52 protein-coding genes and 2 tRNA genes (2 of these 54 cut by a window edge) are annotated in these 57420 nt (G+C 63.9%); 27 read left to right on the forward strand and 27 right to left on the reverse strand.

Annotation, left to right across the window (positions count from 1 at the left end; genetic code table 11):
- Positions 1-91: the 3' portion of a DUF1841 family protein gene (locus tag JY96_RS20230; protein WP_035040165.1), read on the forward strand. The gene continues 341 nt to the left of window position 1, outside the view; only the last 91 of its 432 coding nucleotides appear in the window; its start codon lies off the left edge, out of view; the stop codon is at positions 89-91.
- 147 nt (positions 92-238) lie between these two features.
- Entirely contained in the window at positions 239-3388 is a 3150-nt protein-coding gene (locus JY96_RS20235; protein ID WP_081961502.1) for a Calx-beta domain-containing protein, read from the forward strand.
- 83 nt (positions 3389-3471) lie between these two features.
- Here JY96_RS20235 and JY96_RS20240 read toward each other — a convergent pair whose 3' ends face one another.
- Positions 3472-4149: a cytochrome c gene (locus JY96_RS20240; protein ID WP_035040170.1), complete on the reverse strand. Its 678-nt coding sequence runs from the start codon at positions 4147-4149 to the stop codon at positions 3472-3474.
- A gap of 108 nt (positions 4150-4257) precedes the next feature.
- On the opposite strand from JY96_RS20240, the gene JY96_RS20245 reads away from it, so the two are divergent.
- Entirely contained in the window at positions 4258-5100 is an 843-nt protein-coding gene (locus tag JY96_RS20245; protein ID WP_035040171.1) for a MoxR family ATPase, read from the forward strand.
- Positions 5101-5115: 15 nt separating this feature from the next.
- Here the strand turns inward: JY96_RS20245 and JY96_RS22610 are convergent, their stop codons facing one another.
- A complete protein-coding gene (locus tag JY96_RS22610; protein WP_052162802.1) occupies positions 5116-6306 on the reverse strand; it encodes a diguanylate cyclase in 1191 nt (396 codons plus the stop codon).
- Positions 6307-6425: 119 nt separating this feature from the next.
- Here JY96_RS22610 and JY96_RS20255 point away from each other — a divergent pair, with 119 nt between their 5' ends.
- The 3 genes from JY96_RS20255 (at position 6426) to JY96_RS20265 (ending at position 13835) form a co-directional block, all read left to right on the forward strand.
- Positions 6426-7598 carry a VWA domain-containing protein gene (locus tag JY96_RS20255; RefSeq protein ID WP_035040173.1) on the forward strand — a complete coding sequence of 391 codons (1173 nt, stop codon included), beginning with the start codon at positions 6426-6428 and terminating at the stop codon, positions 7596-7598.
- Between the two features lie 61 nt (positions 7599-7659).
- Entirely contained in the window at positions 7660-9639 is a 1980-nt protein-coding gene (locus tag JY96_RS20260; RefSeq protein WP_161784372.1) for an autotransporter assembly complex family protein, read from the forward strand.
- Positions 9636-13835, forward strand: coding sequence for a translocation/assembly module TamB domain-containing protein (locus JY96_RS20265; protein WP_035040175.1), 4200 nt, complete (start codon positions 9636-9638; stop codon positions 13833-13835). The genes JY96_RS20260 and JY96_RS20265 overlap by 4 nt, the downstream gene beginning before the upstream one ends.
- 39 nt (positions 13836-13874) lie before the next feature.
- Here JY96_RS20265 and JY96_RS20270 read toward each other — a convergent pair whose 3' ends face one another.
- Together JY96_RS20270 and JY96_RS20275 are read right to left on the reverse strand one after the other, a co-directional pair.
- Entirely contained in the window at positions 13875-15209 is a 1335-nt protein-coding gene (locus JY96_RS20270; protein WP_035040177.1) for a DUF3422 family protein, read from the reverse strand.
- Between the two features lie 57 nt (positions 15210-15266).
- On the reverse strand, positions 15267-15713 hold the full coding sequence (locus JY96_RS20275) for an OsmC family protein (RefSeq protein WP_035040178.1): 447 nt from the start codon (positions 15711-15713) through the stop codon (positions 15267-15269).
- A 97-nt stretch (positions 15714-15810) separates the two neighbouring features.
- Here JY96_RS20275 and JY96_RS20280 point away from each other — a divergent pair, with 97 nt between their 5' ends.
- The 12 genes from JY96_RS20280 (at position 15811) to lgt (ending at position 26589) form a co-directional block, all read left to right on the forward strand.
- On the forward strand, positions 15811-16152 hold the full coding sequence (locus JY96_RS20280) for a metalloregulator ArsR/SmtB family transcription factor (protein ID WP_369796202.1): 342 nt from the start codon (positions 15811-15813) through the stop codon (positions 16150-16152).
- A 27-nt stretch (positions 16153-16179) separates the two neighbouring features.
- Positions 16180-16542, forward strand: coding sequence for a TIGR01244 family sulfur transferase (locus JY96_RS20285; RefSeq protein WP_035040179.1), 363 nt, complete (start codon positions 16180-16182; stop codon positions 16540-16542).
- A gap of 5 nt (positions 16543-16547) precedes the next feature.
- Entirely contained in the window at positions 16548-18308 is a 1761-nt protein-coding gene (locus JY96_RS20290) for a SulP family inorganic anion transporter (RefSeq protein WP_161784373.1), read from the forward strand.
- A gap of 40 nt (positions 18309-18348) precedes the next feature.
- Positions 18349-18537 carry a DUF2892 domain-containing protein gene (locus tag JY96_RS20295; protein WP_035040181.1) on the forward strand — a complete coding sequence of 63 codons (189 nt, stop codon included), beginning with the start codon at positions 18349-18351 and terminating at the stop codon, positions 18535-18537.
- Between the two features lie 283 nt (positions 18538-18820).
- Entirely contained in the window at positions 18821-19798 is a 978-nt protein-coding gene (locus tag JY96_RS20300; RefSeq protein ID WP_369796181.1) for an ABC transporter substrate-binding protein, read from the forward strand.
- Positions 19799-19865: 67 nt separating this feature from the next.
- The gene (locus JY96_RS20305; RefSeq protein WP_035040184.1) at positions 19866-20831 is read left to right on the forward strand and encodes an ABC transporter permease; all 966 of its coding nucleotides are present in this window, start codon (positions 19866-19868) and stop codon (positions 20829-20831) included.
- Between the two features lie 21 nt (positions 20832-20852).
- Positions 20853-21764: an ABC transporter ATP-binding protein gene (locus JY96_RS20310; protein ID WP_035040187.1), complete on the forward strand. Its 912-nt coding sequence runs from the start codon at positions 20853-20855 to the stop codon at positions 21762-21764.
- A gap of 12 nt (positions 21765-21776) precedes the next feature.
- Positions 21777-22538 (forward strand): creatininase family protein, encoded by a 762-nt coding sequence (locus JY96_RS20315; RefSeq protein ID WP_035040189.1) that lies wholly within the window; start codon positions 21777-21779, stop codon positions 22536-22538.
- A 54-nt stretch (positions 22539-22592) separates the two neighbouring features.
- A complete protein-coding gene (glnT, locus tag JY96_RS20320) occupies positions 22593-23954 on the forward strand; it encodes a type III glutamate--ammonia ligase (protein ID WP_035040190.1) in 1362 nt (453 codons plus the stop codon).
- 4 nt (positions 23955-23958) lie between these two features.
- Positions 23959-24429 carry a nickel-responsive transcriptional regulator NikR gene (nikR, locus tag JY96_RS20325; protein WP_200883536.1) on the forward strand — a complete coding sequence of 157 codons (471 nt, stop codon included), beginning with the start codon at positions 23959-23961 and terminating at the stop codon, positions 24427-24429.
- 146 nt (positions 24430-24575) lie between these two features.
- Positions 24576-25754 (forward strand): D-alanyl-D-alanine carboxypeptidase family protein, encoded by a 1179-nt coding sequence (locus tag JY96_RS20330; RefSeq protein WP_035040192.1) that lies wholly within the window; start codon positions 24576-24578, stop codon positions 25752-25754.
- A 28-nt stretch (positions 25755-25782) separates the two neighbouring features.
- Positions 25783-26589 carry a prolipoprotein diacylglyceryl transferase gene (gene lgt / locus JY96_RS20335; protein ID WP_035040203.1) on the forward strand — a complete coding sequence of 269 codons (807 nt, stop codon included), beginning with the start codon at positions 25783-25785 and terminating at the stop codon, positions 26587-26589.
- A 13-nt stretch (positions 26590-26602) separates the two neighbouring features.
- On the opposite strand, the gene JY96_RS20340 is transcribed toward lgt, so the two are convergent.
- From JY96_RS20340 to JY96_RS20370, 7 genes are all read right to left on the reverse strand, one after another.
- Positions 26603-26896 carry a metal-sensing transcriptional repressor gene (locus tag JY96_RS20340; RefSeq protein ID WP_035040205.1) on the reverse strand — a complete coding sequence of 98 codons (294 nt, stop codon included), beginning with the start codon at positions 26894-26896 and terminating at the stop codon, positions 26603-26605.
- Positions 26897-26968: 72 nt separating this feature from the next.
- Positions 26969-28243 (reverse strand): NAD(P)/FAD-dependent oxidoreductase, encoded by a 1275-nt coding sequence (locus tag JY96_RS20345; RefSeq protein ID WP_035040207.1) that lies wholly within the window; start codon positions 28241-28243, stop codon positions 26969-26971.
- A 95-nt stretch (positions 28244-28338) separates the two neighbouring features.
- Positions 28339-28677, reverse strand: coding sequence for a metal-sensing transcriptional repressor (locus JY96_RS20350; protein ID WP_052162999.1), 339 nt, complete (start codon positions 28675-28677; stop codon positions 28339-28341).
- Positions 28678-28696: 19 nt separating this feature from the next.
- A complete protein-coding gene (locus JY96_RS20355) occupies positions 28697-28918 on the reverse strand; it encodes a DUF2892 domain-containing protein (RefSeq protein ID WP_035040210.1) in 222 nt (73 codons plus the stop codon).
- A gap of 38 nt (positions 28919-28956) precedes the next feature.
- The gene (locus JY96_RS20360) at positions 28957-32280 is read right to left on the reverse strand and encodes an efflux RND transporter permease subunit (RefSeq protein WP_035040212.1); all 3324 of its coding nucleotides are present in this window, start codon (positions 32278-32280) and stop codon (positions 28957-28959) included.
- A complete protein-coding gene (locus JY96_RS20365) occupies positions 32277-33380 on the reverse strand; it encodes an efflux RND transporter periplasmic adaptor subunit (protein WP_035040215.1) in 1104 nt (367 codons plus the stop codon). Before JY96_RS20365 ends, JY96_RS20360 begins: the two co-directional genes overlap by 4 nt.
- Positions 33381-33500: 120 nt before the next feature.
- The gene (locus tag JY96_RS20370) at positions 33501-33881 is read right to left on the reverse strand and encodes a DUF3592 domain-containing protein (protein WP_035040217.1); all 381 of its coding nucleotides are present in this window, start codon (positions 33879-33881) and stop codon (positions 33501-33503) included.
- 126 nt (positions 33882-34007) lie between these two features.
- Here JY96_RS20370 and yfbR point away from each other — a divergent pair, with 126 nt between their 5' ends.
- The 7 genes from yfbR to JY96_RS20405 all read left to right on the forward strand — a co-directional run bounded on the left by yfbR (position 34008) and on the right by JY96_RS20405 (position 40229).
- Entirely contained in the window at positions 34008-34613 is a 606-nt protein-coding gene (gene yfbR / locus JY96_RS20375; protein WP_035043830.1) for a 5'-deoxynucleotidase, read from the forward strand.
- 4 nt (positions 34614-34617) lie between these two features.
- Positions 34618-36246 carry a SulP family inorganic anion transporter gene (locus JY96_RS20380; RefSeq protein WP_035040219.1) on the forward strand — a complete coding sequence of 543 codons (1629 nt, stop codon included), beginning with the start codon at positions 34618-34620 and terminating at the stop codon, positions 36244-36246.
- A 77-nt stretch (positions 36247-36323) separates the two neighbouring features.
- The gene (locus JY96_RS20385) at positions 36324-37235 is read left to right on the forward strand and encodes a GAF domain-containing protein (RefSeq protein WP_052162804.1); all 912 of its coding nucleotides are present in this window, start codon (positions 36324-36326) and stop codon (positions 37233-37235) included.
- Between the two features lie 92 nt (positions 37236-37327).
- Positions 37328-37783 carry a hypothetical protein gene (locus JY96_RS20390; protein WP_035040222.1) on the forward strand — a complete coding sequence of 152 codons (456 nt, stop codon included), beginning with the start codon at positions 37328-37330 and terminating at the stop codon, positions 37781-37783.
- Positions 37784-37848: 65 nt separating this feature from the next.
- Positions 37849-38496 (forward strand): ATP-dependent Clp protease proteolytic subunit, encoded by a 648-nt coding sequence (locus JY96_RS20395; RefSeq protein WP_035040225.1) that lies wholly within the window; start codon positions 37849-37851, stop codon positions 38494-38496.
- Positions 38497-38544: 48 nt separating this feature from the next.
- Positions 38545-39471 (forward strand): ABC transporter ATP-binding protein, encoded by a 927-nt coding sequence (locus JY96_RS20400; protein WP_035040228.1) that lies wholly within the window; start codon positions 38545-38547, stop codon positions 39469-39471.
- Positions 39468-40229 (forward strand): ABC transporter permease, encoded by a 762-nt coding sequence (locus JY96_RS20405; RefSeq protein WP_035040229.1) that lies wholly within the window; start codon positions 39468-39470, stop codon positions 40227-40229. The genes JY96_RS20400 and JY96_RS20405 overlap by 4 nt, the downstream gene beginning before the upstream one ends.
- A gap of 14 nt (positions 40230-40243) precedes the next feature.
- Here JY96_RS20405 and JY96_RS22615 read toward each other — a convergent pair whose 3' ends face one another.
- The 10 genes from JY96_RS22615 to JY96_RS20460 form a co-directional block, all read right to left on the reverse strand.
- On the reverse strand, positions 40244-41896 hold the full coding sequence (locus JY96_RS22615) for an ATP-binding protein (RefSeq protein WP_081961508.1): 1653 nt from the start codon (positions 41894-41896) through the stop codon (positions 40244-40246).
- Between the two features lie 97 nt (positions 41897-41993).
- On the reverse strand, positions 41994-42851 hold the full coding sequence (locus JY96_RS20420) for an NAD-dependent protein deacetylase (protein WP_052162806.1): 858 nt from the start codon (positions 42849-42851) through the stop codon (positions 41994-41996).
- Positions 42852-42863: 12 nt separating this feature from the next.
- A complete protein-coding gene (locus tag JY96_RS20425; RefSeq protein WP_035040232.1) occupies positions 42864-43874 on the reverse strand; it encodes an inorganic phosphate transporter in 1011 nt (336 codons plus the stop codon).
- Between the two features lie 16 nt (positions 43875-43890).
- Entirely contained in the window at positions 43891-44538 is a 648-nt protein-coding gene (locus JY96_RS20430) for a DUF47 domain-containing protein (protein WP_035040235.1), read from the reverse strand.
- 115 nt (positions 44539-44653) lie between these two features.
- Positions 44654-45511 (reverse strand): SDR family oxidoreductase, encoded by an 858-nt coding sequence (locus JY96_RS20435; protein ID WP_035040246.1) that lies wholly within the window; start codon positions 45509-45511, stop codon positions 44654-44656.
- Positions 45487-46518: an NAD-dependent epimerase/dehydratase family protein gene (locus JY96_RS20440; protein ID WP_052162807.1), complete on the reverse strand. Its 1032-nt coding sequence runs from the start codon at positions 46516-46518 to the stop codon at positions 45487-45489. The genes JY96_RS20435 and JY96_RS20440 overlap by 25 nt, the downstream gene beginning before the upstream one ends.
- Entirely contained in the window at positions 46515-48212 is a 1698-nt protein-coding gene (locus JY96_RS20445; RefSeq protein ID WP_161784374.1) for a fatty acid CoA ligase family protein, read from the reverse strand. Before JY96_RS20445 ends, JY96_RS20440 begins: the two co-directional genes overlap by 4 nt.
- Entirely contained in the window at positions 48209-48520 is a 312-nt protein-coding gene (locus JY96_RS23645) for a hypothetical protein (RefSeq protein WP_035040248.1), read from the reverse strand. Before JY96_RS23645 ends, JY96_RS20445 begins: the two co-directional genes overlap by 4 nt.
- Positions 48521-48530: 10 nt before the next feature.
- Complete coding sequence (locus JY96_RS20455) at positions 48531-49565, reverse strand: hypothetical protein (RefSeq protein WP_152606597.1); 1035 nt, start codon at positions 49563-49565, stop codon at positions 48531-48533.
- A 20-nt stretch (positions 49566-49585) separates the two neighbouring features.
- Positions 49586-50632: a 3-oxoacyl-ACP synthase III family protein gene (locus JY96_RS20460; RefSeq protein ID WP_035040251.1), complete on the reverse strand. Its 1047-nt coding sequence runs from the start codon at positions 50630-50632 to the stop codon at positions 49586-49588.
- 435 nt (positions 50633-51067) lie between these two features.
- On the opposite strand from JY96_RS20460, the gene ccoG reads away from it, so the two are divergent.
- Positions 51068-52516, forward strand: a complete 1449-nt coding sequence (gene ccoG / locus JY96_RS20465) for a cytochrome c oxidase accessory protein CcoG (RefSeq protein WP_035043844.1) — start codon at positions 51068-51070, stop codon at positions 52514-52516.
- A gap of 9 nt (positions 52517-52525) precedes the next feature.
- On the opposite strand, the gene JY96_RS20470 is transcribed toward ccoG, so the two are convergent.
- The 3 genes from JY96_RS20470 to JY96_RS20475 form a co-directional block, all read right to left on the reverse strand.
- On the reverse strand, positions 52526-53437 hold the full coding sequence (locus tag JY96_RS20470) for an alpha/beta fold hydrolase (protein ID WP_035040253.1): 912 nt from the start codon (positions 53435-53437) through the stop codon (positions 52526-52528).
- A gap of 101 nt (positions 53438-53538) precedes the next feature.
- Positions 53539-53661, reverse strand: coding sequence for a hypothetical protein (locus JY96_RS24175; protein WP_255352708.1), 123 nt, complete (start codon positions 53659-53661; stop codon positions 53539-53541).
- Positions 53662-53689: 28 nt separating this feature from the next.
- Positions 53690-55147 carry an NAD(P)/FAD-dependent oxidoreductase gene (locus JY96_RS20475; RefSeq protein WP_035040255.1) on the reverse strand — a complete coding sequence of 486 codons (1458 nt, stop codon included), beginning with the start codon at positions 55145-55147 and terminating at the stop codon, positions 53690-53692.
- A gap of 76 nt (positions 55148-55223) precedes the next feature.
- On the opposite strand from JY96_RS20475, the gene JY96_RS20480 reads away from it, so the two are divergent.
- Positions 55224-55895 (forward strand): TetR/AcrR family transcriptional regulator, encoded by a 672-nt coding sequence (locus JY96_RS20480; protein WP_035040256.1) that lies wholly within the window; start codon positions 55224-55226, stop codon positions 55893-55895.
- A gap of 52 nt (positions 55896-55947) precedes the next feature.
- Here the strand turns inward: JY96_RS20480 and JY96_RS20485 are convergent.
- The 3 genes from JY96_RS20485 to JY96_RS20495 form a co-directional block, all read right to left on the reverse strand.
- Positions 55948-56023 (reverse strand) — tRNA-Asn (locus JY96_RS20485).
- Positions 56024-56074: 51 nt separating this feature from the next.
- Positions 56075-56150: transfer RNA gene (locus JY96_RS20490), tRNA-Asn, on the reverse strand.
- A gap of 110 nt (positions 56151-56260) precedes the next feature.
- Positions 56261-57420 carry the 3' portion of a TonB-dependent siderophore receptor gene (locus JY96_RS20495; protein WP_081961510.1) on the reverse strand. It continues 1081 nt past the right edge of the window, so the window shows 1160 of its 2241 coding nt (coding positions 1082-2241); its start codon lies beyond the right edge, outside the window — the gene reads right to left on this strand; its stop codon occupies positions 56261-56263.

Consider the following 57420-nt stretch of genomic DNA (forward strand, 5'->3'; position numbering starts at 1 on the left):
GGGCGAGATGGTCTGGGAAGGCCAGCGATCGGGCAGACCGTTTGACGGCGAGGCTTATGTGGATCGCCTCCTGATGCACGCGACGCGTTGATCGGGCTCTTGTCAAGTGTGATTTTCGTCACGAATCAGGTAGGTGATGTGTGACGTAGTCCATCCACACAGGGGATGGCCGCGCCTTTAAGCGCACCCGGGCAGGCCCTAAACTCACAGGGTTGTAATCCGCTGTAACGGGTGCCTCATGCCAATTCTCGCCATGTCTGCCGGGACGGTCACCGCCGTCTGGGGTAATGCCTTTGTCCGTTTGCCCGATGGTTCGCTCAAGCCTGTGCAGGTGGGCGACAAGGTCAAGGGGGGCGAGCGCATCCTCACCGATGAAGACGGCATCGTTGAAATCTCGCCGGCCCACGGGGCATCCATCCTGCACAAGGCGACGGTGGCACCTGATGCGGTGAGCAAGGCGATTGCTGGCATCGAGGGGCAGGACCCCGATCAGGCGCCTGCTGCCGGTTTGACCGGTGGGGCTGAAGGTGGCATGCAACCTGGCTTGCGTGTGGACCGCGTCTCCGAATCGGTGGGGCAGTTGGCCTTTGAGTTTGGTACGGCACGTGATCAGGCCGCGCCGCCAGTGGGCTCCTCCGCAGACCAGCGTCTGCTGGCGAGTTCCTTGCCGCAGGCCAGCATCAATGACGTGGAAGTCAACGAAGGCGCGGGGTCTGCCACCTTCACGATCACGTTGGACAGGGCCTCGACCAGCCCGGTGACGATCCAGTACGGCACGCAGTCCGGTACTGCCGCGGATGGTGACTTCTCGCCGCGAAGCGGATCGGTGACCTTCAACCCGGGCGAAACCAGCAAGACCGTGTCGGTGCCCATCGTGAACGACGCCGTTTATGAGGGCCCAGAGGATTTCAGGGTCAAGCTCAGTGCACCCACGAACGCGGTACTGGCCAAGGACACCGGCCTGGCAACCATTCACGATGACGGCACAGGCAGCACGCCTGCAGGCGTCACCGCCGACGATGACCGGCCTCATGTCGTGAGCGTCAGCGATGCCCAGACGACCGAAGGCGGCGATCTGGTGTTCCACGTCAAGGTCTCTAACGAAAGCACCACGCCCACGACCTTGACGCTCAAGCTGACAGGGTTGGGGGACCATCCTGCGCTTCCTGGGGTTGACACAGGCAGCGACATCAAGGTGTCGATTGACGGCGGTTCGCCAGTGTCTGCCCAGATCGATGCCAACGGCAACATCACGGTTCCGCTTCCTGCTTTCACTTCGCCGAACACCGACATCGCCGTCCATGTGTCAACCAAGGTCGATGGCCAGGTGGAGGGCATCGAGGCACTGCAGTTGTCTGTCACGACCCCCTATGACACCGTGGGGCCGGCCAATACCGGTACTGGCATCATTGTGGACGCCGACACCAAGCCTTACATGCTCGTGCTCCAGGGCGAACCAGCCGTCGAAGGCAACCCGGTTGGCTTCAATGTCGTGCTCACGCATGCCACCGACGCGCCCGTCACGGTCAAGCTGGCCCTGGCCAACATCACCGACGCCAGCGGCGTGCCCGACCCCGAGGGCGCGCGTATCGGCCTGGATACCGGCACCCAACTCGAATACCAGGCCGCCGACGGCAGCTGGGTCAATCTGCCTTCCACAGGCTTGCTGACGTTTGCACCTGGCCAGACCGAGTGGCATGTGCGCGTGGCCACCGTGGACGACAAGGAAGTCGAATCCACCGAGTACGTCAAGCTGATGGCCACGGTGGTGGCTGGCGACACGGCCAACGGCCTCAACGTGCCCACATCCAACAAGACCGCGCTGGTGGACAACGACCTGCCACCCGTGGCCGCCGTCCACGATCACGTGTCCGCCACTGACACCAACCTGATGATCATGCTGGACACCTCCGGCAGCATGAACTCGGACAGCGGCATCCATGGCCTGACGCGCATGGAAGCGGCCATCGAGGCCGTCAACAACCTGCTGGACCGCTATGACCAGATCGGTGACGTGGCCGTTCGCCTGGTGACCTTCTCGACCAACGCGAGCGAGCAGGGTACGGCCTGGCTCAGCGTGTCGGAGGCCAAGGCCTTGCTGGCCTCGCTGGAACACGCCGGCGATGGCGGCACCTACTACAACCACGCTTTGTCAGCGGCGATGACCGCCTTTGACACGGCTGACGGCAAACTGGGCAACGCCCAGAACGTGGCCTACTTCCTGTCCGATGGTGTGCCCACCGAGCCTCATGTTGGCACCAACTTGGGCGACGGCCGCCTTTCTGCACAAGAGCTGGCAGACTGGTTGAACTTTGTGGACAGCCACCAGATCAAGAGCTACGCCATTGGCATGGGCGGCGATGTGAGCCAGACCTTCCTTGACGGCATTGCCTTCGATGGCCAGGCGGTGGCCGACACCAACGGTGTGGTTGTCTCGGACTTCGCCCAGCTCGATCAGGTTTTGAGCGGCACGACCCATGACTTCGTGCAGGGCAGCATCTCGACCGGCGGTGCGCTGGGCCAGGCAGGCAGCGAGTTCCTGCATGTGTCCAGCATCGTGGTCGATGGCACCGAGCATGCTTTCCAAAGCGGCGTCCTGACCTTGCACACCAACCTGGGTGGGCTGTTCAGCATCGACATGAGCACGGGCGAGTACAGCTACGCCGCACCAGCCCAGCTGGCAGACGGCGTGGCCACCGAGATCATCGGCTTCAGCCTGATCAATGAACAAGGGCAGACGTCCACGTCCACGCTGGACATCCAGTTTGACCACACCCATGTGATCGCCGGCACCAGCCTGGGCGAAACGCTGACGGGCAGCAACACAGCTGACTGGTTGATGGGCCGCCAGGGCGACGACATCATCGTGGCAGGCGGCGGCAATGACCAGTTGTTCGGCAACGCTGGCAATGACGAGCTGCATGGCGACGCGGGCGACGACCTGCTGGTCGGCGGGCAGGGCAATGACACCATGTTCGGCGGCAGTGGCTCTGACGTGTTTGCCTGGCACTTGAGCGACCGCGGCGCGTCTGGCGCCGTGGCGGACCGTGCCTTAGACACCATCCAGGACTTCGATGCCCATGCGCACGCTGCCGGTGGTGATGTGCTGGACCTGCGTGACCTGCTGCAAGGTGAGAACACGGTGGGTGGCACAGGCAACCTGGACCACTACCTGCAGTTTGATAGCTCGGGCGGCAACACCATCATCAAGGTGGCACCGACGGGTGACTTCGTGCCGGGTGATGCCGCTTCGGGCACGGCCTCGCAGCACATCGTGATCGATGGTGGCCACTTCCTGAGCGACCTGGGGCTGGATACGAGCGCCACGAACGTGCAGATCATCGCCAAGCTGCTGCAGCAAGGCAACCTGCTGGTCGACCACGCCTGATTACGACCCGGGCGAGCATGAAAAAGCCCGCCTGGTGGGCGGGCTGATGAAATGCGAGTGAGGCCTTGTTGGCCTCCTTGCATTTACTGCTTGAACTTGGGCTGAGGCACCGTCTTCAGGTCAGAGGGCAGGCCGCCAATGTAGTTGGCCAGCATCTTCAACTCGGGCAGCGTGAACAGCTTGGCCTGTGCGCCCATGATCGGGTTGGCGCGGCCAATCTGCGGGTTGTCCGAGGTCTGGTAGGCCTTCAGCGCGACATACAGGTAGTCGGCATGCTGGCCTGCGAGTTTGGGGTAGCTCGGGTCGATGGGCTTGTTCAGGCCTTCGCCGTGGCAGGCCGCGCAGTTGCCCTTGGTCAGCAGTGCCTGCACCTCGGGGCTGGGGGCGCCACCCTTGCCAGGGCGCTGGGGCATGTCCTTGCCGCTGGCCTCGTAGTACGCGGCGATGTCGGCGATGTCCTGGTCAGACAGCGGGCTGGCGATGCCCTTCATCGTGGGGTGCTTGCGCTCGCCCTTGCGGTAGGCCGTGAGGGCAGAGGCGATGTACTTGGCGTTCTGGCCAGAGATCATGGGCACCTTGTGCACTTCCGGGAAACTGGCCTGGTAGCCAATGATGCCGTGGCAACCAATGCACATGGCGATCTTGGACTTGGCCGCTGCGGCGTCGCCGGGCTTGATGTCTTGCGCCATGGCGCCTGAGGCGACGAGGCCTGCGAGGGTCAGCACACTGAGATTTTTGAAGATATGGGACTGTGTTTTCATGTGTCTGGCAGGGGAAAATAACCGGCAGGTGGAAAAACACGAGACTGCACCCCATTATTGGGGCCCAGCCTATACTCGAACACAGTAACAACCCGGTTGAGTCAGCGCATGAAATTCCAAGGTACCGATCAATATGTCGCCACAGATGACCTGAAACTGGCCGTGAATGCGGCTTTGAAGCTACAGCGCCCCTTGCTTGTCAAAGGCGAACCGGGTACGGGCAAGACGATGCTGGCCGAACAGGTGTCCGAAGCCCTGGGCATGCCGCTGCTGCAATGGCACATCAAGTCGACCACCAAGGCCCAGCAAGGTCTGTATGAGTACGATGCCGTCAGCCGCCTGCGTGACAGCCAGTTGGGCGAAGAAAAAGTCCGCGACATCCACAACTACATCGTCAAGGGCGTGTTGTGGCAGGCCTTCGATGCGGACCAGCCCGTGGCCTTGCTGATCGACGAGATCGACAAGGCCGACATCGAGTTCCCCAACGACCTGTTGCGCGAACTCGACCGCATGGAGTTCTACGTCTACGAGACGCGCCAGCTGATCAAGGCCAGGCACCGCCCCCTGGTGATCATCACCTCCAACAACGAGAAGGACCTGCCCGACGCCTTCCTGCGCCGTTGCTTCTTCCACTACATCCGCTTCCCGGATGCGGCCGTGATGAAGCAGATCGTGGAAGTGCACTTCCCGCACATCAAGCAGGACCTGCTGACCGCAGCCATGCGCCACTTCTATGAGGTGCGCAACCTGCCGGGCCTCAAGAAGAAGCCCAGCACCTCCGAGCTGATCGACTGGCTCAAGCTGCTTGTGGCCGAGGACATCCCGGTCGAGGCGCTGCAGAGCAAGGACGAGAAGGTCAGCGTGCCACCGCTGGTGGGCGCCTTGCTCAAGAACGAGCAGGATCTCAGCCTGTTCGAGAAGCTGGTCTACATGGCCCGCCACAACCGCTGAAGCGGCTTGCCCCGATCAGGCCTGCCGGCTGTGCACAGGCCGGTCGGCGGCCATCACCACACGGTTGCGGCCTTCGGCCTTGGCCTGGTAGAGCGCCTCGTCAGCGCGCTTGAGCAGGGCCTGCAGCGATTCACCGGGCTCGCCCGCACAGGCCAGGCCCGTGCTGATGCTGACCGAGATGTGCTCGTCACCCCAGGGGATGTTGATCAGGCACACGGCTTCGCGCAGGCGTTCGGCGGCCTGCAGCGCGCCATCGTGCAGCGTGTGCGGCAGCAGGATGCAGAACTCCTCGCCGCCATAACGCGCCACGCGGTCCACCTCGCGGGCCTGCGCCTGCAGTGTGCGCGACACCGCGCACAGCACCGCGTCGCCCGCGGCGTGGCCCAGGCGGTCGTTGATGCGCTTGAAGTGGTCGATGTCCACCAGCAGCACGGTGTAGGGGTCACCAAAGCGCTGCAGGCGTTGGTCTTCGCGGTCCAGCAGGTATTCGATGGCGCGGCGGTTGAGCAGGCCCGTCAGCGCGTCGTGGTGCGAGAGGTGCTCCAGGCGGCGCACCAGGCGCATCACCACGATGTAGCCCAGCACGAAGCTCGCCAGGATCGACATGGCGACACTGGAGAACACCATCGCAAACTGCGAGGCCTCGTTGGACCACTTCATCCAGGGCCAGTGCGCGCCGGGGGCCGCATAGGTGAGCGCCACCAGCCCGAACACGGTCACGACCAGGCTCAACATGGTGGTGTGCATCCAGGCTGTGACGGCATTGAACTCCGTACGAAGCGGGTTGAATGTTTCGCGTGCTGTTCGGCCCAGCGCCCAGCACATGGCCAGGCTGCTGACCACCACGCCGGATGTATGCCAGCCTTCACGCAGGCACACCACGAGGTTGAACACGGTCACCCCGACGACCAGCACCGTGTGCGCCACGTCCGTCAGGCGGATCTTCAGGAAGAACTGCAGGCCGCGGCGCAGCGACACGGCACCCAGCACCACCAGCGAACCCGCCAGGGCAATGCGCTGATCGGCCGAGCCGACTTCCGGCAGCACGGGCAGGGCCAGGGCCAGCCCATTGGCCAGACTGGCCAGCAGCCAGTGGCGCGCCGCCTTGCGAGACAGCCCCAGCCACGAGCCAGCCACCCACCACATCACGGTCGTCAGACTGTGTGTGAGCAGGATAAAGGCCAGCAACAAATGGCGAGCTTCCATGTGAGAACTTCAGTGATGCAACAGGTAAAACCTCAAAAGACCTGCAAGGAAACAGGACGCGTCAACACGTTTTCGGCTATCCGGGGCCAAAATACAGTTTGATTCGCAGGACCGTTTCTATGCTCATCGATTTCTTCTTCGCTTTGCGCTCCGCCCGGCTGCCGGTCACCATTCCGGAGTACCTCAGCTTGCTGGAGGCTATCAAGAATGACGTGATCGGGCCGTCATTGGATGAGTTCTATCACCTAGCCAAGATGACGTTGGTGAAGAATGAAGCGCATTTCGATAAATTTGACCGGGCGTTTTCCGCCTATTTCAGGGGGGTGACGGAGGCCATCGACCTGACTCGTGACATTCCTCTCGAATGGCTGCGCAAGCATTTTGAGCGCAACCTCACGCCGGAAGAGAAGGCCAAGATCGAAGCCATGGGTTGGGACAAGCTCATGGACCGCTTCAAACAGCTGATGGAAGAGCAAAAAGAGCGGCACGAAGGCGGCAACAAATGGATCGGCACGGGCGGCACCTCGCCATTTGGTGCCAATGGGTACAACCCCGAGGGTTACCGCATCGGCCAGGAAAAGTCCCGTAACCGCAGCGCCGTCAAGGTCTGGGACAAGCGCGAGTTCAAGGACTACGACGATACAGTGGAGCTAGGCACCCGAAATATCAAGGTGGCCCTGCGCCGATTGCGGAAATTCGCCCGCCAGGGTGCCGCGGAAGAGCTGGACCTGGATCACACCATCCATGCCACGGCGGCCAATGCCGGCATGCTGGACATCAAGATGATTCCCGAGCGCCACAACACGGTGAAGGTGCTGCTGTTGATGGACGTGGGCGGCACCATGGATGACCACATCCACCGCGTGGAAGAGATGTTCTCGGCAGCCAAGTCGGAGTTCAAGCACCTGGAGTTTTACTACTTCCACAACTGCGTGTACGACTTCATGTGGCGCAACAACCATCGCCGCTACACCGAGAAGATCCCGACCTTCGACATCATCCGCAAGTACAACAAGGACTACAAGCTGATCTTCGTGGGCGACGCCACCATGAGCCCCTACGAAATCCTGCAGCCGGGTGGCAGCGTGGAGTACAACAACGAAGAGCCGGGCGCCGAATGGATCAGCCGGCTGACGCACGCCTTCCCGAACTTCGTGTGGATCAACCCCGAGCCGCAAGGCGTGTGGAACTACCGCCAGAGCGTGTCGATCATGCAGCAGTTGATGGGTGGGCGCATGTTCCCCATGACCTTGCAGGGGCTGGAGTCCGCCATGCGCCTGCTCAGCAAATAAGTTGATGACGGTAACGGGGCCGAAGGAGACGAGCAGGGGCGCGGCACGAATGTGGTCGCGGGTGTCCTCGACCTTGCTGGCCATCAGCTTGATCCTGCCTGGCTCGATGCCGGCCTGGGCGCAGCGTGAGCCGGTGTTGCCTGCCGTCTCTGCCGTGCCTGATGCAGGCGATGGCGATGCCACCACGCCTGTGCCGGCCGCTACCTTGCCGCCACCTGCCGCCTCGTCCGCGCAAGCTGCTTCTGCCGTGTCGCCCGCGCTGCCTGCAGATGCCGCACGCGCCGCACGCGCCAAGCCCGTCGTCTGGCAACTGCAGATCGACGCACCCGCGCCGCTGGACAAGCTGCTGCGCACCTACCTGGATCTGGCGCGCTTCCAGGAAGAATCCAGCAAGGACCAGAGCCTGGGCATCCGCCGCAGCGAGTTGCGCCGCCTGGTGGTGTCTGCCCCCGAGCAGGCCAGGGGCTTGCTGGAGGCCGAGGGCTACTTCAATGCGCAGATCACGACCCGCGTGAGCGAGGACCAGCCGGATCAGCCCGACAAGCCCGTGGTGGTCAGCATCCAGGTGGAGCCTGGCCCGCACACGGTGATCAGCAAGGTGCAGTTCGTGTTCGAAGGCGAACTCGATAACCGCTTGTCCAATAGCGACCCGCTGGCGCAGGCCTTGCTCGACAAGCTGGAGCGGGGGTGGGGCTTGCCGCAGGGCCAGGTGTTTCGCCAGGCGGATTGGTCCGCCGCCAAGAACGCGGCGCTCGCCCGGATGCGGGCTGATGGTTACCCCACCGCCACCTGGAGCGGTACCTCGGTGACGGTGGACGCTGAAACCCACACGGCCAAGCTCTTCCTGGTGGCCGACTCCGGCCCGGGCTTCGCGTTCGGGGACATCCGCGTGGAGGGGCTCAATCGCCAGCCGGCTTCGGCCATCGTGAACCTGGCGCCATTCCACAAGGGCGAGTCCTACAGCGAGAAGAAGCTGCTGGATTGGCAGGAGCGCATCCAGAAGCTCAATATGTTCGACACGGTGTTCGTGACCACCGATCTGGATCCGACGCAGGCCACGGCCACGCCCGTGGTGGTGCAGGTACACGAGCAGCCCTTGCAGACAGCGTCCACGGGTATCGGTATCAGCAGCAACACGGGCCCGCGCGTGTCGGGCGAGCATCTGCACCGCAACATCTTCGGGCTGGACTGGCAAAGCAAGACCAAGGTGCAACTGGGCCGCAATGAGTCGACCGGCCAGCTGGACCTGACCTCGCACCCCTGGCCCGGCAACCGCCGCGGCCTGATCTCGCTGCAGGGCTCTTACCTGGTTGACAGCGAGGACACGGTGACCACCAGCCAGTACTTGCGCGTGGGGCAGTTGCGTGAGGGCGAGCGCCTGGAGCGCACGGATTACCTGGAGTTCCAGCGCGCCGAGGTGCGGTCCGCCCAGAGCGTGGTGGTGTCCAATGCCTCGGCCGTGAGCGGCACGGCGCAGTGGGTCTACCGCGATGTGGACAGCCAGATCCTGCCCACCAAGGGCTACACGGCGCTGGGGCAGCTCACCGGCGGCCGTACCTACTCGGCGCTGGATGACGAGGGTTACTTTGGCCGCACCTATGCCCGCGTAACCTGGTACCGGCCGCTGTGGTTGCACTGGTACGCCACGGCGCGCGGCGAGATCGGCCAGGTCTACGCACGTGATCAGGTCAGCGTGCCCGATACGCTGCTGTTTCGCGCTGGTGGGGATGACTCGGTGCGCGGTTACGCCTATCGGTCTCTGGGTGTGACACGCGATGGCGTGGTGGTCGGTGGTCGGGCCATGTCGACCGGCAGCATCGAGTTCGCGCACCCCTTGTCCAGCAAGATGCCCAGCCTGTGGGGCGCGGTGTTCCTGGATGCCGGGGATGCGGCCGATCGTTTTGGCGACCTGCAGCCCAAGGTGGGGTACGGCGTTGGTGTGCGCTGGCGCAGCCCCGTGGGGCCTTTGCGCCTGGACCTGGCCTATGGCAACGAGGTGCAGCGCTGGCGCATGCACTTCAGCGTGGGGATCAGCCTGTGAACGCGCTGGGCAAGCTCTCGCGCATCGTGCTGGCCTTGTTGGCCTCATTGGCGCTGCTTGTGGGCGCGGTGTGGGCGCTGGCGCACAACGAGGCGTTTACCGCTCGCTTGTTGCCCATGTTGCCGGGCATCAAGGTGGTGGCGCCAGAAGGTGCCTTGCTGGGTGATTTCAAGGCGGCGCGTGTCGACATCGACTTGCCGCGCAGCGGGCAACTCACGCTGACCGATGTCGCCTGGCAGGATCTGCGCCTGCGCTGGGACAGCCACGCCGCATGGCACATCGGGCTGGACATGGCCTTGCTGAAAGCCAGTCGCCTGAGCTTGAACTGGGTGCCCAACCCCGTCAGCACGCCGCTGAGCGCACCAACGGATTTGAGCTTGCCGGTTGCCGTGAGCGCACGGCGTTTGCTGGTGGCCAGCGCAGAGAGCAAGCTGTGGCTGGAGCCGCTTCAAGATGTGGATGCGGTGGTGTTTGCCCAGCACAAGGCTGGCGATGCACGGGTGGTACACCAGATCAAGCTGACTCAGGTGAGTTGGCTGGGCTGGCGCCTGCACGGTGAGGCCCGCCTGGGTGTGGACAAGAAGCTGCCACTGGATGCCCGGCTGTTGGCCGACCAAGCGGCGCCCAAGGCGAGTGAAGCGGGTGGCGGCCATGTTGAGCTCCAGGCCAGGGGCCCGTTGACGGCCTTGCTGCTGAAGGGGCAATTGGCCTGGCAGGCGTCGCCGTCTGCGGCAACGCAGAAGCTCCAGTTCGATGCCGATGTGACGCCCTTTACCGCCTGGCCTTTGCCGCGCCTGCAAGCGACCGTGGCCGGCTTGAACCTGGCCGACCTGTTCGCCAGTTTGCCGCAGACGCGTCTGCAAGGGCAGGTGACGCTGGCCCCACAAGCGGCGCATGACCTGCAGGCCCAACTGGATGTGCGCAATGAGGCCGCGGGTGCCTGGGATGAGGGCCGCCTGCCGGTGCGGCAGGTACGTGGCCATGTGGCGCTGCCCGGCGTGCGTGCCGCCAAGGATCTGGCGCAGGCTGGGCAGCAGGGGGAGCTGGATCTGCTGGCCGTGTTGCCCTCCCTGGCCGGGCATGCCGATGGCCGTGTGAGCTTGTTGGGTGGCTGGGGCGGCAAGCGCGTGCTCAAGGCCTCGTGGGCCTCTGTGGAGCCGCAGGCGCTGCACCGCCAGGCGCCCCCCTTGCAACTGCAGGGCAGCCTCCAGCTCAAGCCGGATTGGGCAGGCGAGGGGAGTGCAGGCAAGGGTGGTACAGGCAACTGGGCCCGCTTGCAATCGGCTGTCATGGCCGAGGTGAAAGGCAGTTACGGCCCGAGTTTTGCCGTTGCCGCACCTGGCGCCCGGCGCGCTTCGGTCCAGGCCGATGTGCCCGTGTCGCTCGGCCTCAATGGCCACTATGGCCCCGGGCAGTTTGACGTGGCCTCACTCAGCCTGCGGGCTCAAGGGGCGCAGGCCGACCTGAACGACGCCGTGCTGAAGTGGGGCGCGAGTGCACCCATGCCCGCCTGGTCGATCAAGGGGCGGCTCAAGGTGGAGGCCTTTGACCCGAAGGTGTGGCTGCCCTGGCCCGCCGGCATGGATGGGCGCAATCAGCTCACGGGCCAGGCGGATGTGGCCCTGGACGCCAACTGGCGTGGGCATTTGAACCTGGATATGGCCCCCAGCTGGTTGGCCGGTGTGCCCTTGTCCGGGCAGGCGCAGTGGCGCTCGCCCTTGGACCGCTCGTCCATGGCCCTGGTGCTGGACGTGAGCGCGGGCGGCAACACGGTCAACGCCAGTGCGGAGCTGCCTTGGCGGCCAGATGCGCACGGGCGCCCCAAGTTGAGCGACAGTCTGCATTGGCAGGGCGTCGTGCATGCACCTTCGATTGGCAACCTCCAGCCGATTGCACCCCTGCTGGGTGCGCGGCAGCTGTCGGGCGCCATGGACGGTGAGTTCAAGGGCCAAGGTGTCTGGCCCTCCTTGAAGACGGATGGGCAGATCAGGGTGAACCGCTTGCAATGGGTGAGCACCGCTGGCGTGCCCATGGGCCTGGCATCTGCGCAAGCCAGCTGGTCGGTCGAAGGCTTGTCGGACGATGCGCCTTTGCGGCTGCAACTGGACGTGTCGCAATGGCAGACCGCCCATGTCTTGCTGGACCAGGCTCAGTGTCAGATCACGGGGACGCTGCGCCAGCACCAGTCCACGCTGTCGGCAGACCTGACGCACAAACCCAGTCAGGGCGGCAAGGTCATGGCCTTCCACGTGGCCGGTGCGGTGCAGGGCGGCTGGCAAGCTCGCACGGGCACCTGGCAAGGGCAGCTCAATGGCTTTTCGCTGAACCTGGAGGGGGCCCGGCCGCGTGTCTTGCTGGCGGTGCAGCCGGTTGGCCTCAGCTGGCGGTCGGCCGCGCAGGGCCGCTCCTTGCAGGTGGGCGCGACGGCCTTGAACATCCTGGGCGCGGGGCTGCATTTGCGCCGCCTGGACTGGCAGGCTTCTGCTGGTGGGACCGATGCCGCCGGCGCTTCGGGTGAACTCAATCTGGCGCTGGATCTGGACCCGCTGAACCTGCCTGCCCTGCTGGCCTCGTGGCAACCTCAAGCTGGCTGGGGCGGCGACCTCATCCTGAACGGTGGCATCACCCTCAAGCACAGCCAGCACCAACCCTGGGTGGTGGACGCCTCGGTGGCCCGGCAATCGGGGGACCTGTCCTTGAGCGAGCCGACCATCCAGGGCAGCAGCCCGCAACGCCTGGGCATCCGCGAGGCCCGTGTGGCCCTGCAGGCGCGAGACGGCGTATGGGCCTTGACCCAGCAGTTCGATGGGCGGGTGCTGGGCGTGCTCAAAGGGCGGCAGGTCGTGCAGGTGCGCAACCCTGCAGATCTGCCCTCGGGCAGTGACCCACTCTCCGGGGAGCTTGATCTGCAGATCGCCAACCTGCGACCTTGGGGGACATGGGTGCCCGCAGGGTGGCGCCTGACGGGCCAGATGCAGGCCAAGGCCGAGGTGGGCGGCACGCTCGGTGCGCCGCAGTACCGGGGGCAAGTCAAAGGCCAGAACCTGGGCCTGGGGCAGGCGCTCATGGGCATCAACTTCACCGATGGCCAATTGCAGATGGACCTGCAGGGCGAGCAGGTGAAGTTGACGCAACTGGTGGCGCAGGCGGGCTCGCAAGGGGGGCGCGTGAGTGTGGAGGGTGAGGCCGTGCTGGGCGCCGCGCCGCAAGCCCGGCTGTCGCTCAAGGCCGATCGCTTTGCCTTGTTGCAGCGGGTGGACCGCCGCGTGGTGGTCAGCGGCGACATGCAGGCCACGCTGGGCGTCGAGAACATCGATGTGGACGGGCGCTTGCAGGTTGACGAGGGCCTGATCGACATCACGCGCTCGGATGCGCCTACCGTGGGCGACGACGTAAACGTGGTCAACCGACCGGGGCAGGACCCGGAGGAGTTGACCGAACCCAGCAGCGTTTCGGCGAGCAGGCGCAAGCTCAACGCCAATGTGAACGTGGACCTGGGCCACAAGCTGCGTTTGAAGGGCAAGGGGCTGGATGCCTTCCTGGCGGGCAAGTTGCGCGTGACGACGCCTGGCAATCGGCCTGCGGTCAACGGCACTGTCCACGTCGAGAACGGCACCTTTGCAGCCTATGGGCAGAAGCTGGTGATCGACAAGGGTGACATCGCCTTCACCGGCCCGGTCGAGAACCCGCGGCTGGACATCCTGGCCATGCGGCCTCAGTCCCCCACGGCTTCAGCCAGCGACGTGAAGGTGGGCGTCAACATCACCGGCACGGCGCAGGACCCGCGTGTGCGGCTGTACTCCGAGCCTGCCATGTCGGAAACGGAAAAGCTGTCCTGGCTGGTGCTGGGGCGTGCGCCCACGGGCCTGGGGGGTGCCGACATCGGCCTGCTGCAAAGCGCGGCCGTGGCCTTGTTGTCGGGCGAGGGCAGTTCACCTTCTGACAACCTGGTGGCCATGCTGGGCCTCGATGAGCTGACGGTGCGCCAGTCGGAAAGCGCTGGCGCCGTGCGTGACACCGTGGTCAACCTGGGCAAGCAGGTGTCCAAGTACTGGTACGTGGGTTACGAGCGCAACCTGAACGCCACCAGCGGCAACTGGCAGTTGATCTATCGCCTGGCGCAGCGCGTCACGGTTCGTGCGCAGGCGGGTGATGACAACGCGGTGGACTTCATCTGGTCCTGGCGCTGGGATTGACGCTTGTGACGCCATGAAGCGCGATGAGGTGAGCCAGGCTCAGTGCCCGTCTGCATGCAGCTTCTTGTGGATCTGGCGTGTGCCCCACCAGATCGCCGCCAGCACCAACGGGATCAAGGCACCGGCCAGCATCTCCGGATTGATGGGCAGGCCGGCCGCCTTGGCCGCCTTGCCGCCATACAGCACCAGGCTGATCACGTAGTACGAGATCGCCGCAATCGACAGGCCTTCCACGGTGCTTTGCAGGCGCAACTGCAGCTCTTGCCCGCGAGTGAGCTTTTCCAGCAGCATCTGGTTTTGCGACTCGGTGGCGATGTCCACCCGCGTGCGCAGCAGGGCGCTGGCGCGCTCGATGCGTTGGGACAGCGAGGCCAACCTTTGTGCGGTGGCCTGCACGGTGGCCATGGCCGGCGACAGGCGCTTGAGCAGGAATTCGCCGACCATCTGTGTGCCGGGGATGGCGGTTTCGCGCAGTTGCTCGATGCGCTGCTCGACCAGGCCATGGTAGGCCCGCGTCGCCGAGAAGCGGTACATGTGGCGGGCAGTGGCACGCTCCACACGTGCGGCCAGGCCGATCAGTTGCGCCAGCAACTCCTGATCCGACGTCTCGGTGCTTTCCATGTGGGCCGTGATCTCGGCCAGTTGCAGCTCGGACTCGGTCAGCATGGCGCTGATGTCCTTGGCCACGGGCAGGCCACGCAGTGCCATCAGCCGGTAGGTCTCCAGCTCCAGCAGGCGTTGCGAGGTGCGGCCCGAGCGCAGCTCGGATGTATTGGGCGGCGAGATCACCAGCAGGCGCTCGAAGCCACTGTCGCGCAAGCGGAAGTCCGTCATGACGCAGGAGCGCCGGATGCCCAGCAGCGAAGCGACCGTCTCGCGGCCTTCGAACCAGGGCGCTGCCAGCGCGCGCATGGCGGCCGGGTCGTCCACCTCGCCGTGCACCATGGCCATCGTGATGGCGGCCACCGTGCGCCCGGGGATGCTGGCCAGCCAGGCTGTGTCCACCACCAGGGCTCGCATCAGTTCGGCCTCGTCACCCGTTTCCAGCACATGCGATGGCAAGGTCTGCACGATCGAGTAGCGCGTGAACTCGGTGTGGCGTTCCCACTTGAGCGTGTGGTCGGCAAAACGCAGCCGCAGGAAGTTGCCCGAGAGCTGGTCTTGCGTGAGGCCTTGCTGGCCAGGCAATTGACGCAGATGCTGCCACTCCTGCTCGCGGCTCACGCCCTCGTTGAGCACGGCCACGTACACCACCAGAGCGGGCAGGCGGATGCGAGCTGGCGGGCGCGCGTGGACCTCGTTGTGCAGCACCTCACGCAAGGCGTCGTTGTCAGGGAGGACCTGGGGCAAGGCGGGGGGCAGGGCAGAGGTCATGAGCGCGTGGGCGGGCAATGGACAGCCCTTTGATCCTACATGGCAATCAGGGTGGGCTTACTTGAGCACGACGCCGTTCGCGTCACTCACATGGACGGTGACGGGGATGCCCTGGCCCACACTTTGTGTGACCGTGCAGAAGGCCTCGAACTGGCTGAGCACGCGGTCCAGATGCTGCAGTTGCTCGGCGGGCACGCCCAGCTTGAGGTCGGCCGTCATGGCCAGCACGCGCACGCGGCCTTCGCTGTTGCGCCCGACTTCCGCGCGGACCTGACAGCTCAATGGTTCAGGCTGTTGCTTGAACTTGCGCAGCGCAAACAGCAGCGAGTCAGACAGGCAGTTGCCCACCGCCGCGGCCAGCAACTGCACAGGTGAGGGGCCCAGGCCCTGGCCCAGCGGCGCGGGCTCGTCTGCCAGCAGGGTGGGGACGTCGCCCTCGAAGGTGACCTTGAACTGATAGTCCTGCTGCTGAGACAGGGAGACTTGCACAACTTGATCGGACATGGCGGGCTTTCCGGGTGAGGGCTGTCAAAGACCAGTTCCTAGGAACCTGGTGGGGTATGGGATCACTTTATTGACGAACAATATATTTGTCAACATAATGTTATTCATGAAAGTGAAGGACATGGATCTCAACGCCCTGCAGGCATCGGCTGAACAGGCCTGTGCCTTGTTGAAGGTGCTGGCGCATGCGGACCGGCTGGTCCTGCTGTGCCGCCTGGCGCAGGGCGAGTTCTGTGTGAGCGAGCTGGAGGCCGATCTTGGCATCCGCCAGCCCAGCCTGTCCCAGCAGCTTGGCGTGTTGCGCCAGGAGGGCCTGGTCGACACGCGCCGTGAGGGCAAGCATATCTATTACCGGCTGCTCAGTGAAGATGCACGTGCCATCATGGAAGTGCTTCACAGTCGGGTATGCGGTGCGGCCGTGTCAGAAAAATCTTGTTGACCTTGTGATGATGGATTGGAGAACCCCATGACCTTGAGCGTGCCTGTGAATCCCGTTTGCCCCGAGTTCGCCGTTTGCGGCCAGATCAGCGTGGCTGACGTCGCGGTATTTGCCAAACAGGGCTACCGCAGCATCATCAACAACCGCCCTGATGGCGAAGGTGGCCCGGATCAACCGACCAGCGCCCAGATCGAGGCCGCAGCCAAGGCGGCCGGCCTGCGCTATGTGCACTTCCCCGTGGCCAACCTCATGATCAGCGAGCAGCAGGTGATGGCTTATCACGCGCTGTGCGCGGATCTGCCGCACCCCATCGTGGCTTTCTGCCGCTCGGGTGGCCGCGCCAATGCCTTGTTCCAGGCATGCGGTTGCAGAGTCGGCCAGGCAGGCTGAGCGCAATGAGCATTCCCAGGCGCATGCTGCCCGGCACGGACGCGCCCTGGGCGTGGCCCGCGCCCTGGATGCGCCAGTGGCAACGTACCTGGCTGCACGGCGACCTGAGTGCAGGTGTGGTGGTGGCCGTGATGCTGGTGCCCCAGAGCCTGGCCTATGCCACCTTGGCGGGCTTGCCTGCGCAGGCTGGCTTGCTGGCGAGCTTGTTGCCTTTGCTGGCTTACGCCTTGTTTGGCAGCAGCGCGTCCTTGTCGGTCGGGCCCGGGTCCATCACTTCCTTGATGGTGGCGCAGGCCTTGGTGCCACTGGCGCAAGGCAGCGTGGGCAGGTATGCGGCCATGGCGGCGTTTCTGGCTCTGGCCTCAGGTTTGCTGATGTTGCTGATGGGCGTGCTGCGCATGGGCTTTCTGTCGCAGTTGCTCAGCCGCCCGGTGGTGCAGGGGTTCACGGTGGCGTCAGCCTTGCTGATTTTGCTGGGGCAACTGGCCCCGCTGTTGGGCTGGCCCGCCCTGGGCTACACCTTGCCGGACATGGTGCCGGCGGTGGCGGTTCAGTTCGGCCATGACATGGCGGGCTTGAAGGGTGATGCCATCGTAGGCGGGGCATCGCTGTTGATGCTGGCATGTGGGCAGCCTCTGACCAGCGCGCTGGCTCGCGTGTTGCGGCTCGCGCCAACGACATCGGCCGTGTGGCTCAAGCTGTGGCCTGTGGCCGTGCTGGTGGCGGCTGCCTGGCTGGCCAAGGGCTTGAGCACCCATGAGGGGCTGAGCGCTGCCCTGGTCGGGCAGGTGTCCCTGGGCAGCCCGTTGGCCTCGGTCTCTTCGGCCTTCTGGCAAGCCCTGCGCCTGTCGGATCTGCGTGATCTGTTTGCCCCGACGGTGCTGCTGGCGCTGGTGGGCTTTGTGAGCAGTGTGTCCGTGGCCCAGACGTTTGCCATGAAGCACGGCGAGCGCATCGATGCCGACCGTGAACTGCTGGGTCTGGGGCTGGCCAATGTAGGCAGCACCGTGCTGGGGGGCTTGCCAGTCACAGGCGGCTTGTCCCGGTCTGTGGTCAATGAGGCGGCCGGTGCGCGCAGCCCGCTTGCCGGTGTGATCAGCGCCTTGCTGCTGGGGGCGGCCTTGCCTTTGCTCATGCCCTTGCTGGCCTGGCTGCCCAAGGCGGCGCTGGCCGCGGTCATCATTTACGCGATCGCCAACCTGGTGGAGCTGGGCTCGCTCAGGGCCGCGTGGCGCTACGAGCGCACCGAGGGCTGGGCGTTTGTCAGCACGGCGCTAGGGGTGCTCTTCATTGGTTTTGAAGCCGGCCTGGGCCTGGGCATGGCCTGGTCCATGGCGGCCATGATCTGGCGGCACAGCCAGCCGCATGTGGCCGAGGTGGGGCGCTTGCCGGGCACATCGCATTTTCGCAATGTTGCGCGGCACGAGGTCGAGACCTTGCCGGACACGGTGTTCGTGCGGGTGGACGAGAGCCTGGACTTCACCAATGTGCAGCGTGTCGAGCTCAAGTTCTGCGAGTTGGTTCATGGGCGCGCTGGCGCATCGAAGGTGGTCTTGCTGCTGTCTGCGGTCAATCACATCGATCACACGGCGGCGCAGACCTTGTTGGCGCTGGATGAGGCTCTGGCCGACCAGGGCAAGACGCTGCATCTGGCGGAGATCAAGGGGCCGGTCATGGACCGGCTCAAGGCCGCGGGTATGGACATCCGTTTTGCGGGCAGGCAGCATCTGAGTGCCCAGCAGGCCTGGGATGCCCTTGTCGCATGAGCCCGGGCGCAAGTTTTTTGTTTGTCACTAGGAGAGAAGCATGAAAGCGAATGTTGGTGGTCTGGATCGTGCAGCCCGTATCACGGCGGGTGTGGTGTTGGTGGCCTTGGCTGCAACCGGCAAGGTCGGCCTGTGGGGCTGGATCGGGCTGGTGCCAATTGCCACGGGCTTGTCGGGCTGGTGCCCGGCTTACCTGCCGTTTGGCATTTCCACTTGCAAGACCAAGTGAGGTGATGCAGCCGCGCTGGCGGCGCACCGCAAGGGCTCTTCGGAGCCCTTTTTTCTTTTGTGTGCACCATCGGTTGGCATGCCCGCTCCGTGCATGCACAGGCTTTGAGCATGGCGGTGCACAGGTCACGCGCGCTGCAGCCGCCAGGGACGGCAATGTGCACCAGCGAGGCGAATCCAACCTGGCACGCTTGCTGCTCTATCCCATTCGGTATTACCAGATGTTCAACCCGTAATAACCGTGAATGGGCCAGATCATGATCTCAACGACAGCAGTAAAGCGTTTGACCAAAGGCTTCAAGGCGCTGACCTTGGCGGCCACCCTGGTGGGTACACAAGCCGGCTGGGCCGCGCAGCCCCTGAAGATCGGCTACAGCGACTGGCCGGGCTGGGTGGCCTGGCAGGTGGCCATTGACAAAGGCTGGTTCAAGCAAGCCGGCGTGGACGTGAAGTTCGAGTGGTTCGACTACTCCGCCTCCATGGATGCCTTCTCCGCCGGCAAGATCGACGCCGTCACCATGACCAACGGTGACACGCTGGTGACCGGCGCAGGCGGCGGCAAGGGCGTGATGATCATGCTGACCGACTACTCCAACGGCAACGACATGATCGTCGGCAAGCCCGGCATCAAGTCGCTCAAGGACCTCAAAGGCAAGAAAGTGGCCGTCGAGGTGGGCCTGGTTGAGCACCTGCTGCTGCTCAACGGCTTGAAGAAGGCCGGCCTCAAGGAGTCCGACGTCACCCTGGTCAATGCGAAGACCAATGAAATGCCGCAGGTGCTTGCTTCCGGCGACGTGGCTGCGGTGGGCGCCTGGCAGCCTATCGCCGGGCAGGCCATCAAGGGCTCGCCGGGTGCCAAGCCTTTGCTGACATCCGCTGACGAGCCTGGTCTGATCTACGACGTGCTGACGGTCAGCCCCGCCAGCCTGGCGACGCACAAGGCCGAGTGGCAGAAGGTCGTGATGGTCTGGGACAAGGTCGTGAGCTACATCGAAGACCCCAAGACCCAGCCTGATGCCGTGAAGATCATGGCCGCCCGCGTGGGGGTGCCGCCCGATGCCTACATGCACTTCCTCAAAGGCACCAAGCTGCTGTCGCTGGCCGAGGGCAAGAAGGTGATGGTCAAGGCCGATGGCTTCAAGTCTTTGTATGGCTCCTCGAAGATCGCGGACGACTTCAACGTCAAGAACGCCGTCTACAAGGAAGCGCAAAAGGTCGACAGCTACATCGACCCCAGCCTGACGAACGCGGCAGCCAAGTAAGGCGCCTGGTTTGCGGCGCCCGGTCCAAGGCGCCCGTCTCAACCTCATTCAAAGCGGTACACCTCTCATGAGTCAGACCGGATGGTTCGCCGTGCGCGTGGCCTTGTCGCCGCGCCGCAAGCTGGTGCTGGGTATCGGGGCCTTCGTGCTGCCCTTGATGCTCTGGTGCGCCGTGAGTTACCTGCCGTTCGTGTGGCACCCGCAGGTGCTCATCACGCAGCCCGGTGACGTGGACTACTTCCAGCCTGGCATGCGTGTGGACAAGGAGGTGTTCCGCGATGAGGCGCACAACATGCAGGAGGCCGGCAAGGCCGCACCGCTGGGCGAGCCCGCCAACCCGGTGTACCTGCCGGCCCCTCATGAGGTGGTGAAGGCCTTCTACACAGCCTTCACCACGGCGCCCGAACAAAAGGACGCGCCCTGGCTGCACGAGAGCCTGTGGCACAGCATGAAGATCATCTTCTGGGGCTTCTTGCTGTCATCGCTGATTGGTGTGCCGCTGGGCATCGTGTGCGGTACCTACAGCAGCATCGCCCGCCTCAACGAGCCTTTCATCGAATTCTTCCGTTACCTGCCTGCGCCCGCCTTCGGCGCGCTGGCGGTGGCCATCCTGGGCATCCATGACGGCCCCAAGATCGCCATCATCGTGATCGGCACCTTCTTCCAGCAGGTGCTGGTGATCTCGAACACCACACGCAAGCTGGACTACGCCTTGCTCGAAGCCGCCATGACGCTGGGCACCCGGCGCTGGCGCCTGATCTCGCGTGTGGTGGTGCCCGGCATCCTGCCCGATCTGTACCGTGACCAGCGCGTGCTGCTGGGCTGGGCCTGGACCTACCTCATCGTGGCCGAGTTGATCGGCACCAGTTCGGGCATCACCTTCTTCATCACCCAGCAAGCCCGCTACCAGCACTTCGAGAACGTGTACGCGGCCATCGCCATGATCGGGATCATCGGCCTGGGCATCGACCTGCTGCTGGCCTGGGCCGGCCGGCACCTCTTCCCCTGGGATCGCTCCCAAGGCAAGCACTGAGCCCTCAAGGAAAGCACCGCCATGTCGGACATGAACGTCTCTTATCTGGATCAGAGCGATGCCGTGAAGGCCCGCTTTGACAAGCTCAAGCAGCGCGAAGTGATCCTGGAGGTCAAGGGCCTGGGCAAGACCTATGACTCGCACCAAGGGCCAGTGACCGCCTTGCAGGACATCAACTTCAAGACCCATCGGCGCGAGTTCGTGTGCGTGATCGGCCCCTCCGGTTGTGGCAAGTCCACGCTGATCCGCATCCTGGCGGGGCTGGAGTCGCACTCGGCCGGTGAAGTGCTGCTGGACGGCCAGCCCGTGAACGGCCCGGGGCGTGATCGCGGCATGGTGTTCCAGGGCTACACCCTGTTCCCATGGCTGACGGTCAAGAAGAACGTGATGTTCGGTCTGGAGGTCAACAATGCCGGCCGCAATGAAGCCGAATCACAAGCGCGCCAGTGGCTGGAGCTGGTGGGCCTGAGCAAGTTTGCCGACCACTACCCGCACCAGCTGTCGGGTGGCATGAAGCAGCGTGTGGCCATCGCGCGTGCGCTGGCGAACCAGCCTCGCATCCTGTTGATGGACGAGCCCTTTGGTGCGCTGGACGCCCAGACCCGCGCGAAGATGCAAAGCCATCTGCTGGAGATCTGGAAGAACATCGACATCACCATCCTGTTCATCACGCATGACCTGGACGAAGCGATCTTCCTGGCTGACCGCATCCTGGTGCTCAAGGCGCACCCTGGCGCCGTGCAGGAGTTGATCGAGGTGCCCGTGCCGCGACCCCGCTCGGCCATGCAGATCACCAGCCCCGAGTTCCAGGCCACCAAGGCGCGGCTCGAAGCCTTGATCCACCCGCCAACCGAGCAAGCCGAGCACGATGAGGATGCGGAGGTCATGCCCAAGGTGATCCGCCTCACGGATGTGGCCGACAACGTCGAGTGAGGAGGGCGCAGCATGCAATGGTCTCAACTGACATGGGCCGAGTTGCCCGACCAGCTCATCGCCGCATCACAAGCGGCCATCCTGCCCGTGGGCGCGACCGAGCAGCACGGCCCGCACATGGGCTGCGGCATGGACGCGGTGATCGCCGATGTGCTGTGCAAGGCCGTGGCCGAACGCACCGGCGTGCCCATGCTGCCCACCTTGCCTTACGGGTGCTCGCTGGGCCACAGCCGACGCTGGCCCGGCACCATCGCCGTTCAGCCCATCACTTTGATCGAGCTGGTCAAGCAGATTGGCGATGGCGCGTACTACAGCGGCGTGCGGCGCCTGTTCATCATCAACACCCACGTGACCAATGCCGCGCCGCTGCGTTGTGCGCTGGAGATGCTGCGTGCCGAGCACGATGACCTGATGGTGGCCGTGATCAACTCGCCGCAAATCAGCGAACGGGTGCGCGCGTTCCACTTCGCCGATGCCGAAGACTGGCACGCCAATGATGCCGAGACCTCGCTGATGCTGGCCGTGGCGCCCGAGATGGTGCGCCCCCATCTGCTGCACGAGGCCGACGACCCCGACCGTACCGAAGGCCAGGTGTTCGCGCATCCCGTCAACCGCACCAGCCTCAATGGCGTCACCGGCACGCCCAGCCTGGCCACCGCTGAAAAAGGCCAGCAAGGCTTTGACTGGATGGTGGAAGACCTGTCCGCCTTGATCTGCAAGGGCATGGCGCAGACGCCGCCCCTGGCGCATTCCTACTTTGATCGCGTGGCCTGAATCGCAGCCGCCACGCCTGTTTCCCTCCCTCGTTTGTTGCTAACGGAGTTCAGCATGCATGCCTCTCAAGAAGTTCTGGCCATCCAAGAGTCGCTCAAGGCCAAAGGTGTGAAGTACTGCATCGGCGCTTATGTCGATATTCATGGCATCCAGAAGGCCAAGGTGGTGCCCATCGACCACCTGCCGCAAATGGCCGCCGGCTCGGAGCGCTACACCGGTTACGCCCTGGACGGCCTGGGCCAGGCCCCCAACGAAGACGAGCTGACCTCGGTGCCTGACCTGCGCCACATCGTGCAGCTGCCCTGGGAGCCCACGGTGGCCTGGATGCCGGCCGACAACCACTTCAAGGGCGAGCCTTACCCCTTGAGCACACGCGTCGCGCTGCAAAGCGTGATGGCCCAGGCCGCCCAGATGGGCTTTGGCATGAACCTGGGCATCGAGTGCGAGATCTTCCTGCTGAAGCAACAGGCCGATGGCAGCCTGGCCGTGCCGCATGCCAGCGACAAGCTGACCAAGCCTTGCTATGACGTCAAGGGCTTCATGGACAACTTCAGCTGGCTGGACAAGGTGGCCACCTGCATCAACAACCTGGGCTGGGATCTCTACTCCTTCGACCACGAAGACGCCAACGGCCAGTTCGAGTTCGACTTCAACTACGCCGATGCGCTCATCACCTGCGACCGACTGACGTTCTTCCGCATGATGGCCAAGCACTACGCAGAAGAAGAGGGCTTGCTGGCCACCATGATGCCCAAGCCCTTTGCCGACAAGACGGGCAACGGCGCGCACTTCAACATGTCGCTGTATGACCTGAAGACGGGCAAGAACCTGTTCGCCTGCGACCCCAAGGACGACCCGCGCGGCATCGGCCTGACGCCGCTGGGCTACCAGTTCGTGGCCGGTATCCTCAAGCATGGGCGTGCCCTGTGTGCGGTTTTTGCGCCCACGGTGAATAGCTACAAGCGCCTGGTGCGGCGCGGTGCCATGAGCTACTTCTCCTGGGCGCCGGTGTTCAACTCCTATGGCTCCAACAACCGGACCAACTCGGTACGCATCCCGGCAGGTGGCGGCCGCTGCGAATCACGCAATGCCGATGGCGCGGTCAACCCCTACCTGGCTGCCGCGCTGGCACTGGCCGCCGGCCTCGAAGGCATCCGCGAAGGCCTGAACCCCGGTGAGCCCAACGAGGACAACCTGTACGAACTGACCGATGCCCAGCGCGCCGAGCGCGGCATCGAGTTCCTGCCGCAGACCTTGCAGGAGGCCGTGGCCGCCTTTGCCGCCGACCCGCTGGTGGAGCGCACGCTGGGCAAGGGCCTGCGTGACGAGTTCATCAAGTACAAGACGCAGGAATGGGAGGCCTACCACCTGTCCGTCAGCCAATGGGAAACGGCCCGCTACAGCGCCATGTTCTGACGCCATGCCCACCATGAACGAAACGCTCGACACCCGAGGCAGCCCGGTCACGCGCATCAGCATCTCGATGCCCGAGGACCTGCTTCAGGAACTGGACGTGATGGTGGCCCGCCGCGGCTTCGAGAGCCGCTCCCAGGCCATCGGCACGATGATCAATGACCAGTTGCTGGAGCACAAGCGCCAGTTGGGCGAGCAGGTCATGGTGGGCACCATCACCTTGTTGTATGACCGGTCCGTCAAGGGGTTGCAAAAGCAGTTGTCGGACCTGCAATGCCACCACATCGACGAGGTCATCAGCTCGCTGCACGTGCACCTGATGGACAAGCAGATGCTGGAGGTCGTGCTGGTGCAGGGGCCGGCCACCAAGTTGCAGGCGATTGCGGACGCCATGAGCACGCTGCGGGGCGTCATCACCGGGCGCTTGCAGCTCATGGCTGCCACGATCCCGCCGGTGCACCCGCTGAGCAAGGGCTAGCCAGGGCTCAGCAAGGCTGCGGGCGATGCGGCCCTTTACAAACCGGCAATATGGACATGAGTCGGCACAGGGGGCTGACGGGCTGATAATGCGGGGCGCCGGCGCCGAAGGCTTTGCTTCGGGCCCGCCCCCAATTCGCACAGACCATGATCGCCACACAACAATACCGCCACTCTGCCCGTCGTTTCGCATCCGCCATTGCACTGGGGCTCATCAGCCTGAGCTGGGCTCCGTCGAGCTTCGCCGTGGAGATTTCTCCGCCGCCGGCCCTGAGCAACAAGGCCTTCCTGCTGATGGACTTCGACACGGGCCAGGTGCTGGCATCGTCCAACCCGGACGAGCCCTTGCCGCCCGCTTCGCTGACCAAGATGATGACCAGCTACATCGTCGAGCAGTCGTTGAGGTCGGGGCGTCTGAAGCCCACCGATCAGGTGCGTGTGAGCCTGAACGCCTGGTGCCGCGGCTCCAGCACCGAGTCCTGCATGTACCTGCCGCTCAACAGCTCGGCCTCCGTGATGGACATGCTGCGCGGCATCATCGTGCAGTCGGGCAATGACGCCTCCAAGGCCATGGCCGAGCACCTGGGGGGCTCCGAAGAGGCGTTTGCCCAGACCATGAACAGCGAAGCCAAGCGCCTGGGCATGACCCACACGCACTTCGAGAACGCCACCGGCCTGCCTGCACCCAACCACCTGGCGTCTGCGCGTGACCTGGCCCTGCTGGCCCGCGCCATCATCCGTGACAGTGCAGACTACTACCCCATCTACGCCGAAAAGGAATTCAAGTTCAACGGCATCAAGCAGGGCAATCGCAATGCCTTGCTGTACACCGACCCGACGGTGGACGGCCTCAAGACCGGTCACACCGAAGCGGCTGGCTACTGCCTGACGGCTTCGTCCAAGCGCAACGGCATGCGTTTGATCTCCGTCGTGATGGGCGCCACCAGCATGCAAGGCCGTGCTGACCAGACTCGCGCCTTGTTCAACTGGGGCTTCAGCTCGTTTGAGAAGGCCAGGGCCCTGGGTGCCAACACCCCGGTGGTTTCGGCGCCTGTGCTGTTTGGCAAGGCCGATGTGGTGCCGGCCGGCGTGCTGGCTGACTGGAACCTGATGGTGCCGCGCGGCCAGGGCACGCAGATCAAGACCACGGTGCAGCTCAACCCCGAGATCAAGGCGCCGATCGCCCAGGGTGCGGTGCTGGGCAAGGTGGTGGCCACCATCGATGGCAAGCCTTATGGCGAGCAGAACCTGGTGGCCTTGCAACCGGTCGAGCAGTCGGGCTTCGTCCTGAAGACCTGGCAGCACATCCGCAAGCTGTTCAAGTAAGCCGGGCAGCCAAGGTCTCATTGCGCGCATGCTGGTTCATCCTCAGTTCGACCCGGTGGCCTTGTCCGTCGGGCCCATCCGCTTCCACTGGTACGGGCTCATGTACCTGCTGGGTTTCGTGCTCTTCCTGGTGCTGGGCCGCAGGCGAGTGAAGCAGGGCCTGGCGCCCATCACCGCGCCGCAGGTCGAGCAGTTCCTGTTCTACGGGGCCATGGGGGTGGTGATCGGCGGGCGGCTGGGCTATGTGCTGTTCTACAAGCCGGCGTTCTACCTGGCGCACCCCATGGATGCCTTGCACCTGGGGCAGGGCGGCATGTCCTTCCACGGCGGCTTCCTGGGGGTGGTGATCGCGGGCTGGCTGTTTGCGCGCCGCTATGGCGTGCCCTACCTGCGCTTGTTTGACTTCGTCGTGCCGCTGGTGCCGCTGGGGCTGGCTGCGGGGCGCATTGGCAACTTCATCAACGGTGAACTGTGGGGGCGGGTGACCAGCCCGGATGCGCCCTGGGCCATGGTGTTCCCGCACGCCGGTGACGGTTTGCCCCGCCACCCTTCACAGCTGTACGAGTTCGCGCTGGAAGGCGTGGTGCTGTTCACGGTGATGTGGTTGTTCACGCGCAAGCCCAGGCCCGTGGGGCAAGCCACGGCCTTGTTCATGATGGGTTATGGCCTGGCGCGCTTCACGGTGGAATTCACCCGCGAGCCGGACAACTTCCTGGGCTTGCTCAGCATGGGCTTGAGCATGGGCCAGTGGTTGAGCATGCCCATGATCCTTGTAGGTGCTTTGCTCTGGTGGCGCTTCAGCCGCCAGGCCGCGCCTCAGGTGAACGGATCCTGATCCAGCTGATCGGTCAGCGGATCTTGCCCAGCAGGGTCTCGATCTCGTCGAACATCTCGCCCATGGCGCCAGCGTCCTTGCTCAGGTCAGCGCCCAGACGGGTCTGCAGCTGCTGCTCCATGAAGCACACCGTCATGCGCACATAGGTGCTGTCCAGCGCCTTGCGCACCGCGGCCATCTGCGTGGCAATGGGCAGGCAGCCTTCACCCTCTTCGATCATGCGCTGGATGCCGCGCAACTGGCCTTCCGCGCGCTTGAGGCGGTTGAGGATGTCAGTGCGGCTTTTGTCGTTGTCCAGGGCGGCCATAGGGGTGCTTGCGAGGGAAGAGATGCAGGCCTCGATTGTGCCCAATCTTTTCCCTTTTGGTGCGCCCATGAATCAGTGGTCCTTGAGCTTCATGATGCCCATGGCCTTCATGACCACACGCTCATAAATGGGTTCCGAGGTGCCTTTCTTCATCTTGCGCATGAAGTACTTCTCGAACGCGATCTTGGCCAGGTGCACCCAGTAGCCTTCGCTGAACCAGCTCACATTGCGCGGCGGGATCTGGGGCAGTGCCACAAAGGCCGCACCGCGGTCCCCGAAGTCGGCCAGGCACACGGCGTTCCAGGTGGCGTGTTCGTGCGGTTGCGCACCATCCAGCAGAGCACGAATGTTGTGCGCCGTGGCCGTCACCATGGACTCGATCATGTAGCCGGTTTTCGGGATGCCCGTCGGGATGGGTGTCGGCTCGGGCGGCGTGATGGCCACGCACACGCCCACTGCAAAAACATTGGGATAGCGCGGGTTGCGCTGGTGTTCGTCGATCAGCACGAAGCCACGTGGGTTGACCAGGCCTTCAATGCCGAAGATGGCGTCCACGCCCTTGAACGCGGGCAGCATCATCGAGTACTTGAAGGGCAGGGTGTGGTCCTTCTTGGGCTTGCCGTCTTCGTCGTGCTCGGTCACATGCATGAGGCCGGCTTCGACCTTGGTGACCTTGGCATTGCAGATCCAGCGCACCGACTTGTCGCGGAAGATGGACTCCATCATGCTCTTGGAGTCGCCCACGCCGTTGAGCCCCAGATGGCCGATGTAGGGCTCGGAGGTCACGAAGGTCATGGGCACCTTGTCACGGATCTTGCGGCGGCGCAGGTCCGTTTCCATGATCATCGCGTACTCGTAGGCCGGGCCGAAACAGGAGGCACCTTGCACCGCGCCCACAACGATCGGGCCTGGATCGGCCACGAACTGCATCCAGGCTTCGCGGGCGTGCTCGGCATGGTCCACATGGCAGACCGAGTGGGTGTGGCCTTGCGGGCCCAGCCCTTCGATCTCGTCAAAGGCGAGCTTGGGGCCCGTGGCGATGACCAGATAGTCATAAGCGATCATTCGCCCATCGGAGAGCTCGACCTGGTTCTGCTCGGGGTGGACGCGCTGGGCGCCCACGGCGATGAAGTCGACGCCCTTTTTCTCGAGGATCGGCGCGATGGGCAACTCGATCTCGTCGCGGTCCCGCCAGTCCACGGCCACCCAGGGGTTGGATGGCACAAAATGGAAAGTGGGTGTGTTCGAGATGACGGTGATCTTGTCATCCGGCCGTGCGTTTTCCTTCATCTCGAAGGCCATGGGCAGGCCGCCAATGCCAGCGCCCAGGATCACGATGTGTGCCATTTCAATCTCCTTACCTATACGGGTATGGGTATATTGAAATGATCTGCTTTTCAGTGCGACTAGGTTACAGGGTTTGCCCTGATCGTCAAGGCTTTTCAGCGAATCTTGCCCAACAGGGCTTCGATTTCCTTGAGCACCGCGGTGGTGTCGCCGGAGGCCGCGCCGGCTTGCCCGTCCTGGCCACGCATCTGCTGTTCCATGAAGCACATGGTCATGCGCACATAGGTGCTGTCCAGCGCCTTGCGCACCGCGGCCATCTGGCTGGCAATCGCGGCGCAAGGGTCGCCCGCTTCCAGCATGCGCTGGATGCCGCGCAACTGCCCTTCCGCGCGCCGCAGGCGGTTGCGGATGTCAGCGCGGCTCTTTTCGTCGGTGAGCGCTGCCTGATCGCAGCGCTGTGCCGGCGTGTCCTGGCTGGGGCTGCGAGGCTTCATGGCGGGCTGAACTTGTGTCTCAGGCGGCGCAGCTTGCACCGTCCTTGAAGCCCAGCTTGCGCAAGATGATGGCCATCGGGCAGAAGTTGGTGAAGCCGAACTGGAACAGGTTGGCGCCCACAAAGGCCGTGAAGGCCAGCGCCCATTTCGAGACGAACAGCGGGCTGCCCTCTACGCCCAGGGCGAGCGAGATCATGATGAAGAGCCCGGCAACGATGCGGATCATGCGTTCAACGGTCATGGTGGTTTCCTTTCAAATCAAGAGCGTGCCGCCATCGATCAGGCGGTTTCGTGCTGGCGCCGATAAGCGGCGTAATACAGCACCGGGATGACCACCAGCGTGAGCAGGGTGGACACCAGGATGCCGAAAATCAGGGATACGGCCAGGCCGTTGAAGATGGGGTCGTCCAGGATGAAGAAAGCGCCCACCATGGCGGCGATGCCGGTCAGGGCAATGGGCTGGGCCCGCACGGCAGCCGACTGCACCACGGCCTGCTTGAAGGCCATGCCGCGCGCCACCTGCAGCTCGATGAAGTCCACCAGCAGGATGGAGTTGCGCACGATGATGCCGGCCAGCGCGATCATGCCGATCATGGACGTGGCCGTGAACTGCGCATGCAGCAACGCGTGGCCAGGCATCACGCCGATGATGGTCAGCGGGATGGGCGCCATGATGATCAGCGGCGTTCTGTAGGACTTGAACTGCGCGACCACCAGCAGGTAGATCAGGATGAGGCCCACGCCATAAGCGGCGCCCATGTCGCGGAAGGTCTCGTAGGTGATCTGCCATTCGCCGTCCCACTTCAGCGCATAGGCGCGGTAGGGGTCGGAGGGCTGCTTGATCCAGTACTCCTGGATGCCGCCGGTATCAGGCAGGGCGGCTTCGTTCAACTTGCTGCGGATGGCGAACAAGCCGTAGAGCGGTGAATCCAGCTGGCCGGCCATGTCACCGAAGACATAGCTCACGGGCAGCAGGTCCTTGCTGAACAGGGGCTTGTCGATCACGCCGCGCTCGATGCGCACCAGCTCGGACAGCGGCACCAACTGACCATTGGCAGCGCGCAGTGGCAAGGCCAGCAGCTTGTCCAGGCCAATCTGGGATTCACGCGGCAACTGGATGCGCACGGGCACAGGCAGCTTGGCTTGGCCATCGTGCAGGTAGGCCGGGTCGGCGCCCGACAAGGCAGCCTGCACCGCCTGCGCCACGCTGGCCACGGGGATGCCCAATGACTCAGCGCGCTGACGCTGCACACGCAGGAACACGCGGGCTGCGTCTTCCTTGAGGCTGGTGTCGATGCCGACGATGTCCGGCGTGCCGGCAAAGGCCTTGGCCACGCGCTGGGCCAGCTGGGCGCGACCGGCTTCATCCGGGCCGTAGACCTCGGCCACCAGGGGCGACATCACGGGCGGGCCTGGCGGCACTTCCACCACTTTCACGCGTGCGCCATGGCGTGCGGCGATCTTCTCCAGATCGACACGCAGGCGTTGCGCAATCACGTGGCTCTTTTCATGACGGTGGTGTTTGTCCACCAGGTTGACTTGCAAGTCACCCTGTTCAGCGTCAGCACGCAGGTAGTACTGGCGCACCAGGCCGTTGAAAGTGATGGGCGAGGCCGTGCCTGCATAACCCTGCAGGTTCAGCACCTCGGGCTGTTTGGCCAGGAAGGCGCCCATGTCCTGCAGGGTGGCGGCGGTGTCTTCCAGCGGGGTGCCAGCCGGCATCTCGACCACCACCTGGAACTCGCTCTTGTTGTCGAAGGGCAGCATCTTGAGCACCACGCCCAGGCCCGACGAGGGGATGGTGGCCAGGCCCACCGACAGCATCAAGGCGGCCACGATGCCCAGGCCCATGGCCCAGCGGCGGCCACGGTAAACGAGCAAAGGCATCAGCACACGGTCGAACAGGCCTTGCAGCTTGCCGGCCAGGCCGGTTGGCGCCGGGGCCGTGTGCTCGCCATGGCCTGCACCATCACCATGGGCGGCCGCGTGTGGCTTCATCAGCTTGAGCGCCAGCCACGGCGTGACCGTGAAGGCAATGCCCAGCGACAAGGCCATGCCCAGGCTGGAGTTGATGGGAATCGGGCTCATGTAGGGGCCCATCAGGCCACTCACGAAGGCCATGGGCAGCAAGGCCGCGATCACGGTCAGCGTGGCCAGGATGGTGGGGCCACCCACTTCGTCCACGGCGCCGGGGATGATCTCGCGCAGCGGTTTGCCAGGGTCCAGCTGTTGATGGCGGTGGATGTTTTCGACCACCACGATGGCGTCGTCCACCAGGATGCCGATGGAGAAGATCAAGGCGAACAGGGACACGCGGTTGAGCGTGAAGCCCCAGGCCCAGGATGCGAACAAGGTCGCAGTCAGGGTCAGGATCACGGCGGCGCCCACGATCACGGCTTCGCGGCGACCCAGGGCCAGGCCCACCAGCAGGATCACGGAGCCGGTGGCGAAGGCCAGCTTCTGGATGAGCTTGTTGGCTTTCTCTGCGGCGGTTTCACCGTAGTCACGCGTGATGCTCATCTCCACATCGGCGGGCAGCACGGTGTTGCGCAACTCGTCCAGGCGCTGGCGCACCGCACGGGCCACATCCACGGCGTTCTGGCCAGGCTTTTTGGTGACCGTCAGCGTGACAGCGGGGAAGGACTGGCCTGCGCTGGCCTTGGCCTCGGACGCACGGCCACCAGCGGCAGTGGCGCTGGCACCTGTGACGGTGCTGGCGCCTGCACCCGGCGTGAACCACACGTGGCGCGTGGCCTGTTGTGCACCCCATTCGACGCGGGCGACTTCACGCAGGTAAACCGGCTTGCCCTGGCTCACGCCCACGACGAGGTTACCCACGTCGTCTGCAGAGCGCAGGAACTCGCCGGTTTCGATGCTCAGCATCTGCGAGCGGCCATCGGCCTGCGGGTTCAGCACGGCGCCAGACGGCAGGCTCTGGTTGGCGGCGGCCAGGGCTTGCTGCAGGCTGTTGATGTCCACCCCGCGTTCACGCAAGCGGCTGGGCTCCAGCGTCACCATCACGGCCTGGCCGGGGCCGCCGATCGTCTGCACTTCGCGGGTGCCCGGCACACGCTTGATCTCGGCCTCCAGGCTGCGCGCGACGCGCTCCAGCCCCAGCGCGGCCTGCGCATCCTTGCTCCACAGGGTCACCGCGAGCACGGGTACGTCGTCGATGCCCTTGGGCTTGACGATGGGGGGCATGGCACCCAGGTTGCGTGGCAGCCAGTCCTGGTTGGCGTTGAGCACGTCGTACAGGCGCACCAGCGCGTCGGTACGTGGCACACCCACCTTGAACTGCACCGTGAGCACCGCCATGCCGGGCCGCGACACCGAGTAGGTGTGCTCGATGTCGGCAATCTGGCCGAGCACCTGCTCAGCCGGGCGCGCGATCATGTTCTGCACGTCCGTGCTGGAAGCGCCGGGGAAGGGCACCAGCACATTGGCCATGGTCACGTTGATCTGCGGCTCTTCCTCGCGCGGGGTGACTAGCACGGCGAACAGGCCCAGCAACATGGCCACCAGGGCCAGCAAAGGCGTGAGGGCGTTGTCCTGAAAGGCGCGTGCCAGGCGGCCCGAAACGCCCAGGGTGGATTCGGTGCTCATGGCTTGACCTGGGCAGGGTTGAGGGGGCTGGCGTTGAGCAAGCCCGCCTTGAGTGCGTTCTGGGCGATGGTGTCACCGGCGCGCAGGCCGCTGAGCACCGTCACGGTCGTGGCCTGAGCGCTCATGGGCGCGGTGCGCACGGCTTGCAGCATGAACTGGCCTTCGCGGGCCACGTACACGCCGGTCAGTTCGCCGCGCTGGATCACGGCCTGTGCGGGCACGACCAGGCCGGCCTCGGCCGTGCCGCTGGATGTGGGGGCGGCCATGCCACTGAAGCGCACGCGCACCGTCTGGCCGGGCAGGGTGGTGGTCTGCGGCAGGTCAAGCCGCCACTCCACCGTCTGGGAAACGGGGTCGGCGCCGGGCAGGGTGACCACGCGGGTGGCGCGCACCCATTGCGCCGGAGCCTGCGGCCCACCTGCCGGCAGCCAGACTTCGGCCGCGCTGGCCGTGCGCACACGGTCCGCCTGCGAGGCGGGCACTTGCACCACCGCCCGCATGGCCTGGGGTGAATACATGGTCAGCACGGGGCGCCCGGGCGCGGCCAGGTCCCCCACATCCGCCTGGGTGGACAGCACCTTGCCGTCAAACGGTGCCACCAGGGTGGTGAAACCTTTGGCCAGCGCGGCCTGAGCCTGGCCTGCCTTGGCCGCATTCACGCCAGCCTGGGCGGCGCGCCATTGCGCCTGAGCACTGTCCAGCGCGGCCGCACTGATGAAGCCTTGGGCCTTGAGTGCCTGGCTGCGTTCCCACTGCTGGCGCGCGTTGGTCAACTGGGCATCGGCCTGGGCCACGTCGGCCTGGCTGCGGGTCAGGGCGGCCTGGGTGTCCCTGTCGTCGATACGGGCAAGCGCCTGGCCGGCTTTCACGCTGTCCCCCGCCTTGACGAGCAGGGCGGTGATGTTGCCGGGCACCTGCGCGGCCACCGTGCTCTGGCGCACGGCCTGGATCACGCCATCCCACTCCATGACAGCCGCCTGAGATTGCGCCTGTACCTGGATGGTGGGGACCATGAGTTTGCCGCCCTCGCTGCGGGCGGGCGAGCACGCGGCCGCCAGGGTGGCGCCGAGCAGCGTGACAAAGGCATGGTGTCTGGCCATGAATGTTCTCCTCATTCCTATACCGTGGGGAGTATACATATACCCTGCGGGGTATGCAAGCGCTGTATTTCAGTGGGCGCAAGCGCCACCCTAAACCAGACAAGGCTGGCCTGCGTGGCCTCAGCCCGGGATCAGCACGCTGGACGACGGTTTGGCCGGGTCGTAGTAAACCTTCACCTTCGTGCCTGGCTGGAAGGGCGCGATTTCAGTGAGCGCCTGTTGCTCGTCAAAATGGTTCAAACCAAAGGCCCGCAGGCGGTCACCCGTGTAGGTGACGCCGTTGACCGTGTAGCGATAACGAACCTCGGTAAACCAGTGGTGGGTGGGTGTACCACGCTGGTCGCCGGTTTCGTTGTGCTGCCGGGCCCGGGCTTCCAGCATTTCACCCTCGACAGACGGCCAGTTCGGGCTGCCTTCCTTGATCTGCCAGGCGCGCCAGGCTGCCACGCCCAGGATGAGCACGAAGGCGATGATCAGGTACTTTCCCAGGTCGTCAGGCATGGTGGGCGTCGGTCAGTGTGCGCGGCGTGTGGTGCCAGGGTTGCAATTCGTTGATGCGCCTTCGTGCGCGCCGCCGATTTGCGCGAAGATCAAGGCTTGTTCCCGCTCAGCCGGTTTTTCTCGTTTATGCCTCAATCTGCCGTTTCGCACAGCCCTTTTTACGCCCACCTGTCGCGTCTGCGCTTCATCAAGCGCTGGGGCCTGATGCGCAATGCGGTCGAGGAGGATGTCGCCCAGCACAGTTGGGAGGTGGCCATCCTCGCGCACGCGCTGGCCGTGATCGCCCGCGACGTGCTGGGCAAGCAGGTTGACCCCAACTCGGTGGCCACGCGCGCCTTGTTTCATGACGCCACCGAAGCCATCACCGGTGACCTGCCCACGCCCGTGAAGTACTCGCCGGCCATGCGCCACGCCACGGCCAATCTGGAGGGCGAGGTCTGCGAGGAAATGCTGCGTCTGTTGCCCGAGTCGGTACGCCCCGCGCTGCGCGCCGCCATGGATCACCACGAATGGCCTGATGACGAGGCCCGCCTGATCAAGTCCGCCGACCGCCTCGCTGCGTGGCTGAAGTGCCGCGCCGAGCTGCGCTACGGCAACACGGAGTTCGCCCAGGCGGCCACCCAGGTGCGGGCCAAGATCGACGAGCACATGACGCCCGAAGTGGCCTGCTTCCTGGAGACCTTCGGTTCGGCCTACGAGTTGACGCTGGACTCCTTGATGCAAGGGGAGTGAGCCCTTGGCATTCGATAGACCACGCTGGCGGGATGTTCTGGCTGGCTTGTCGGTAGCCGGCCTGCTGCTGCCAGAAGCGGTGGCCTATGCCGGTATCGGCAACATGCCGCCACAGGCGGGCGTGCTGGCCTTGTTCGCCGGTTTGTTGAGCTACGCCTTGCTGGGCACCAGCCGGTTCGCCATTGTGTCGGCCACCTCGTCATCGGCGGCGGTGCTGCTGGCGGCCACAGGGTCGCTGGCCGGGGGCAATACCCTTTTACGCATGGAGCTGGCTGCCGGCCTGGTCATGTTGACCGGCTTGCTGTTCCTGCTCGGTGCCAGCGCGAAGGTGGGCGCGGCGTCGGCCTTCATATCCAAGCCTGTCTTGCGTGGGTTCGCGTTTGGCCTGGCGCTGATCATCATCATCAAACAATTGCCGCGCTTGCTGGGCATCAGCGTGGTTGGGCACGATGTGCCGTCGATGCTGCAAGGCGTTGCCGCGCAGGTGGCGCACTGGCACCGGCTCAGTCTGGCCTTGGGTGGGCTGTCCTTGCTGGCGCTGGCTGTGTTCGCGCGCCCAGGGGTGCGCTGGCCGGGCGCCTTGCTGGTGATGGTGGCAGGCATGGCCGCGCAGCACCATTTGCGTCTCGAGGATTGGGGTGTGGCCCGCGTGGGCGTGATCGAATTGCACCTCAATCAGCCGGCGCTGCCCGCCTTGGCCCGCGAGCAGTGGCTGCGCCTGGGCGAACTGGCCGTGGCCATGGTCCTGATCCTGTATGCGGAGTCCTACGGGGCGATCCGCACGCTGGCACTCAAGCACGGTGACGAGGTCAAGCCCAACCGTGATCTGCTGGCGCTGGGCGTGGCCAATGTGCTGAGCAGCCTGGTGCACGGCATGCCGGTTGGCGCCGGGTACTCGGCCAGCGTGGCCAACGAATCAGCCGGGGCGAAAACCCGTTGGGCGGGGCTGGTGGCCCTGGTCGTGCTGTTGGTGGTGGCCTTCAGCCTGCTACCCCTGGTGGCCTATATCCCCGAACCGGTGCTGGGCGCCATCGTGATCCACGCGGTGAGCCACATGCTCAACCCGCAGGTCTTCAGGCCCTATTTCATCTGGCAGCGTGACCGGCTGGTGGCCTTGCTGGCGGTGGCGGCCGTGCTGTGGCTGGGGGTGCTCGATGGCTTGCTGGTGTCGATCGGCATCAGCCTGTTCATGACCCTGCGTGGCTTGGCGCAGGCCCGCCTGGCCGTGCTGGGCCGGCTGGACGAAGGGCATGACTTCATCGACCTGAAGCTGTCCCCCATGGCGGTGCCGGAGGAGGGGATGCTGATCGTGCGGCCCGAGGCGCCCTTGTTTTTTGGCAATGTGGAAAGCCTGATGGCGCAGGTGCGGGACGAAGTGGCAAGGCACCCTTCTGCGCAGACCCTGATCCTGAGCCTGGAGGAGTCCCCCGATCTGGACGGCAGTTGCGTCGAGGCCTTGCGTGACCTGAGCGCCTGGCTGCAACAAGCAGGCCGTCGCCTGATGCTGGCCCGCTTGAAGAACCCCGCCTACATCGTCTTGCAGCGAGCCGCCTTGCCCAAGGTGACGCTGAACGTGCTGAGCATCGATGATGCCGTCAAGCTGGCCCGGGGCAGCCAGGGCAAACAGCACTGAACCAGCGTTGGCGCCAACATGGTGCGGGTTTTGCTTGCCTCATGCGCTCACACAAAACATGACGCTGAGGTTGATGCATGACGTCCTTTATTCGCGCGGCCGAAATCTGGCTGCCCGCTTCTGATCACAGTTTGCTTGAATTTGGTGCAGGCGCCTTTGGTGAGGCCTTGAGCTTTGCGGCGGTCAGCCGCGCCATGTGCTTCGGGCGCGCCGAGGGCTTGCCCGGCGAGGCCTGGGACTTGGGCCACCCGGTTTTGCTCAAGCAGTTCGAGGGTTCGCATTTTCGGCGCACCAGCGCAGCCAAGGCCGCTGGCCTGACCTGTGCCGTGGCCGTTCCCTTTTTTGTTGCCGGCCAGTTGACGGCCGTGGTGACCCTGTTTGGTGGCGACGACCCGAACAGCAAGGGGGCGATGGAGTTGTGGCGCAACGACACCCGCATCAGCTCGGACATGAGCTTGCTGGACGGCTACTACGGCGGCTTGCCGCCTGAGTTCGAGCGCCTCTCACGCGACGCATTTTTGCCCCGTGGCACCGGCGCCCCCGGCATGGCCTGGCAGCGCGACGAGGCCGTCATCATGGGCCAGGCAGACACCCACGCACGCTTTCTGCGCGGTGAGGCCGCCACGGATGCCGGCATCTGCCGCGCGATGGCCATGCCCTGTTGTTCCACAAGCCACGCCAGTTACGTGCTGATGCTGCTGTCCGGCCGCGAAACACCGATTGCCCGGCGCATGGAGCGCTGGGTGATGGACCGCGCTGGCGCTCAGCTTGTGCTGGCTGCCGGCCATTGCGAGCAGGCTGGTGATCTGGGGCAGTCTGGCGACGTCATCAAGCTGCTGGATGCCGATGCGCGGCTGACCAAGGCTGTGGGCTGCGGCGTGCCGGCCCTGACCGAGCCCGCTGCGCGCCTGCCTGGCAGCGAAGCCTGCCTGTGGCTGCCCGTGCTGGTGGAAGACAAGGTGACCGAGCTGGTGGCGCTCTACCTCTGACGGGGGTAAATTCCGGTAAAGCAGGCCCGCCTTGGTCAGCTCGGGCGCTGGGCCTTGCGTTGAATGTGCATCTTCAATACCGGAAGACCATCATGAAAAAACTGCTTCTTGCTTTCGCAACCCTGGCTGCCGTGCCCGCTTTCGCCCAGACCTCCGTCGGGGTGTCCATCGGGATCAACCAGCCCGGCGTGTATGGCCGCATCGACATCGGCAACTACCCGCAACCGGCTCTGGTGTACCCGCAGCCGATGATCATCCAGCCCTCGCCCGTGGCTGTTTACCAACGCCCGATCTACCTGTATGTGCCGCCTGCGCACCAGCGGGACTGGCGCCGCTATTGCAGCCGCTACAGCGCTTGCGGGCAGCCGGTGTACTTCGTACGGGAGGACTGGGTGCGGGATCGCTGGGAGCACGAGCATGAGCGTGATCGCAACGACCGAGACCGCCGTGACCGCCCAGGCCGAGGCAATGCCTATGGCCATGACCGTGACCACCGTGATCATGGCCGAGACAATCCCGGCCGCGGCCGCGGCCACGATCGGGATTGATCGCAGGCAGCTTGCTCGCTCGGCATGAAACCATAATCAAGGTTTCATGCTGAGGAGACAAGCCCATGCTGCATCCAGTGCAAGCCCGCGGCGCCGATGACGATGGGGTGGTGGAAACGGTACCCTTTCAAGGCCTGATCCGCTTCGAGCGCCAGGCGCCCGTCAGGCAGGTGTCTTACTACATCAGCGGCGAGCTGATCGAGCCGCAGTACTACACCGAGCTGTACTACACCCTGCGCACGGCCACCGACACCGACCTGATCTACATCCACCTGAACTCGCCGGGCGGGGACTTCAACACCGGGCTGCAGATCATCAACAACATCGCGGCCAGTGAGGCCAAGGTGGTGACGGTGCTGGAAGCGCGCGCCTACTCCATGGCCGCCATGATCTTCCTCAGCGGCGACGAGTTGTTCGTGCACGACAACTGCCAGCTGATGCTGCACACCTACTCCGGCGTGTTCTCGGGCAAGGGCAACGAGCAGCAGGCCGAAGTGGCCGCCGTGGGCAAATGGTTCGAGAAGGTGATGCGCCGCATCTGTGCGCGCGTGCTGTCGGACGCCGAGCTGGACAGCATCATCAAGGGCTCTGATTTCTGGATGGATTCCGACGAGATCAGCCGCCGCTTGTCCAGGGACGAGCGGCCAGCGGGCAAGCGCGCTTCATCCAAAAAGACACCTGTCCGGAAGAAGCCATCGAGCGCCAGCCGGTGAACCTGAGGGCCGGCAGCGGCCGTGACGCACTTCGGTTATCGTTGCCGCATGCAGCCCATCATCACCGTACGCAACCTGTCCAAGGCCTATGCCTCGGGCTTCAAGGCGCTCAAGCACGTCAACCTGGACATCCAGCGCGGCGAGATCCTGGCCTTGCTGGGCCCCAATGGCGCCGGCAAGACCACGCTGATCAGCATCATCTGCGGCATCGTCACGGCCACTGAAGGCCAGGTGCTGGTAGCCGGGCAGGACATCGGCCAGCACTACCGCCAGACGCGCAGCCTCATCGGCCTGGTGCCGCAGGAGCTCACCACCGATGCCTTCGAGACGGTGTGGGACACGGTCAGTTTCAGCCGCGGCCTGTTTGGCGAACCGGCCAACCCGGCGCTGATAGAAAAGGTGCTCAAGGACCTGTCGCTGTGGGACAAGAAGGACAACAAGATCATCACCTTGTCCGGGGGCATGAAGCGGCGCTTGCTGATCGCCAAGGCCTTGTCGCACGAGCCCCAGATCCTGTTCCTGGACGAACCAACCGCAGGCGTGGACGTGAACCTGCGCCGCGACATGTGGCAACTGGTGCGCCAGTTGCAGCAAGCCGGGGTGACCATCATCCTGACCACGCACTACATCGAAGAAGCGCAGGAAATGGCCGACCGCATCGGCGTGATCAACAAGGGCGAGATCATCCTCGTCGAAGAGAAAAACGAGCTGATGCGCAAGCTGGGCAAGAAACAGTTGACGCTGCACCTGACCCAGCCGCTGCCTCAAGTGCCGCCTGGCTTGTCGGCCTACGCGCTGGCCTTGTCCGCCGATGGCGAGGAGCTGGTGTGCACGTATGACGCGCAGGACGATAGCGTGGACGTGCCCACCTTGCTCAATGCCCTGATCGACGCGGGCATCCGCTTCAAGGACATCCAGACCACCCAAAGCTCGCTGGAAGACATCTTCGTCAATCTGGTGAAGGACGAAACATGAACCTCCACGCCATTCGCGCCATCTACCGCTTCGAGATGGCCCGCACCCGTCGCACGCTGATGCAAAGCATCATCTCGCCGGTCATCTCGACCTCGCTGTACTTCGTGGTGTTCGGGGCCGCCATCGGGTCACGCGTCCAGCAGGTGGATGGCATCAGCTACGGTGCTTTCATCGTGCCGGGGCTGATCATGCTGTCGCTGCTCACACAGAGCATCTCCAATGCCTCGTTCGGTATCTACTTCCCCAAGTTCACCGGCACGATCTACGAGTTGTTGTCTGCGCCGGTGTCGTCGTTCGAGGTGGTGCTCAGTTATGTGGGGGCGGCAGCCAGCAAGTCCATCATCCTGGGCTTGATCATTCTGGCCACAGCCGGGTTGTTCGTGCCCTTGCACGTCGAGCACCCGCTGTGGATGCTGCTGTTTCTGGTGCTGACCGCCGTCACCTTCAGCCTGGTGGGCTTCATCATCGGCCTGTGGGCAGACAGCTTCGAGCAACTGCAGGTGGTGCCGCTCTTGATCATCACCCCGCTGACCTTCCTGGGGGGCAGTTTTTACTCGATCAAGATGCTGCCGCCCATGTGGCAGACCATCTCGCTGTTCAACCCCGTGGTGTACCTGATCAGCGGGTTCCGCTGGTGCTTCCATGGGCAGGCCGACGTGGGCCTGGCGGTGAGCCTGGCCATGACGCTGGGCTTCACGGCGGCCTCGCTGCTGATCGTGGCCTGGATCTTCAAGACGGGCTACAAGCTCAAGCGCTGAGGCAGGCGATCGGGTCAATCACCAGGCGCCAGGCACAGCAGCAGGCGCATGGTCACGCCATCGGGGCCGTTGCGCTGCAATTGCACCTGGCCGCCGTGCAGCTCCATCACCCGGCGCACGATGTACAGCCCCAGGTGATGGCCCGCGCCCAGTGAGGCCGCTTCGGGCCTGGCGGTGCGTTCAAACAGATTGGGCACGAGTGCAGGCGCAATGCCCGGGCCCCGGTCGATGACATCGAGCACCAGGGCCAGTGGTTCATCGCTGTCGCTCAGCCGCAGCTTCACCGGGGTGTCGGGCGGGCTGAACTTCAAGGCGTTGGACAACAGGTTGCGCAAGGCCAGCCTCATCAGGCTCGTGTCCATGGCAGCGGTGCGCGTGCTCGTGGCGCGTTCGATCTGGATGCGGTGTTGCTGGTCTTCGGCGATGTCGGCAATCGTGACCTCGATGAGCGTGTCGATATCGGCGTCCACACGTTCCGCAGGCGAGGATCGGGCCAGCAAGGTCGCCACGGCCAGGGTGTTGTCGATGCTGGCCAGCACCTGGCTCATGACCGTCCTGGCGCGCGACAGCCTTTGGGAGACCGTCGACTCGTGGATGTCCGTGAGCACCCGTGCAGCACTTTGCAGCGCGGCAGAAGCGTTGTTCAAGGGTTGCCTGACTTCGTGGGCCAGCACGTTGAGGATGTCGCTGCGTTCGGCGAGCAAGGCCCTGGTTTCCGCCGCATGGCGCTCGATCTCGTTGCGAAGCTGTTGCTCGCGCCGCAACTCGTCCTTGCGCAGCCGGTGCTCGGTGACATCCTGAATGGCCCCAATCAGGCGGACGATGCCATCGTGGTCACGCTCCGCCTCGCCACAGCTGCGCACCCAGATGTCACGGCCCTTGGCGGTTCGCATGGGCAGCTCCAGATCCCATGATGTGCCATCCTGCACGGCGCGCTCCACGGCCTGGCGAATCAGGTGCCGGGCCTGTGGCGCGTAGAAACCAATGGCGCTGTCCAGCTCGGGTTTCCAGTCCGGCGGCACCTCGTGGATGCGGCGGGTCTGGTCCGACCAGATCAGCTCGCCCGCACGCATGTCGAGCTCCCAGCCGCCCACGCCTGCGGCACGCCCCGTGCGGTCCAGAAAGGCCTCGCTGGCGCGCAGCCGTTCTTCCGCCTTCGTCAATTGGTCGAAGGCCATCTGCTTGCCCAGTGCGGCACCCAGCACATCGGCCATCAGGCGCAAGGCCTGTTCGTCGTTGGCGTCAAAGGCCGCGACCTGGCTGGACATCACCTTGAGCACCCCGATGGCCTGACCACCTTGCAGCAAGGGCGTGCAGACCATGGACCTGACACCCACCCGGCGGCATGCATCCAGGTCAACGCGGGGGTCAGACTCGGCGTCGCTGCAGGTGAGCACCTCGGTGGTCCGCACGCACAAGCCAGACAGGCTGGACGCCTGGGCCAGCCGCATGCCTACATAGGGCGCCATGCAGCCGCTGGCAGCCCGGTAGACCATGTCGTCGCCGTCCACCAGCTCGACCACCGCACCCATCGCGTGGGTCAGTTCCTGCAGGTTGTCCACCACCAGCTGCATGAACCGGTCCAGATCGAACACGGCCTGCACGATCAGGGATTGCATCTGGATGATGCGTTCCAGTCGAACGGGTTGAAGCGCCAGATGAGCCATGCCGTCTCCCAATGTGCTGGATGCTGTGCGACCTGGGGGCCTGTGGCCATTGTGGGCGAGGAAGCCTGTGCAGCGCCACAGTGTGGTTACCGCGCAATCAGGGTTGGATGGACAAGGCCTGGCAGAGTCTGGCGAGTGCGTGGTTGCAGTCCAGCTCGATCTTGGCTCTGAGTATGGGGTCGGCCCTGGTGACGCCCTGGTTGATGGCGACCACCGGCTTGCCCAGGCGATGCGCCTGCTCGGCAAAACGGTAGCCGGAATACACCGTCAACGAGGAGCCCACGACCAGCAGCCCATGGGCTTGCTCGACGGCCTGCATGGCCCCCGCAACGCGTTCCCTGGGGACGTTGTCCCCGAAAAAGACCACGTCCGGTTTGAGGATACCTTCACAGGCCGGGCATGCCGGTATGCGGAAGCCGGCGTAGCTGGCGTCCTCCAGTTGCGCATCCCCATCGGGGGCGGGCCCGGCGGCTCCCACCGTGTCAGAGGCGAAGTCGGGGTTGCACTGAGCGAGCCACTGTTGAACGAGCGCACGGGCGTAGACCTGCTGGCAGGCCATGCAGCGAACTTGGTCGATGCCGCCGTGCAACTCGATCACATCGTCGCAGCCCGCCTTCTGGTGCAGGCCGTCCACGTTTTGCGTGATGAGCGCCCCCAGCGCCGCGGCACGCCAGAGATGGGTGAGGGCGGCATGCCCATCGCTGGGCTGGGCTTGCGCCACGCGCGGCCAACCCACAAAGCTGCGCGCCCAGTAGCGGCGCCGGACGGTTTCAGACTTCAGGAAGTCCTGGTGCTGGATGGGCTTGCGGTGTTGCCACTGACCGTGGCGATCACGGTAGGCCGGGATGCCGCTGGCCGTGCTCAGGCCCGCACCGGTGAGCACCGCGAAGGGCCCGCCAGAAAGCAAAACAGCCAGCCGTTCGATGTCGTGGCTGGCTGTTGCATGTTCGGTCATGGTGACCGGATCTTAGAACAGCTTGAGGCTGATCCAGTAGGCCAAAGCCGCTACAAAAGCAGACGCCGGGATGGTGAGGATCCATGCCCACACGATGTTGCCCGCCACGCCCCAGCGTACGGCGCTGGCGCGCTGCACCGAGCCCACCCCGACGATGGCACCGGTGATGGTGTGGGTGGTGGACACGGGTACGCCCATGGCCGTGGCAATGAACAGCGTCATGGCGCCGCCGGTTTCCGCACAGAAGCCGCCCACGGGCTTGAGCTTGGTGATCTTCTGGCCCATGGTCTTGACGATGCGCCAGCCACCGAACATGGTGCCCGCGCCGATGGCCAGGTAGCAGCAGACGATGGTCCAAGTCGGGGGCGAGGTGTCGCTGGCCGAGGCATAACCGGTCGAGATCAGCAGCATCCAGATGATGCCGATGGTTTTTTGCGCGTCATTGCCGCCATGGCCCAGGCTGTAGGCGCCGGCTGACACCAGCTGCAAGCGACGGAACCAGCCGTCCACACGCGAGGGCGACATGCGGCGGAACAGCCAGGCCACCAGCACCATCATCATCGAGCCAAAGAGGTAGCCCAGCAATGGCGAGACAAAGATGAAGGTGACGGTGCGCATGATGCCGGCACCGATCAGGGCGCCCGCACCGGCCTTGGCCATCACGGCCCCGACGATGCCTCCGATCAGCGCGTGCGACGAACTGCTGGGGATGCCGTACAGCCAGGTGATCACGTTCCAGGTGATCGCCCCACTGAGCGCGCCGAACACCACGTACACGTCCACCACCCCCTTGTCGGCGATGCCTTTGCCCACGGTGGCCGCCACGCTGAGGTGGAAGATGAAGATGGCCACGAAGTTGAAGAACGCGGCAAACACCACGGCCTGCGTGGGGCGCAGCACACCGGTCGAGACGACGGTGGCAATCGAGTTGGCAGCATCGTGGAAGCCGTTCATGAAGTCGAACAGCAGTGCCAGCACCACCAGCGCGACGATGACCCACAGGGCCACGTGCATGGTTGTCATGGTCAGCCTCTCGGGATCAGGAGTTCTCGAGGATCACGCCCTCGATCAGCTTGGCCACGTCTTCGCACTTGTCGGTGACGGTTTCCAGCAGTTCGTAGATCGCCTTGAGCTTGATCACTTCGCGCACGTCCGGTTCTTCGCGGAACAGCTTGCTCATGGCTGCGCGCATCACGCGGTCGGCATCGGTTTCGAGCTGGTCGATCTCATCGCAGGTCTTGAGGGCGGCTTCGGCCGTCTTGGCGCTGCCGATGTCGTCCAGCAGGGCCACGGCGGATTTCAGGCGCTCGCAGCTCTTGACGCACAGATCGGTCAGGCGAACGATTTCCTCGGTCATGCTGCGCACGTCGTACAGGGCCATGGTTTCGGCAGCGTCCTGCATGAGGTCGGCCACGTCGTCCATGGTGTTGATCAGCGTGTGGATCTGTTCGCGGTCGATGGGCGTGATGAAAGTCTTGTGCAACAGGCGGTTGACCTCACGCGTCACGGTGTCGGCAGCGCTTTCGGCTGCGTCCACTTCCTGGTTGTACTTGTCGCGCAGGGTGGCGTCGTTGTAGTGCTTGACCAGGTTCGCGAAGGCGTGGGCGGCCACGACGATGTGATTGGCGTGCTGGTTGAACAGCTCAAAAAAATTGCCCTCACGGGGCAGCAGCTTTCCAAAGATCATGGGCTTTCTCGCATGTCACAGGCATGACATTCACTTGGTGTAACCAAAGATTTTAACCGGCGTCCCCCATATATCCGCGTATCGCATGGCGCGATATGTCAATGATTCGCACTTTTCATCTCGGTCTGGTGACATTGCTCAAAACGGCCCGCAGAACAAGCCCCTCCCGCCAGCGCGTGGGCAAGCAGTTCAGCCATGCGCGCCACTTTGCGTTGCGACCAACGATGTAGCGAGCCTGGGGTTGACGGGCGTCCAGGGCGCGATCCACGGTATCGAGCAAGGTTTTCATGGGGATGCCGGCCTCGGTGGACGCGTAGCGCTTGTAGAAGTCCAGCAGCGGGCGATAGACGGACTGCAGTTCCCCTTCGTGCTGCTTGCTGAGGGTGTCGCTGGTTTCCATGCCCTTGGACCAGATGGGCGTGTCGATCTTGCCCGGTGCAATGCTGCACACCTTGACGCCGTGCGCGGCCATTTCCATCCGCAAGGCCGCCGTCATGCCTTCCACGGCGTGCTTGGATGCCACGTAGGCGGTCAAGCCGGGAGCGGCAAAGACACCGGATATGGAGCTGATGTTGGCGATCCTGCCTTGCGCATGGCGAAGCAAGGGCAGGCAGGCGCGTGTGACCGCAAAGGTGCCCAGCACGTTGACGTTCATCAGCTTGGTGAGCTCATCGTGCGCGGTCATTTCAAGCGGGCTGCTGAACGCCACGCCGGCGTTGTTGACCAGCACATCCAGGGATCCCTGCGTTTGCGCCGCGACCTGCTGCACAGCCTGTTCGACGCTTCCAGGGCTCGTGACGTCGATCTGCACGGGGGTGATGCGGCCTTTCGAGCGCGCGAGCAGCACCTCAGCATCGCGATGCTGCCGCACGCCGGCAAATACGCGATAGCCCTTTCGCGCGAGGTGCAAGGCCAGCGCGAGGCCGATGCCGCTGGATGCCCCGGTGATCAATACGGACGAGCCAGCGCGCATGGAGCGTCCTTCGTTGCGTTGTGTGCCTGCCCGAAGCAAGCCGAAAAGCGCCGACGTGCCTCGTCCATGCTGATAGGCGAGCTCAAGTGCAGATCACGTTGTGCCGCGGAGATGTCGAAGTAATGGTCCTTGGCGCACACGGCTGCCACGGCTCTCGTCAATCTTGGCTCACCCAGCCAGGGCAGCAGCGTGAACACGGCCTCGCATGCGGCGCCCAGTGCGTGGGCGCCAGCATAGGACAGGGCACGTTCGACAGGTGGCAGGCTGATGGACTGGAACAAGCCGTTGATCCAATCCCACATGTTCACCGGCTCGGCCTCGTTGACAAAGTAGACGCGCCGGCCGGCCTGGTCCGGGTCGGCATCGGCTGCTTGCAGGTGCCACCAGGCGGCGTTTTCCACATAGCTCACGCTGATGCGGTTCCGGCCGGGGCCCACCCTGACCAGCTTGCCAGCCTTGTGTCGCTCAATCAGGGCGGGCAGCAATTGCGTGTCTCGTGGGCCCCAGATGGCATGCGGGCGCAAGGCCGTGGTGACCAGCCCATCCTGGCCATGGGCGGCCAGCACCATTTGCTCGGCCAGCATCTTGGTGTGCTGGTAGGCGCTGATGCGTTTGGCCGGGTAGGGCAGGCTCTCGTTGACGCCCCGCAGATCATCGAAACCGATCACTGCACTGGGCGAGCTGGTGTAGATCAGCTTGTGAACGCCATGGGCGCGGCAACCGTCAATGAGGTGGCGTGTGCCCATGACGTTGGTGCGATGAAATTCTTCATAACGCCCCCAGGGCCCTGTCTTTGAGGCGACATGAAATACACGCTCGATGCCTCGGCAAGCCTGGCGCACCGCCTCGCGGTCAGCGAGATCGGCCTGGATCAGGCACACGCCTTGCTGGCGCAGGAAGGGGTAGTCACCCCGGCACAAGACGGCCACTTCATGGCCTTGCGCCTGCAGGGCCTCCACGATGTAGCGGCCCAGGAAGCCGGCCCCGCCGGTCACCAAAGTCTTCACGATAGAACACCCTTGTTGATTTGCTGTTGAGCCCACTGCGCAAGCACCGAACGCTCGATCTTCGAGTTGTGTCGTTTGTCCACGGGGAAGGCGTGCGGGTAGGGCAGCAGGTGTCGCACCGGGAAGCCCAAACCATCCAGGCGCGCCTTGTAGGCATGGAGGCGGGTGGGGCTGATCTGGCGCTTGTATTCGGGATAGAACTCGATCACGACCGCCAGTTCTTGCCGGCTTTCGACCCTGACGCCCACGAGCGCCGAGCGCCACACTTCGACTTCGGCGTTGAGCACCTCTTCAACCGGAACGGAGAAATAGCGCTTGCCTTGTGCCGGCACGATGTGCTTGATGCGGCCACAGAACCACAGCCTGCCTTGCGTGTCGAAATAGCCTGTGTCGCCTGTGCGGTGCCACGTCCGGTGCCGCATGTCGCCATCATCGGCTTCGATCTTGCTCAAGGCGGTGTTGCCCGGGTCATTGTGATAACGCGGTGATACGAGCGAGCCTCTCACCACGATTTCGCCCACCTGGCCTGTAGGCAGTTCGACGGCATCTGCCCAGCGGGGTAGGGCCTTGTCCTCGATGCGGATGATCTTCACGCTCAGGCCCGACACCACACGCCCGACGCAGACACCGTAGCCCACGCTGGACAGCCGGGCTGTCTCGCGCTCGATCTCTCTGGCATCGATGGTGCTGATCGGGGTGACTTCAGTGGCCCCGTAAGGCGTATGCATCACGCCATGAGGCATCACGGCTCCCAGCCTCTCCACCATCTTGGACGGGATGGGCGCCCCGCCGCTGAATGCGCGCCTGAGGCTTGGCAACTGGCGCTCGGTGGCGATGCAGTGCCGACTGAGCCGTTCCCAGACGATGGGTGACGCGAAGCCCGACGTGATACCGAAGTCTTCAATGGTCTGAACCAGGTTGCGCGGGTTGCAGCGCCCCGGATGCAGGGAGCCCATGTCGGGGATGACGCTGGTCTGGCCAAGACAGGGCGAGATCAAGGTGGCGACCGGGAAGGCCGCGAGCTCCACATCGCTGGCGCCGTTCTGGCTCATCGATCTGAAATGCGCGATCTGTGCGCCCAAGGTGGCGTGCGTGGCCTCGACACCCTTTGGTGTACCCGTGCTGCCACTGGTGAAGAAGATCGCAGCCAGATCGCTGCTTGCCGTTGCTGCCATCGGGTTGGCGGGCCGCTGCGGTGCCAGCAGATCCTTGAGCCGCCGAGTGCCGGGCAGGCGTGAAGAGCCCGTGCTGATGAAGAGCCTGACGCTGCTGAACGCGTCGCCAGCAAATGGCCGCAGCAGGTGGGCCATCGGCAGCGCGATCATGACCTGAGGGGCGACCTGGCGAATGCAGGACAGCAAACGCTTCATGCCCATGGCCGGGTCGATGATGACGGGCACCGCACCGAGCTTGAACAGGGCAAAGACGATGACCGGCAAGGCCATGTCCGGGCGAACCAGCAGCAGGGCCTTGCTGCCTTTTTGAATCCCCGCCTCCTGAAAACCCGCAGCAGTCTGGTCTACCTCCTGCAGGAACTGGGCGTAGCTGCGCGTTTCATACAGATAGCGACCCGATGGTGTGCGCCGACGCGCCTGGGCAAAAGCGATTCTGCCGGGCTGGCTCGTCGCCTGAATCTGCATCAACTCATACAGGTTGAAGTGAGTGGCGCAATGTGGCGCGTCATGGCTGTTCACGTGGACACCGCCTGCCGTGGGCTCTGAGACAGGCTTTGCTGAAAGCCGATGATGTGGGGCATGCCAAAGACCATGATCTGCAGCAGATGGGACCACAGTGGTGTGGCTGTCGCACCGAACTTGCGCACGAAGTAAGCGCATTGGGCCGCATGAGCCAACAGAGACAGGGCCATCACCACATACAGCCATGACGGTGGCATGTGCATGTAGGGGTGAGCCAGCTCGGCCAGCCCCAGCACCCAGGACAGGCCGACGATGGTCTTGCTGATGATCACATTGCGTGGCGCAAACAAGGCGGGGTTTTTCATGGGCGTGGATTCAGCGGTCGACGCGACAGGCCTGGCGTTGCAGGTCCTGCATGGCGATGCAATGGGGTGTGGCCGGTGCATCGGGCAGGCCAGCTTCTCGATGCAAGTCGGTGATCCAGTCGCGCATGAGCTCGATGGCTGCCTGGCGATCGGCCCCGAGCGAGGCGTGCAATTGCAGGGTGAAGCCGGTGCGGCCCTCCCAGGTGAAGCTGCCCGCCGTAATCGGGCACACCGCGCTGACCGGCGGTGCGCTGATCACCCAGCTGCCCGCGAGCTTGTGCGCATCAGCTTGCGGGGCTGTCCAGGCGCTCATGTTGGCGTACACGCCAAACCATGCTTTGCCCTTGAGTCGGTTGTAGGCGCGGCGGATCATGCCCTCGCTGAGCCAGCGGGCAAAGTTGGTGTAAATCCACGAACCCCAGAGGATGCCTTGGCCATACAGTGCCTTGAGCTGGTTGTAGATGTCCTGCGCAGACGGGCTGCCATCCAGCCGAAGTGACACGGGCGCCGTCCAGTTGCCGGACTGCGTCTGAATGCCCAATGAGCGGCGGAAGTCGTGCGGCATCATCCAGACGCGTTCGCTGTCCCGGCTCAAGTGGCGCGCCTTGCAGGCACGATCCAGACTGGCCAGAAACAGCGAGGTTTCACCCACGCCCAGCTCTTTGGCTCGCAGCCGAACCTGTTCGCCTTGAGCCAGGGGCATCAGGTGGTACACGAAACATGGCTCGGCATGGCCATCGGCTGCGGCGGTTTTTTGCCATGGATAGTTCAGGCCGCGGCTATGGCGAATGTGCAGCCTCAAAGCGGCCAGGCGACCTGGCAAGCCCGGCTTGGAGGGCACGCTTTTGTGGGTTTTGGGCGGCATCCTGACGCCCAGGGACGCCAGGATCTTCACGATCGCACCGCCGCCGTCGTCCACCTCATGTGAATGCAGGAACCAGCGCATCTCGCCCTGGGAAGGCTGGAAGACGCCGAAGATCATGTCGATGTTTTCGCCCAGTGACTTGAGCACTCGGTACTTGCGTCCGGACCAATCCGTTGCCATCTTTGTGCGGCCTTTCCGGATCAGTAAACGAAGTTGTAGCGGGTGTAGGACATGCCGGCCGCGGTCATCAGCGCCGTGACCTTGTGGCCTCTCTCCAGGCGGCCTTCCCTTTGGGCCGTGGCCAGGGCTGCGGGCACGGAGTTGGTCACCAGGTTGCCGTACTCGGGCAGCATGAACAAATAGGGGACCTTCTTGCCCAAACGCTTTTCAAGATCACGCCAGGCGGTCAGCGTGTTGGTGTGTGGGATGAACAGATCGACCTCATCAACGGGGATGGGGTTCTCGCGCATCATCTCTTCCAGATCCTGAAGGGTGTTGTCCTGCATCTTCTTGCCATACGACATGAAGCGCAGACGGCCTTTGCCTGCCATGGAGAGGTCCTTCAAGCGCATGGTCTCCAGATCGTCGTCGATGATGGGCGACATGCAGAGGTCGGCGTACTGGGTGAAGGTGCGGTTGTCGAACTGCCAGGGCTTCTGGTCGTCGGCCGTGAGGATCGTCGCGGTCGAGCCCTCGCCCACGGTGTAGCTGGCAAACGCCCATTCCAGATCCGCCAGGCTGGTCAGCTTGTGGTTCTGTGCTAGGGGCTGGCCTTCGTGACTGGCGTATTCGGCCGTCACGATCAGCACGTTCTTGAACTGGCCGGATGCCAGGAAGGCCTGGGCGATCTGTGTGGCGCGCGTCCAGCTGCCACAGGCTTCCGTGACGTCGAAGCACTGGGTCTTGTGCATGCCCATGGCCTTGGCCACAAAAAAGGCCATGGCCGGTTCGATCACGCGCTTGTCCACGCTGGCATGGATCAGCAAGTCGATGTCGTCCTTCTCCAGGCCCGCCTGATCCAGCGCCTCGTTGATGGCGCGCTCCGTGTAGGTGAAGGCCTGTTCGCCTTCTGCCAACCAGCGGCGGTTCTTCGAGCCGATGTAGTTCAGGTAATGCTCGATCGTTTGCAGCGCCACGTTCAGGTCGCCCTGAAAGCTCTCGCGACTCTGATCGGCCACGATCTGCAGCATTTCTTCGTTCGAAACGGTTCGTTGGGGAAAGGCAAAGGAGACACCCGAGATGTGCATGGCGGACTTCCGTTCAAGTGAGGTTCTGGCAGTGACTTCTCGAACAGTTCAGCTGGCCGCGATAGAGCACCAGAGCGTTGGAGAAGAACGATTGCATGAAGTCTGTCAGATTCGATTGTTTTCGGGAAATCCCTTAAGTGAGCGTCACTTTCGTTCGTTTTCGAATAATTGATGATTCGTTATGCTTCGTATCAATGATCAAAATTGTTCTTTTTTGACTCGAAAGAATCGGTGATTTGTGACGGTTGCCACGAAAATATGCTTGTTTCGCGAGGCTACGCGCCGGTCCCTCATGGCTCGGAGGGCCAAAGTGATCAGATGCAGCCGATGGAGGCTCGCCGCATATCCCCACCCGAATCAGGGGGCTGAAAACATCCATATGAAATAAATGTTATGGTCTTGAACCTGCAGCCGCCTGGCTGCACGGAACCTCCCATGAGCCAGCCTCGCATCATCCCCATCAAGCCCGTCAGCATCCCGCCTCAGCATGGCTCGTTGTTCGAGGCGCACAAGAAAGTCCATGCTCGATCCGTCGAGGGGCTGTTCGCAAACTGGCGCTGGGCCATGGTGTGGATCACCCAGATCGTGTTCTACGGCTTGCCCTGGTTGCCCTGGAACGGGCGTCAGGCGGTTCTCTTCGACCTCACCGAGCGGCGCTTCTACATCTTCGATCTGGTCCTGTATCCGCAGGACTTCATCTACCTCGCCGCCTTGCTGGTGCTGAGTGCGCTGGCCCTGTTTTTCTTCACCGCGATTGCCGGGCGCCTGTGGTGTGGCTTTGCCTGCCCGCAAACGGTCTACACCGAGATCTTCATGTGGGTCGAGCGGCGCATCGAAGGCGATCGGCTCGCGCGCATGCGCCTGGATGCGGCGCCCTGGTCAGCCAACAAGTTGCTCAAGCGTGGCAGCAAGCACATGACCTGGGGCGTGTTCAGCCTCTGGACGGGCCTGACCTTCGTGGGCTACTTCACCCCGATCCGTGCCCTGCTGGCATCCGTGATCAGCCTGAGCGCGGGCCCCTGGGAGCTGTTCTGGAGCGTGTTCTACGGCATGGCCACTTATGGCAATGCAGGCTTCCTGCGCGAGCAGGTCTGCAAGTACATGTGCCCTTATGCGCGCTTCCAGAGCGTCATGCTGGACGGTGACTCGCTCATCGTGGGCTACGACACGGCGCGTGGTGAAGCGCGCGGCTCGCGCTCCAAGTCGGCCGACAAGGCCAAGCTGGGCCTGGGTGACTGCGTGGATTGCACCTTGTGCGTGCAGGTGTGCCCCGTTGGCATCGACATCCGCAACGGCTTCCAGATGGAGTGCATTGGCTGCGGTGCCTGCATCGACGCCTGCGACTCGGTCATGGACAAGATGAAATACCCGCGAGGGCTCATCCGCTTCTCCACGCAAAACGGGCTGGACCATGGCTGGGACAAGTCCATGTTGATCAAGCGGGTGATGCGCTGGCGTACCGCCCTCTATGGCGGGGCCTTGCTGATTGGTGCCAGCGCGTTTGCCTTCAACCTGATGACGCGCGCACCTTTCCGCGTGGACATCATCCGCGACCGCGGCGTGATGGCCCGCATGGTCGATGACGGTGTGATCGAGAACGTTTACCGCGTGCACATCATGAACTCGACCGAGTTGCCGCAGCGCTACCGCGTGGACGTGTCTGCCGAGCACGGCGTGTACGGCATGAAGGTGGACAACGCGCAGACCATCCTGCTGGCGCCTTCGGAGAACCGTGACGTGAGCGTGCGCATCCGGCTCGATGCCAATGTGGCGGCCAATCTGGTGGGGCAGATCGTGCCGATCAGCATGGGCATTGAGCAACTCGGGGCTTACGGGCAGGCCGTGCGCGTCATCGAAAAGAGCACCTTCGTTGTGCCCCGCTGATCTCCAGCCTCAGAGGTTGTTGAGGAAGCGCTGGTAGAGCTCGGCGCTCAGTGTGGGCGTCTCCACCATGGGCATGTGGCCGATGCCATCCAGCACGCGCACCTTCGCCTGAGGCAGGGCCGCCTGCCACACCGGCACGCTGCTGACGTCGATGAGCCTGTCCTCCTTGCCCCACATCAGCATGATGGGCAGCCTCACCTCGCGCAGGCGCACAGGCAGATCGGTTTCCTTGTGGGATTCGCTGAAGATCTGCGTCAGTTGCTCGCGTCGCGCGATGTAGCGGTCCGCCACCGCATCCAGCACATAGCCGGGCATGAAGGGCGGCGAGGCCATGGTCATCGGGTAGAAGCGGTAGAAGCCTGCCCTCGTATCGAACACAAACGGGTTCTGCCCCTTGCTCAGCATGACGCGCATCTCGCTGGGGTGCGGTGAGGGCAGGCCGGCCGGGTCAACTAGGCCCGCAGACAGCGTGCGCTGCGGGTAGCTCACCGCAAACTGCGCCGTGATGAAGCCGCCCATGGAGTTGCCGATGATGTGCGCCTGTTGAACGTGCAACTGGTCCATCAAGGCTGCAATGCGCCGGGTCTGGGCCGCGATGCTGTAGTCCCATTCGGGTTTGAAGCCGGTCTCACCGTGCCCTGGCAGGTCGGGGATGATGACCTGGTACTGCCCGCTGAAGTGGCGCGCAAAGCGGGCCCAGACGTCCTTGTCGGCGCTGAAGCCGTGGACCATCACGATGGCAGGCCCTTTGCCTGCCGAGCGATACAGGGTGATGGGGATGCCCTCGACCGTCACCACTTCCTTGTGCAGACCGTACAGGCGTGACTCGACGCCCGCGCCCAGGTCATACGTCAATTGCCCGATGGCGGGGTAGGTCACATACGACCAGCCCGCAGCCGCTGCAAGCAATGCAGCAGCCAAAGCTGTTTTCTTATTGATAGCCATGATGAAAAATGAGAACGGAAAAAAGAATGCTCTCAGCCGGCAAGCAGCTTGCGCGCGAGCAGGGCCGAAATGGGCTGCTACCAGGACTCGACCAGTCGGACCATGAGGTGCAGGCTCTTGGCGTCGGGGCCGACCAGCACGCGGTCCATGCCCGATGAGGCACCCGTGATGGCGGCCACCTTGTTCTTGAAGTGCCTCACGATGCCGGTCACCCTCGTGATGCCTTGATCAAGTGAACAGATGGTGCGCGGGCTTGAAGGCCTGGCACATGCGGCGGAAGGTGAAGCTGAAACCCGGGAACATGGCGATCACATGGCCGCTCTTGCTCTGGTACCAACTGTGGCAACCACCCGATTGCCACACCGTCTGCTTCATCTCGCGGTGGATCATGCTGGTGTAGTCGTTCTCGGCATCGGGCTTGACCTCGATGGCCTTGCCCTTGCGAGCCTGCACCGCCTTGATCGCACGCATGATGTACTCCATCTGCGCCTCGATCACGAAGATGGCCGAGGTGTGGCCAATGCCGGTGTTCGGACCGGTCACCACGAACAGGTTGGGGAAGCCTGGCAGCGTCGTGCCCAGGTAGGCGCGGGGGAACGCGCTCCACACATCGCCCACCGATTTGCCTCCCTTGCCGATCACCGGGTACGAGATCACGCCGTCGGTCGCGTCATAGCCCGTGGAGTAAACGATCAAGTCCAGATCGACCTGCTTGCCTTGCTTGGTGATGATGCCGCGCTCGTTGATCTCGGCGATGCCGTCGTCCTTGGTGTGCAGCGTCACATTGGGGCGGGCCAAGGCAGGGTAGAGCGTGCTGGACAGGATGATGCGCTTGCAGCCGATGGTGTAGTCCGGCGTGACGGCGGCTTGCAGCTTCGGGTCCTTCAACTGGCGCTGGATGTTGCGCAGGGCGGCTTTCTGGGCCACCACATTGAGCATGGTCTTGGAGTACTTGAAGCCGATCACACGGCTTTCCAGCGACCAGTAGATGAGGGTGCGCAGCGCCTTGTAGATCAGCCTGGAGCCCAGCAGCGAACGCTCGAACGCCGAGAAGACGCGGTCCGGGCGAGGCAGCACCCAGTGCGGCGTGCGCTGGAACACGTGCAGGTGCCCCACGTCCGGTGCGATCGCCGGGATCACTTGCGCCGCCGAGGCACCGCTGCCGATAATGGCCACGCGCTTGCCCTTGTAGTTGTAGTCATGGTCCCACGAGTTGGTGTGGAAGCTGTGGCCCTTGAAGCTGTCACGGCCCTTGAAGTTCGGGATCACAGGGGTGCTCAAGGGCCCGGAGGCGTTGATCAGGAACTTGGCTTGAAAGCTGCCAGCGCCATCGGTGTGGATCTGCCAGACCTGCTGGGCCTCATCCCACTGCACCTTGTTCACATTGGCGTTGAGCCGCACTTTCTCTTCGAGCTTGTGTTTGGCGATCACGTGCTTGGTGTACTCCACCAGCTCGTTTTGCTCGGCAAACATCTGCGTCCACTTATAGGGTTCGAACGACAGGGAGTACAGCGGGGATTGCACGTCCACCGCGGCTCCGGGGTAGCTGTTCTGGCTCCACGTGCCTCCGATCCAGGCCCGGCGCTCCAGCATCAGGAAATCGTTGATGCCATTTTTCTTGAGGTTGATGGCCGCCGCCTGGCCGCCAAAACCCGTGCCGATGATGATCGCCGTGTACGTTTGCATGGTCCTGCTCGCAAATGTGAAGTGAAGATGCTTGTCGTCAGTTTACAAGTGAAGACGATTGTCGTCAAATACGGGCATGACGAAAACTGCAATCAGTGACGACAACAAGGGCCGCGTTTACGGGGGGGAGAACCAGGAGGAGCGCCGCGCGCGGCGTCGCCAGCAATTCCTGGACGCGGGTCTGGAGGTGTTTGGCACCCTGGGCTACCGTGCCGCTACGGTGCGCACCTTGTGCAAGCAGGCTGGCCTGACGGACCGCTACTTCTATGAGTCATTCGACACCACGGAAGACTTGCTGATGGGCGTCTACCGCCAGCAGTGCGAAGCCCTGGAGCGTGCCGTGATGCAGGCCCTGGCCGCGACCGCTGGGCTGGCTGGCAACGATTTCATGAAAGGCATAGAGGCGGGCCTGGACGCGGTGTTCACGCAAGTGTCGGACGCGCGCATGGCGCGTGTCGTCTGGATCGAGGTGATGGGCATCAGCCCTCGCGTCGACAAGATGTACAACGACACCATGGACGGTTTCGGCAACCTGATCATGATGGTGGCGCGGCAGCGTTACCCCGACCTCGGGACCACCGACCAGGATGAGATCCGCATGGTGGGCCTGGCCATCGCTGGTGCGGTCAGCCAATGCGTGTTGCACTGGATGCTGGGTGGCTACCGCGAGAGCAAGGCCACGATGGTGTCTGCGACCTCGCGGGTGTTCCGGGGCTTGTTGCTGACTTTGCCGCAGCGCAGCGTGTGAAGGGAGCAAAGCAAAACGCCCCAAGCATCACTGCTTGAGGCGTTTTAAAATTTGGCTCCTCGACCTGGGCTCGAACCAGGGACCTACGGATTAACAGTCCGGCGCTCTACCGACTGAGCTATCGAGGAACAAACGGTGTCGGGCTTTGCAAATCGGCAAGCAAAGCCGTCTTGAATTTTTGGCTCCCCGACCTGGGCTCGAACCAGGGACCTACGGATTAACAGTCCGGCGCTCTACCGACTGAGCTATCGGGGATCATCTGAAGACCTTGCGCGTGGCGCGGTAATCAGTTGAGAGCGCGACTATAGCATGCTTTTACAAGTTGCCCGGCCGCGTTGCGTGTTTTCGTCAGCGGTGTGCGGCCTTCAGAAGTCGATTTGTGCGGACAGGGTCACGGTGCGCTGCGCCATCGGGAACAGGTAGATCGCGCCAAACGGGTTGGGCGATTCACGCCAGGCCTGGTTGTCCAGCAAGTTCATCACACCCAGCCGCCAGGTGATCGATTGCCCGCTGAGCGCCTGCGTGGCGCGCAGGGCCAGGTCCACCCGGGTCCAGTCGTGCAGGCGGATGGTGTTTTCCGGGTCAACCCATCGGCTGCCTTCGTGCACCAGATCGGCCTGCAGTGTGACGGGCAGGGTGCCAGACCAGGTGTAGGCGCCGGATAGCTTGGCCGTGTGCTTGGGCACGTTGACGGGCGATTTGCCGTTGATGAAGTCCTGGGCACTTTGGTGGCGTTCGGCGTCCAGCAGCATGGCGCTGCCGGCCAGGCTCCAGGCGCCCAGGCGGCCTTGCCAGTAGCCTTCCAGGCCCTGATGGGTGGACTCGCCGTCCCACACATAGCTGCTGTTGATGCTGTCGGCTTCCGGGCGGTTGATGTGGAACCAGTTCACGCCCCATTGCTGTGAGGCCTTGTCGATGCTGTACTGGCCCTTCACGCCAAGTTCAAGCTGCCGGCTCTTTTTCGTGGCCAGGATCTGACCTGGGTTGTTGAGGAAGCTACCGTAGGGGGCCGACTTCAGTTCGACGCCTTCTCCCCAGCTCGCGTAGGCACGGGTCTGCGGCGCAAAGGTGTAAGCCACTGCAAGCCAGGGCGTGGCGAGCGTACGATCGTCTGCCACGCTGGGCTCCATGCCGCCCGTTGGCACGCTCTCGCGATGCAGTTGCGTGTAGCGCGCCCCCAGCCAGGCTTGCCATTGCGCCGACAGCGCCATGGCGTCCTGCAGCATCCATTCGGTGCTTTGTTCATGCCGGCTGGCCACGAAGTAAGTTGGCGTGGGGTCTGAGGGCTGTGGGGCATAGGGGTCTGCCAGGTTGCCCGTGCCCACGTAGTTGTAGGCCTGGGTCGACATGGCCGTGCGGTGCACGGACCGCAGCACGCTCATGCCGAGTTCATGCTTGATGGAGCCCGTCTGCACATTGCCTTGGAGCTGCGCCAGCAGGGAACGTGTCAGCCGCAACTCGTCGTCCGAGCGGTAGTCGTACAGATCGAAATCGCCGTTGGCGCAATAGACATACAAGCCTTTGA

This window comes from Aquabacterium sp. NJ1 (genome assembly GCF_000768065.1).
Lineage (GTDB): Bacteria > Pseudomonadota > Gammaproteobacteria > Burkholderiales > Burkholderiaceae_C > Aquabacterium.

Coding starts and splice junctions, on each gene's coding strand:
- JY96_RS20475 (WP_035040255.1), bottom strand. CDS start 55,147: ATGCAAACGTACACGGCGATCATCATCGGCACGGGTTTTGGCGGCCAG.
- JY96_RS20270 (WP_035040177.1), bottom strand. CDS start 15,209: ATGACCTCTGCCCTGCCCCCCGCCTTGCCCCAGGTCCTCCCTGACAAC.
- JY96_RS20365 (WP_035040215.1), bottom strand. CDS start 33,380: ATGGCCAGACACCATGCCTTTGTCACGCTGCTCGGCGCCACCCTGGCG.
- JY96_RS20395 (WP_035040225.1), top strand. CDS start 37,849: ATGCTGCATCCAGTGCAAGCCCGCGGCGCCGATGACGATGGGGTGGTG.
- lgt (WP_035040203.1), top strand. CDS start 25,783: ATGCTGGTTCATCCTCAGTTCGACCCGGTGGCCTTGTCCGTCGGGCCC.
- JY96_RS20350 (WP_052162999.1), bottom strand. CDS start 28,677: ATGAAGCCTCGCAGCCCCAGCCAGGACACGCCGGCACAGCGCTGCGAT.
- JY96_RS20245 (WP_035040171.1), top strand. CDS start 4,258: ATGAAATTCCAAGGTACCGATCAATATGTCGCCACAGATGACCTGAAA.
- JY96_RS22615 (WP_081961508.1), bottom strand. CDS start 41,896: ATGGCTCATCTGGCGCTTCAACCCGTTCGACTGGAACGCATCATCCAG.
- JY96_RS20240 (WP_035040170.1), bottom strand. CDS start 4,149: ATGAAAACACAGTCCCATATCTTCAAAAATCTCAGTGTGCTGACCCTC.
- JY96_RS20455 (WP_152606597.1), bottom strand. CDS start 49,565: ATGGCAACGGATTGGTCCGGACGCAAGTACCGAGTGCTCAAGTCACTG.
- JY96_RS20255 (WP_035040173.1), top strand. CDS start 6,426: ATGCTCATCGATTTCTTCTTCGCTTTGCGCTCCGCCCGGCTGCCGGTC.
- JY96_RS20285 (WP_035040179.1), top strand. CDS start 16,180: ATGACCTTGAGCGTGCCTGTGAATCCCGTTTGCCCCGAGTTCGCCGTT.
- JY96_RS20400 (WP_035040228.1), top strand. CDS start 38,545: ATGCAGCCCATCATCACCGTACGCAACCTGTCCAAGGCCTATGCCTCG.
- JY96_RS20295 (WP_035040181.1), top strand. CDS start 18,349: ATGAAAGCGAATGTTGGTGGTCTGGATCGTGCAGCCCGTATCACGGCG.
- JY96_RS20390 (WP_035040222.1), top strand. CDS start 37,328: ATGAAAAAACTGCTTCTTGCTTTCGCAACCCTGGCTGCCGTGCCCGCT.
- ccoG (WP_035043844.1), top strand. CDS start 51,068: ATGAGCCAGCCTCGCATCATCCCCATCAAGCCCGTCAGCATCCCGCCT.
- JY96_RS23645 (WP_035040248.1), bottom strand. CDS start 48,520: ATGAAAAACCCCGCCTTGTTTGCGCCACGCAATGTGATCATCAGCAAG.
- JY96_RS20310 (WP_035040187.1), top strand. CDS start 20,853: ATGTCGGACATGAACGTCTCTTATCTGGATCAGAGCGATGCCGTGAAG.
- JY96_RS20235 (WP_081961502.1), top strand. CDS start 239: ATGCCAATTCTCGCCATGTCTGCCGGGACGGTCACCGCCGTCTGGGGT.
- JY96_RS20355 (WP_035040210.1), bottom strand. CDS start 28,918: ATGACCGTTGAACGCATGATCCGCATCGTTGCCGGGCTCTTCATCATG.
- JY96_RS20290 (WP_161784373.1), top strand. CDS start 16,548: ATGAGCATTCCCAGGCGCATGCTGCCCGGCACGGACGCGCCCTGGGCG.
- JY96_RS20385 (WP_052162804.1), top strand. CDS start 36,324: ATGACGTCCTTTATTCGCGCGGCCGAAATCTGGCTGCCCGCTTCTGAT.
- JY96_RS20405 (WP_035040229.1), top strand. CDS start 39,468: ATGAACCTCCACGCCATTCGCGCCATCTACCGCTTCGAGATGGCCCGC.
- JY96_RS22610 (WP_052162802.1), bottom strand. CDS start 6,306: ATGGAAGCTCGCCATTTGTTGCTGGCCTTTATCCTGCTCACACACAGT.
- JY96_RS20330 (WP_035040192.1), top strand. CDS start 24,576: ATGATCGCCACACAACAATACCGCCACTCTGCCCGTCGTTTCGCATCC.
- JY96_RS20280 (WP_369796202.1), top strand. CDS start 15,811: ATGTTATTCATGAAAGTGAAGGACATGGATCTCAACGCCCTGCAGGCA.
- glnT (WP_035040190.1), top strand. CDS start 22,593: ATGCATGCCTCTCAAGAAGTTCTGGCCATCCAAGAGTCGCTCAAGGCC.
- JY96_RS20340 (WP_035040205.1), bottom strand. CDS start 26,896: ATGGCCGCCCTGGACAACGACAAAAGCCGCACTGACATCCTCAACCGC.
- JY96_RS20425 (WP_035040232.1), bottom strand. CDS start 43,874: ATGACAACCATGCACGTGGCCCTGTGGGTCATCGTCGCGCTGGTGGTG.
- JY96_RS20420 (WP_052162806.1), bottom strand. CDS start 42,851: ATGACCGAACATGCAACAGCCAGCCACGACATCGAACGGCTGGCTGTT.
- JY96_RS20480 (WP_035040256.1), top strand. CDS start 55,224: ATGACGAAAACTGCAATCAGTGACGACAACAAGGGCCGCGTTTACGGG.
- JY96_RS20460 (WP_035040251.1), bottom strand. CDS start 50,632: ATGCACATCTCGGGTGTCTCCTTTGCCTTTCCCCAACGAACCGTTTCG.
- nikR (WP_200883536.1), top strand. CDS start 23,959: ATGCCCACCATGAACGAAACGCTCGACACCCGAGGCAGCCCGGTCACG.
- JY96_RS20360 (WP_035040212.1), bottom strand. CDS start 32,280: ATGAGCACCGAATCCACCCTGGGCGTTTCGGGCCGCCTGGCACGCGCC.
- JY96_RS20345 (WP_035040207.1), bottom strand. CDS start 28,243: ATGGCACACATCGTGATCCTGGGCGCTGGCATTGGCGGCCTGCCCATG.
- JY96_RS20370 (WP_035040217.1), bottom strand. CDS start 33,881: ATGCCTGACGACCTGGGAAAGTACCTGATCATCGCCTTCGTGCTCATC.
- JY96_RS20305 (WP_035040184.1), top strand. CDS start 19,866: ATGAGTCAGACCGGATGGTTCGCCGTGCGCGTGGCCTTGTCGCCGCGC.
- yfbR (WP_035043830.1), top strand. CDS start 34,008: ATGCCTCAATCTGCCGTTTCGCACAGCCCTTTTTACGCCCACCTGTCG.
- JY96_RS20430 (WP_035040235.1), bottom strand. CDS start 44,538: ATGATCTTTGGAAAGCTGCTGCCCCGTGAGGGCAATTTTTTTGAGCTG.
- JY96_RS20275 (WP_035040178.1), bottom strand. CDS start 15,713: ATGTCCGATCAAGTTGTGCAAGTCTCCCTGTCTCAGCAGCAGGACTAT.
- JY96_RS20315 (WP_035040189.1), top strand. CDS start 21,777: ATGCAATGGTCTCAACTGACATGGGCCGAGTTGCCCGACCAGCTCATC.
- JY96_RS20435 (WP_035040246.1), bottom strand. CDS start 45,511: ATGCGCGCTGGCTCGTCCGTATTGATCACCGGGGCATCCAGCGGCATC.